Source organism: Paraburkholderia diazotrophica (genome assembly GCF_038900755.1).
In the GTDB taxonomy this organism is placed as follows: Bacteria; Pseudomonadota; Gammaproteobacteria; order Burkholderiales; family Burkholderiaceae; genus Paraburkholderia; species Paraburkholderia diazotrophica_A.
This window is the reverse complement of record NZ_JBBPEN010000023.1, coordinates 1-57671: the sequence shown is the minus strand read 5'-3', so window position 1 is coordinate 57671 and position 57671 is coordinate 1. Positions and strand designations below refer to the sequence as shown.

Genomic DNA, 57671 nt, shown 5'->3' with positions numbered 1-57671 from the left:
GGTTGGTGCGCATAGAATCCGCCGAGCATAACGATGCGGAAGGCGCGTGGTACGCACGACACTTCTAAGCTTCCTGCGGTTCCCGCCCCGCTCTATGGCCATGTGTCCGATCTTGATGTTCATACGACCCGTTCCAGCAGCAGACGGCCAGCTTCAGCATAGTGCCGCTGCTGGACCATGGCGTGTTGCGCCGCCGCCTGCAGATCGCGCAGCCGCCGCTGAAGAGGTGAAGATTCATACACTGCGGCACCGCCGGCAAGGGTAAAGCAGGCATGTGCTGCGCTGGCACAGATCGTCGCAATCCAGATTCCGGTCTGTATGCCCTGGGTGTACAGAGCCTGGCCATTCAGCGTGTCGGCCAAGGCGTGCCGCCAATGACTCTCCGCCTGAACCTGCATGGCCGCCCGCGCTGCACGCACATCTGCTTCAATTCGACCCAACTCGGCCTGGACCATTTCTGAGTCGCGCATAGGAGCCGGCGCTCGAAGTTGTTGCCGGCCGCTGCGGGCGAGGTCGGTAACATCCGATAACGCACCCTCGGCGATGCCCACGCAGACAGCTCCGAGAAGCACCGACTGAAGGTGCCGCCAAGCTTGATATAGTGGTCCCGGTTCGCATGATGCTCCAGCTGGAAAGTCGAAGAAATTGGTCTCCGGCGCGAGTACGTTCTGAAGGGCTATGTGGTGACTGCCGGTACCTCTGAGGCCGGAGGCGTGCCAAGTGTCTTCAATCTGCCAAGCCGATGCCGGCAAGGCGACACACCGGACCAACGGTGGGCCGGCATCCCCTGCCGGTCCAAAGAGTGGTTTTCCGGCTTCCGACATGACACAGAGAGCCATCATCCAGTCGGCGTTGTGGCAACAACTGGCGAACGGCCAACGGCCGCTGACCCGCCACCCACCTGCCACTCTCTCGGCGGTGCCTCCTGGCGTGGTGACACCAGCTATGATGAGGTCCGACTTGTCCTGGTACATCAGATCGTAAGTCTGTCTCGGCAATCGAGGACTGATAATGGCAGATGAACTGCCGATCATCGCGGTCCAGCCGACTGAGCCGTCGATCCGAGCCAACGCGCTGATCACCTCCATTCCCCAAGGTAAATCTAGCTCTAGTCCGCCACGGCTGTGCGGCGCGAACATGCGGAACACTCCGATCAATCGCAACTTCTCGATAAGGTCGGACGGCATGCGGCGTTCCGCTTCGATCTCGGCTGCACGCGCGACAACGGCAGGAGCAAGATCGCGAATCGCGTCGAGGATCCGCCCGGCTGCAACAGCCGAACGCCCCGGGCTCTCTTTGCCAGACGGAGGTTGAGTTGCCGTTTGATGTCCCCTGTGCGCCGGACGATTTGGCCCGTGTAAAGCATCACTTTGCTTCATCAGTTTCTGCATGTGTCTAATTATTTAAGGAGTGCACATGCCGTCTGCCTGTGACAGATGCAGTGCGGCGGTGGTTAGTTGCGCGCCTTACGTCGCTATTTTGATCGCGCGGCACACGCGGCTTCCGCCGCAGCCTCGGGACGGAGAAGCTTCTTCATTCTCTGGTACGTGCAATAGTCGCCTGCGGCAGCAGGCTGTGCGGCAACCCCCTTTAGCATAGCGGTCAGCAGCCCGCCGTAAAGCATCCTCTTTACTCTGTGCATGGACTTGATGATGCCACGCGGTCGAGTATCGCTGCCAGAAGAAGAGCATCAAATATATTGATGTTGGTACGAGGCGCCCGAAGGCCGCACGGACAGGTCGGGACCCTGTCTTCGGTTCGACCCATGCAAGGGGATCTGTCAAGGGCAATGTCAAGTTGATGCGTGCAGTAAAATGTGGGCATGAAGAAGATCGAGTCGCCCGATCACGGTTTTCGTTTTCCGGCAGCGGTCATCAGCTTCGCGGTACACTGGTATCACCGGCTCAACCCCTGAGCCTGCGCGACATTGAGGGAACTGCTGCTCGAGCGCGGGGTGAGTGTGTTACCTACGAGTCGGTGCGCAAGGCTCTGGTGCAAATAGGCGGTCTGCACGAGATTGTTGTTATATAGAGGATGTCTAATGAAGCAGACAGGGCGGCCTCCCAGGCTGCGGGCGCAGTGGTATCTTTGAGGCCGAGCTTCGCGAGGCCGAATTGGCCCTTGCGAATACGATGTACCAACTCAATATCTGAGAGCGTGATCGCTGCGTTCCTGAAACGTTTGAAGCCGAGCATGACTTTCGTCCGGGACTTGATGTTGCGGTGATCCTGCCCGACCAGATTATTGAGATATTTCGAGGATCGGACTTTCGTGTCCTCAGGCAGCAAGCCATCGGCCTTCATCTCGCGCACGGCGCGGTGCGAGGCTGCATAGCCATCAAGCGTGATGGTCTTCGGTGGCTGGCCCTGAAGTCTGATTGCCTTCCTGAAAAAGGCTTTTGCCGCCTTCACGTCGCGCTTGGCACTAGCATGAAGTCTACCGTCTGACCCACCCGATCCACCGCCCGATAAAGATAGATCCACTTGCCGCGCAGCTTGAGGTAAGTCTCGTCGACGCGCCAGGACTGGCCGGTGGGCCTGCTGAAGCGGTTCCACCGTTTGACGAACTCCGTCGTAAAGCGCCGCACCCAGCGCAGGATCGTCGTGTGGGCCAGCGACAGGCCTCGTTCCGCCATCATTTCGACCAGATCGCGCAAGCTAAGCTTGTAGCGCAGGTACCAGCGAACACACAGGATGATCACATCGCGGTCAAAGTGACGGCCTGAACAGTTCGCCCAGGCTCTTCAGCTTGCTCATCGTCGGTTCTCAATTCGTTCAGCCCGACACCTTAACCCGATTCGCCCCGCGCTATTTGCACCAGAGCCATCTTCTTCATGCCCACATCTTACTGCGCACATCAAACTTGACATTGCCCTTGAATGTACAAAAGATCCGAGCTCTATCCGGACGACCACTATTCTGCGGCGGGGGACATCAGTCTAGCTGTCTCGTCATGGATGGAATTGACGTACTCGTCGCCTTTGCATAGAAACTGACCAGCGAGTCATGCATCTGCTGACGACTCACATCGTCTGCATACGCCATGTGACCGCCAGGGTACAGGATTCGAGTATAGCTCGCTTGCATTTGCGATTGCGGGACCCGGCCGCCCTTGGGATCCGAAACATATTGCATGTCCCAATCGACCTTTGCCGCCGGAACGACGGCATCGTAATACCCGGCAGCAGTCAACACTTGCATCTTCGGATTGATTGCCATTTCATCTGCAATGAAAATGGTTGCGTCCGGAAATGGAAGCTGAGAACCATCTGGATAACTTGTGATATGGTTCCAGGCGGGAGCGATTATCGAATTCAGTCCTTGATATCCGGACACGGCCTGGTATTTTAGGGTGTTATAGACATACGACGCGAAAATCGGCGTGTATGCTGACAGGTCGTCAAGCGCCGGATCCCATGTCAAATAATTGTTCATGGCTTGCGAAATATCACCCCCAATCAGACTTTTTCTTAAATCATACAGCCCCAATGTTTTCCCGTTCACCATGGCGTTTGTCGTAACGATGGCGTTTTTTCGCATCAGTTGTAAATTATCAGCGGCGATTTGTGCACCCGAATCGTTGGCAAATTTAATTGTCTGTGCAAGCACGGATGAATTTGCTGGTGACCCTGTTGAAGACGAGTCGAATAGATATGGACTTTTATTTGCAGTCGCGTATACCCCATTTCCCATTAGAGAGTTAAGGGTGCCGGTATATTTTTTTGCTGCATCCTCGACGCTATCGGATGAAATCCACGAAACGTAATCCGCTTTATAGCCGCTTAAGTCGACGCCAAGAATGAAATTCAATGCGCCGCCTGACTGCGCCGTAGGTGAATTAAAAAATGAATATGCCATTGTTGGAACAATTGACGCGGCATAATTTGAGGCGAATTGGATGGGGACATCAGAAGATAGCGCATTTCCCATCGATTGAATTAATTTGCCCATTTGATTTATGCTGGCAATTGAGGGGCGCTCGGGGGAACTTGTCGTGGTTTTCCATACTTGCGGACACGGCCGTGTGAAAGCATCAATTTGTTTGTTGACGAGATCTACAGAGGGCGTTAGCTTAATAAGCTCATTAAAGGCGAAATCCTCCGATTTTTGAAAAAGCTGTGGGGAATCGACGTTTATTAGCGCTGGATCTGTAATTGCCCCCCAGTATCTTGCCGCCATCGTAACAGTGGGAAGCAAAAACGCCGGAAGGGGATACCGTCGAGCTGGCTTTACGGAGCCATCCGGATAAAGATTATAAGTTGCTTCTTCGTAGTAATTTAACGCTGGCGCCTGCATCAGAAGGCCGCTCAGTTTGATCCCATACGTATTGTGCAGCGTGTACGACATGATCCCGACGCGTGGTCCGCCGTAGGATTCACCGTAGAGCATCAGCGGCGACTGGCCGCGATTGTTGACGTTAAGGTATCGATAGATCAGCCCAGCGTTGACCGTCTCATCCGCATCGACCGCCCAAAAATCCTGATTCTTCTTTGGTGCGATCGCTTCGGAATAACCGGTTCCCGGAGGGTCGACAAAGACCATATCGGTCTTGTCGATCAACGTCTGCGGGTTATCGCCGAGGGTCACGTCATTAGGGCCGGTCACCGTGGAACCCTGTTCGGAAAATACCCGCATCGGCCCATAAGAGCCCATGCGAAGATAATTCGACGACGCACCTGGCCCGCCGTTGAAAAAGAAGGTAATCGGACGTTGCGTTACGTCCGCCCCGTCCAACGTGTAGGCGGTGTAGAAGATCGAAGCCGTTGGGGCATTGGTGCGCTCATCCCGTACGGTCAGATGCCCTGCAGTTGCCGTATAGGTCAGCGTTTGACCGTTGACGGTAATACGATGGTGTGTCACAGCAGCCCCCTCGATTGCAGAGGAAAGCGAACCGCCGGCGGTAGTGTCGTAGGCCGTATTGTCGATGTAGGGTTGATCAGCTGCTAACGGTGGCAAGGACAGAGTTGCAGGCGTGGTGGCCGAAGTTGGCCGAATTGTCAGTGGGGAAGGGGCTGAGCTTGAGGACGGTACTGCGGTTGATGTTGTGGAAACGGAACCATCGTCTCCAGCGCTACAGGCACTTATAAGACCGGCGGCGATGATGGCCGCTCCAAGATTGCTGGCTTTGATTAACGGTAGTCGATGGCCAAAATGCTTCGCAAAAGATAAACGTCCCATTTTTTACCCGTCTAGTTACTGATTTCAGATCAATATTGCCTACCCCGTGCGCATCGGCTTTGTCGCAATAAGGGACCTGCTATGCTGAAGTCCCGAAGACGGACGATCTGACCGATGAAGCAGAACCTGAATCCCACGGTGGCGAAGGTGCTCAAGTGCCTGCATTATCCGCTTGACGTAATCCTTCTCTGCGTGCGCTGGTACGTTGCGTATCCGCTGGGTCTGCGTCACCTCGAGCAGATGATGGGCGAGCGAGGAATTTCGGTTGACCATTCGACCGCGCATCGCTGGGCACTCAAACTGTTGCCGGTTCTGGAGAAGGCGTTTCGGCGCTGCAAGCGGGCGGTCGCCAGGAGTTGGCGTATGGACGAAACGTACATTGGACTCGGCGAGCGAACTCACGCTTGCCGAAGGCGAACCGCAGGAACGGAACAAAACTATTGTGCCGGGTGAGGGGCCCATCGAAATCGAACACCGAGAGCACCTTCACTCCTTTCGGGTTAGCCTCAAGCATTTCCACGCTCATCAGTTGGCCTCTGCCAGTCGGACGCTGTGCTCCCCACTACCCAGATCAGCGGCCTTCACTCCGTGCCACTTAGCGCGCTCAAGGATGTTGACCGCCCACTTGTAGTGAGTTGCGGGTTCACACATCGCGTCGTTGTGCTTGAAAACGGCAGGAGCTACATCGTTGAGGATAAACTTGGCGCAGTTGAGGTCCGCGACGCTCACTCGGAGGGTATCGTGGATGACGCTGATCTGGCTCGGATGAATAGCCGTCTTCCCTACCAGCCCATGAGCGATGTCCAGCTCCAACTCCTCCTTCAGGAGATGAGGAGTGGCGAGCTGCTCGAATACAGGAGCGGTCAGAGCAAAGCCCTGAGCCCCCATGATCCCAGCAAGCATAGGGATCACGTAGTTCATCGGCGTGTTGTAGAGCGTGGTGGCCGGATTGCGCCGCAGACCAAGACAACCCATGAGGTCGTTTCCGCCTATCCGCAGCGTGATGATGCGCTGGTTCAGGTTGGCCTTCAGAGCCTGGCCAAGCTCCACCATTGCGCCAGGGTCGAACACGTCGACTGTCTCCAGTGTGGGCATCAGGCACAGATCCGGGTTGCTCACCGCGTATTCCCAAGATTGGAGGGATTTCAGGGTCAACTTGGGTACGACGAACCCATCGACGTGCTTCATCAGGGGCCAGTCACTCAGCACCGCTGCCATCGCAGCATCGCGCGGCCGGACGAACAGCAGGGGACCATGTTCAGGGCGGCCGCCCCTAGCCTCAACATCCATGAGGAGCGCCCGCAGGTTCGCGAGCGCGCTTTCGACGTCGATCGCCGCCACCGCGTCTTCCAGGCACACCACAAGTGAGCGCAATTCTGAGATCTTGGTGCCGAAAACCACGTCCAGGATGTCACCGCGGGTAGCCGGCATGTACAGAGTCGCCCCCAGGGCGAATGGAGAAGTGGCGCCCATCAGATCGGACTCCGTATGATTGTCGCGGCACGATACGGCCCCAGGTCAGCGCCAGCTTCCTCTACGGTCACGCCCGCGCGGTCAGTGAGATGCATTAACAACTGCACGTGGCTGTCGCTGCGATCACGTACCAGAACGTGATCAGGCACACGACGCAGAACCGCTCGGGTTGCCTCAGCGATACCCGGCTTCACGCGATTCAAGTTGAAGATGCCAAAACGAGTTGCCAGCGAGGACACCACGTCATCAGCGGACGCTTGGAGTTCCAATCGCTGTTCGTTGGTCCATGGAGTTGCGGGATAAACTTCGCCCAGCGCCCCACGTTCGACCTCGATCTTATCGATGAACTCTCGGGTTACATCATGCTTAGGCAGGTGGTCGTATGTCACGCAACCATGAAGCCCACCTTGAGTCGGCCAGATGGTGCGGGATACGAGGCCGGACACGGTTGCACCGAGGGTGCCGGACGGAATTACCCAGTCCTCTGCAGAGCCAGCCAGCCAAGCGCGGCCGCAGGGGTCTGCTAGAACAACGAGGCGAGGATCTTCTGGGAAGCGCTTGTCGTCGTCCAAGGTCCGCCTGAGCTCACCGGAGATTGCGCCTTTGCCGGTCCAGCCATCCACGAAGACGATCTTTTCGGCACCGTGCAACTGGATGATGGCTTCCAGAGCCACCGTGTCGATCCCGCAATCACGAATGATGCTGACACCGTAGTGGTGAGCATCGCGGCCCATTTCGACGAGTGCCCGGCGCAGCAGGACGCCGAGGGGCACGCCTGCGCGAACAAATGAAACCAGGGCGATGCTCGGCCCGGTGTAAGCGGCATTCAATGCCAAGGCCAGGGACTGAACATTGGAAGCCATACGAGCACCGTTCTGCGCCAGGGCATGGGTGTAGAGACCCTTGTGCACGTCGGTAGGAGCCTGCTCCAAGCTTATCATCTCAGAGTAATGCTTCTGATTCGTCTGAATCAGAAGCTCCTTTTCCTCAACGTTAGTGACGCTCATCTGCACGCGTTGCAAAAGGAAATGTACATCTTCAGGGGCGTAGCTGCCGCTGCCGACGGTGCTCAGGGTGGCGAGAAGATTACTCATTGATGAGCGCCTTCACTACTGTTGCCAGTTGACTGCGCGCCGGCGTCGACCACATGTGACAGAGGTCCATGAACCCCAGGTCGGAGACGCTGTCACCGAAGCCCAGGACTGGCCGCTCGCCGTGGATCTCACGGTCGCGGCGCAACCATTCTTGAACGGCGAAGCATTTTTCCAAACCCGCAGGCAGGAAGGCGAGGTTGTTGCCGTTAACGTGGATGTGCATGCATTCCAACATGCTTCGAGATTGAACTTCGGTCAGCAACTCAGTGAGCACCGAGTCGTCGGACTCGTTGTGCTTGGTCACCACGTAGTGGCGCAGACCTTTCTCTCCAACTACCCAACTGCGCAGGGAGTAGCCCAGTTCTTTGCCGATCTGCAGGGTGGCCTCGCTCAGTGTCGACAGCCGGTCTTGAAAGGTCCGGAGCGACTCGGCCATCTGTCCGTGCCAGGTCTGGTCAAGCGATCCGTCAGGGCGGAGCATCACGCCACCATGGGAGCAAATTGCACCTTCGGTGAAAGGAAGCTTGACGCGGTTGTAGGCCTCCACGCTACGTGCGGTAACCGGAACGACGTCGGCCGAGGCCAGCAGCCAGTTGATGAAGAATTTCTGGACCGGGTTCATGTACCCGTTGGGCTGCCCATGCACGTCCAGGGTGACGATGATTCGTGGGGTGGCCTCCGCCATCTTGCCTGCGGTCTGGAACAGGGTTTCGTCGAGGTCGACGAATATCAGCGGACGATTACTGCTCATCGAAAATTACCTCCGCATTCAGGACATCAACTAGTTCTGCAGGGAGCGCTTGCGCCGGGGTTTCGGTGCAGATAAGAACTCGGTCGAACTGGCCGGGCTTCACGTTGTAGAGGAAGTTCGGAATACCGAGACCATAGTTGTCAGAAAACGACAGCGCGTGCTCGATGGCGTGGCCTAGGGCTATAGGGGACCTGGTGGTGGAGCTGAAGTAGACATCCGCCCCGGCTCGCTCCGCGCGCTCCGCCAGCAGGAAGGGACGCCAGACGAACTCACCGGTACCCACTACGACGACTTTCTCGCCGGGCTGGATCTGAATGTCCGGTGCGAGCGTGTCGTCCACGTGGCGAACGCCCAAGCGCCCCCAGTCATTGCAGGGTGAGAGAGGCCATTCACCTATAGAAACGGCGCCGACGCGTAGCATATCCGGCAGGGGCGCGGACTGATCTTCGTGGAACTGATACGAGCCGCTCAGCAAGGATACGGCGGTGGTCGACTCTCCGATGGCCTTACGCACAGCACCCGCAGACCAGTCCGTCAGGACGCACGTGACCACTCGCTCGATCTTCTTCAGGCCGGCTTCGATTAGTGCGCGGTGCAGGTTGAGAAAGGTCTTGCCGGTAGAAGCCTCATCGTCCACCAAGACTAAAGATCGGGCCTGAAGCATCAAATCACGAACCTCGGGATCGACCGGCAGGTGGATTAAGTGGGTGCTGGCATGACTGTGCTCTTCCTCGAATCGAGCAAAGAGGTCGGTACCCAAAGGATGACGGGTACTGGTGAGGTACACGCTGTCGGAACGCGTTGCACTGTAAGCACGGTGCACGCCGGCACCGAGGCCAACTGCGGTTTCGGCCATGCCGATTACCAGCACTGGGCCGGGCATGTCCGCTGGGATCTCGCTGACGAGGCTCTCGAAACTGGCAGCCATGATCGATGGGCGCGCCGGTATGTGGCGTCCCAGAACTTTGGACACGAACAGGAATGCCCGCTTTGGATTCCGGCGCTCTGCGAAACCGAACAGGTTAGCCGCGGGCAAGGCGGCGGCGTCGACTTTGACCTCGAGCAGTCCCCGCTTGAGTTGAGCGCGTAGGAACGTCGGTACTACATTGCTGTCCATGAACTGCTTCCTAGCTTGATGCGAGGTCGAGGACCTAACAGGCTGTTGAAAATCGCCTCGTTGTGACAACCGCGGCACTGTTTAAAAGGATTTCGGATTTTGTCGCGATAAGGGCAACGGTCATAGCAAAGCGCGATAGCATAGGATTGCTTATTTCGCCAGCGAGTAAAATTGCTCAGCGGCAGATGGCTGAGTGCCGCGAATGCATTTCATCTGCCCCTTGACGATCGTACGCATGACTTCGATGCCACCCAGAATGATGCTGGCACAGCGAAAATCTTTGAATCCCAGCATGGGACGGGTGCGACGCTTGATGGCACGGTGGTCCTGCTCTACAACGTTGTTCAGGTATTTGTTCTAGCGGACCTTGATCGGCGTCTCACGTTCGGCGTTGAGCGCTTGGGATAAGGTGATGATTGCCGGGGACGTGCCTGGACGACATACAGCGTACCGCCAGCACGTGTAGCCAAAGTGCGACCTCCGTCGAGTCTGACAATATACGTGCCAGAATGGCCGCGGTGGGATGCTGCACAGTCAGTACCGACCCGTTTGTCAGAGAAGCCATTGGGTTACGCAATAACATGAAAGGGGGCAATCTCGTGTTTTAAACCTGTGAAAGTTGCCGCGTTTACCGAACACCCATCGGAAAAGCGGGGATGTTCCGGAGCCTGGTGCGCTCACCGGCAGATGCATCACATGCCGGTAACGGACAGCTACAAGCTAATTCCCCTGCCGGATTCGATCCAAAATCTCGCAAAAAAAAACCGTCAGAGCCACCTAAACCCTGACGGTCCGCCAAAAAGCCCTAGCAGTAAGCGGACCGAGGACAACCGCTCACTGCAAGCATAGGATACGAGCAGAAGCCTTAGTCGCATTTGACCGAGATCAGATCTCTCTATCTCTCTCAAAGGCAGGCAACATTCTCATGCCCGCACTGGCAACGGCCTCCCTCACGACGTGGGCAGATCAAGAACTCTCCATAGTTGCCAGTACGCCTATCCCGTGAATAGCGTGGCGTCGTGGTTACATAGAGACGATCCGTTGCTGGTGCGAAAAGTTCGGCGCCGGATTCGTCCTGTTCGCCAAAGCCGTGCGGCGCATGCCAGGCAGCACTTGGGCATCTGGATGGGATGTTCGTGACGCTCGCGGCGAGCCATATCTGTTGTGGCGCGCCGTCAACGAGCATGACGTCCGGGACTTGATGTTGCGGTGATCCTGCTCGACCAGATTATTGAGATATTTCGAGGATCGGACCTTCGTGTCCTCAGGCAGCAAGCCATCGGCCTTCATCTCGCGCACGGCGCGGTGCGAGGCTGCATAGCCATCAAGCGTGATGGTCTTCGGTGGCTGGCCCTGAAGTCTGATTGCCTTCCTGAAAAAAGGCTTTTGCCGCCTTCACGTCGCGCCTGGCACTGAGCATGAAGTCTACCGTCTGACCCACCCGATCCACCGCCCGATAAAGATAGATCCACTTGCCGCGCAGCTTGAGGTAAGTCTCGTCGACGCGCCAGGACTGGCCGGTGGGCCTGCCGAAGCGGTTCCACCGTTTGACGAACTCCGGCGTAAAGCTCCGCTGGGCGGCGACAATTAGCTTGACCGGCGTGTTGCCTCACGGGATGATGTTACTCCCGGGTAATTGTCACTTTCCGGTTGTTTTGCGATGAAGGCTGGCGCTGCGTAGCGGCGCCAGCCTTCATCGCGTCGGCGTCGCCAAGTATCCTGGTCACCAGTTCCCTGGCGCGGTTCGATCGCCATGCCTTGACGCGACGCTGCAGGGTGCGTAGCTGGGCAGCAGAATACATCGCCGGTGCCATGGCGACGAGACGCTCATGTAGCTTCTTTGCCGTGATGCCGGGCTCGGATTCGAGCCATTGCTGTATTGTCGGCCAGGTGTGCTCGAACGGGTCTTCGCGGCTGCGCCAGGTATGGGGGACGCGCGCTTTTCGATGATGCGTGGGTCTTACCTCGCCGCCCTGCCACGCTGTCCCGAGACTCGTCAGGAAATCCGCGAGGGAAACGCGACCAGGTGTTTTCGCCTCCTTTGGCGCCGTGCCCGATTCGCTACATTGCGCGACGTGCTGCTGCGCTTCGCGCATTCGGCTCAGGAGGTCCAGCGGGTCGAGCGCACGAAACTGGGCACGTAGTCTGCGTTTGGTTGCTTCCGGCACCGACGTCGAGCGCAGGATGCGCTCAAGGGGCGTCAAGGGAGCTTCATAGCGCTTCGTGACTCTCGCGCCATGACGTGTCTTGGATTTCAGCTTGAATGAAGGCTGGAAGAAGTTGATGTACAGACGCGACACCGCGTAAAGGGTGGCAAGTGCTTCCGTGTCTTCAAGTCCACGTAACCTGCCATAGCCAACGAGGCGGCGCACGACTGATCCATTCTTTTGCTCGACCCAGGCCTGGTCATTTTTTTTGTATGCACGCGAGCGCGTCAGCTCGATACCCGTTGCCTTGCAGCAGTCAAAGACGGCCTCATTCATGAAGGCAGAATCGTTGTCACAATCGAGGCCGCGTAGCGGAAATGGCAAGGCAGGCCTAACGCGTTCGATGTGCTCGAGGACGAGCGCACCGCTTCGGTAAGGCATGGCCAGGCATTCGGTCCAGCCGGTCGCGATATCGGTCATCACGAAACTATGCACGAAGTCGCCGTCGATCTTGGTGCCACCGCAATGCTCGACGAAATCAACCTCGAGATAGCCGGGTAGCGGATTATTCCAGTCAGAGAAGGTCCGGATTGGCACCGCACGACGAATCGCATTGCCGATTCCGCCAGCGCGCCGGCGTTGACCCGCGAAAGCCTGTTCGCGCACGTCACGCAGCAGCCGGTCAATGGTGGCGGCGCTGATCTGGTTCAGCCGTTGGCGAACCTCCTTCGATAACCTCAGGTGACCATGCCGTGTCATCGAGTCGATCAGCGTTGGAATGAGCGCCTTCAGTCGCTTGCCGCAGATCCGGTCGGCAGCCTCCCACAGCGTGATCAGCGCGGCCCGTACCTCATCGTCATAGCGTCGCTGCGGACCGGGCTTCGCCCTTGAAGGCAGAGGCTCGCGACACAGCACACGGATCGCATGCTTACGGTGATACCCAGTTACCTGAACAAACTCGTCCAGTATCTCGCGCTTCTCGTTCCGGTCAGAACGGCGGTACCGCTCACCGACTGCCTCAGTCAATTCCCGTCGTGTTGTCATGCTGAGCCGCCTCGTCATAAGTCGTCCCCGCCAGCATTCTGACGGGTAACAAATTACATGAGGCAACCGCCACCGCTTGGTAGCAAAAATCTTGAGTCAATGCGCCGGCCACGCTGCTTGACGCTCTCTAGCTCCGCACCCAGCAGGATCGTCGTGTGGGCCAGCGACAGGCCTCGTTCCGCCATCATTTCGACCAGATCGCGCAAGCTAAGCTTGTAGCGCAGGTACCAGCGAACACACAGGATGATCACATCGCGGTCAAAGTGACGGCCTGAACAGTTCGCCCAGGCTCTTCAGCTTGCTCATCGTCGGTTCTCAATTCGTTCAGCCCGACACCTTAACCCGATTCGCCCCGCGCTATTTGCACCAGAGCCGTGAACTCGCTGTATGGACCGCGTGGCTCGCCGAAAGTCATGCCGTTGTGACCTGTCCGCCACATCCTGACGGCATGGATCGCTCCTGCGTCGCCCCATATGCCGATCTTCTCCGGTACCTCGCCGACGGTGCCATCTTCGCGGAATGAACCGCCCCGGGATTTCCGGAGGCTCCACTTCTTGAGAAAATGGAGCTATGGAAAACACGAAGAAGAAGTCCCCAAGGTACTCGCCGGAAGTTCGTGAGCGGGCTGTGCGAATGGTACTGGAACATCAGGGCGACCACGAATCGCAATGGAAAGTGATCGCCTCGATCGCAGCGAAGCTGGGCTGCTTGAAATCCTGCGCAAGGCGTCAGCGTATTTCGCACAGGCGGAGCTCGACCGCCGACCGAAGTGATGATCACGCTCATCGATGATCATCGGCACGTCTACGGGGTCGAGCCGATCTGCAGGGTGCTGCCGATCGCACCGTCGACGTACTACAAGCACGTGGGCCGCCGCGCCGATCCTGGCCTGGCGCCACCGCGGGCCCGGCGCGACAGGATGCTCAAGGATGAGATCCGGCGCGTATGGGAAGAAAACTTCCAGGTCTATGGTGTGGACAAGGTCTGGACGCAGTTGAAGCGGGAAGGCATTGTCGTGGCGCGCTGCACGGTCGAGCGGCTGATGAAGCAGATGGGCCTGCGCGGTGTGGTGCGGGGCAAGACGGTACGCACGACAGTGAGCGATGGTTCGCCGTGCCCGAAGGATCTCGTGAAGCGGCAATTCACGGCTGAACGGCCCAATGCGCTGTGGGTGTCAGATTTTACCTATGTATCGAGCTGGCAGGGCTTCGTCTATGTCGCGTTCATCATCGACGTGTTCGCCCGACGCATTGTCGGCTGGCGTGTGTCGAGTTCGGCGCGCACGGACTTCGTTCTGGACGCACTCGAGCAGGCCTTGTACGAGCGACAGCCGGTGCAGCAGGACGGGCTGATCCATCACAGCGACCGCGGCGCCCAATACGTATCAATCCGCTATACGGATCGGCTGGTCGAGGCTGGCATCGAGCCGTCAGTGGGCAGCGTGGGCGACTCCTACGATAACGCACTGGCTGAAACGATCAACGGCTTGTACAAGGCAGAGGTGATCCATCGCCTCGGACCGTGGCGCAATCCGCAGGCCGTTGAAATGGCGACGCTCGAATGGGTTGACTGGTTCAACAATCGTCGGCTCTTCGGCCCCATCGGCAACATTCCACCTGCCGAGGCAGAAGCCGCTTATTATTCAAAACTCGCTGGGTCCGCCATCGCGGCGTGACTCAAGCAAAACAGCCTCCGGGAAACCCGGGGCGGTTCAGAACGGCGATCCGCCGGATCTTCCCCGATCAACCGAAATCGCTTGTAGATACTCATATCCTGACTTTCGTGTGAGTTGGACGTGTGCAACTGATTAATGCAATTTTTACGCCGGACGGACCGTCATGCAGACACAACCCATCGACCGAACCGGCTGTCGCAAATGTCCAACATTTGTCGTACATCGGACAATGCCGGAGATATTGCAACGCAATCCAACGGGAAAAGGTAAGGTGACCGACGAACGCTTGATTGCACGGGTGAATTGATGCTTTGATTCGGCTCAGCATTGGGTCGCTTTCTTCACGATCGGCCAGGAAATCGCCGAAGCGACCGGGAAGTGCGAGCGGTACGGGGCGTTCAGGAAAAGAGTCACCCGATGGATCAAGCTGTTTCGCGAATTCTGGCGCACGAGCGGCGATTTGGTGCGGGAAGAAGCAGGGGAAACTGGGTGCCGTGCCAAGCAATAAAACGCTGGTTTCCGATCAGCTCATAGCGGATTGCCGGTAGGCAGTCCGGTATCCTTATTAGCTTGCCCACGCGATCTCCAAGCTATGCGGCGTCAGGGCACTGTCAACGTGTCGGCAGTGGCTCGGACTACGGCGAAGAATCAATCGCTCAGGAGACAGTCGACGGGTCCTAGAAATGGTTGTCAGAAGTGCCGGATGGGTCACATGCTTTGTCGGCTTCGTTGAGTTTCCGATGTCACCGATCGCATGTTTGGTTGGTGCAGGCAATTCGGTATATGGCATGCTTTTTGGTTCTAAGCGCATCGGAGGAGCTCGCGGCGACCAGCGCACCGAATTTCTTCCGTGTCAGATGCGGACGATCCATGCCTAAGGCGTCGCGATCCACCCAAAGCAAGAGCGCGTTCAAGATGCGGAAAACCGGCAGGTCATCGGATAAGGAGCTGGCTGGGTCAGTTCCGTCCACTGCCGCGTGGCTTTTTGATCAATCAGCGCCCATATTGAGGAAGCGGTGATGGTTCAAGCTTTGGCTTTGTCAAGTTCAGACGCACGCGGGGCGACCTTGGGTGATGCAACGTTGTCCGATCAGTCAGTTCCGGTTCGACACCTTGCGGTCATACTCGACGGCAATCGACGTTGGGCCCAACGGTTGAGACTGCAGTCTATCGATGGCTACCGGGCAGGGGGGCGTAAGGTTCATGCACTGCTGTCATGGTGCAGCGAGGCGGGTATCCCGCTAGTAACGCTGTGGCCATTGTCTGCGGAAAACTTGAGTCGCGATCAGGAAGAACTGCGCGCATTGCTGACCGTCATTGTCGAGGTCTTCGAGGAACTTGCGGGCAGCCACCGCTGGCGTCTGCGCGTAATCGGCGACCTGTCCCGCCTTCCCCGTGGTGCGGCGCACCGTATTCAGAATGCTGAGCGCCGTACAGCTGGCATCGATGGGCTCACCGTAAACATTGGGGTCGCGTACAACGGCCGCCTCGAATTGCTGTATGCCATCAGGACGCTCATCGCGAACCACCTCACGGCCGGCATGCTAGACACGCTGCTGACTGGCCTCGGTCCTGAGTTGATCGCGAGCCACCTCTATACGGCAGGGCAACCCGATCCTGACCTTATCATCCGGACTTCCGGTGAGCAGCGGTTGTCTGATTTCATGCTGTGGCAGAGCGCGTACTCTGAGTTTCATTTCACGCCTGTGTGCTGGCCAGATTTCAGCCGCGCGGATTTCGATGAGGCCCTCAGGATCTATCGGTCGCGGCATCGCCGCTTTGGACAATGACATCACCTCGCAATCAGGAACGCCCGTCGTGAATGCGCTTTACCTCATCGTATTGGCGGGGCGCGGCTGCAGGGCGTCCCGGCCGAAGGCGCCGCCCGCGGACTTGTTGGACAACGACGCCATGCCGTACCGCATGCGGTCTCGCGACACACGGCTATGTGTGTATTGCCTGACTCGTGCGCATCCTGGTCAAAACAACCGTGTTGACGGCGAGAATACATCTGCCTTTTCGCATTATGCATAAGACAAGCCGCGAGTGAACGAAGTCGCCGTGCGGGAAATGTCTACCGAGGAAGTGGGGATCATCCAGTCGGGCGATTTGCTCGTAGTGTAGTGCCGGGTGATGCTGATACGGCGCGCTATCCAGGTTCGCACGGCAGTATTAATAAGAGCGAGTCTTTCCGGAGATCGAACATGAACCGACCGATTCATTCATGCAATCCCGAAATAAAGCTACGTCCGGGTAGCACGCTGCTTGCCGACAAACTGCATCTTCCGGCGCTCAACTATCCGTTTCCGGAGGGGCGTGATTCGAACACCGACGTAGTGGAAGCGGAGGTTGTGGAGTGGGCGGTCCGCCACGCATTCGTTGAGCGCGGCGGTAGGGGCGAAGCCGTGTTGCGCAGCCTTGGTCCGGCCGACCTAGTTGGGAGGATGTTTCACCGCATGGATCGCGAAGCGTTCCTGGCCGCATCGATCTGGAGCGCCTGGATGTTCCTTATGGAAGATCACTTTTGTGAGGCCGGTGCGTACCACGGATCGCCGGAGGGACTGGCGCAATTCCATCTCTGGCTGCGCGAGATCATGACCGATTCTCACGGATACGATTGGCATCCGATTTGTCAGGCGATAATCCGTCGCCTCCCTGTTGAATATACAGATCTTTGCGTCAGAACAGGAGAGGCGACTCTCGACATGGCGCGTCGCATCGAGAAGGTGAGCAGCTCGACGCAATACCTGCGATGGGTGGAAGGCATGACCTATTATTTCCTTGGCACGATCTGGCAGGTGGGCGTCAGCATTAACAGTCCGCCGCCAAGCGTGAAGGAATATTTGCTTGGACGGAGCAGCTTTGGTGGCGGAGCTCCTACCTGTGCGCTGGCCGATGTCGTCGCCGGGTACGAGGTACCGCCGAACGATTATCAGCATGTCGAAGTAAGGCGGCTTCGGACCCTCGTCGGCATTATCGCCAGTCTGTGTAACGATCTCATGTCGTTTCCGCGCGAAATCGGCATGATATGGAACCTGCCGAACATTCTGATCGCACAAGGCATGTCGCAACAGGAAGCTGTCAACGATACGGTTCGCATCCACAATGATTTGGTTCGCGAGTATCTGGAGCTGGAGGCGAGAATTAGGTCTTGGGCGGGTGACGGGCTTCAGCGTTTCCTTCACGATATGGGTACACTGATGCGCGGCCAGTACGACTGGGCACGACGCCAGAAGCGCTATGCGGCGACCGACAACTTTTTCTTCGATACGCTGGCCAATCCCCGAACAAGTTGAGGTGGTTTTGTCGCGATAACGACCCCAAGTTGAACAAATCCTGATTTGAATAGGACTGCGTATTCAGCCAACGAATAAAACTGATCAGCGAAAGTCTGTCGGGCGCCGCTGGCTTTCATCTGCCCCTTGGTGATCATGTGAGCCACGTCAAGCGAGCACGGCAGTTCGGGGCGGCATCGCGCGGCCTGAACGCTTTATGTCGTCATCGAATAAGTGACGACGATTCCATAATCGGCGAGCTTATGATAGCAATTCGACCGGATCTTGGCCGGTCCACTAACAGGTATACCTGCCTCGCCGCGCGAGGACATTCGCTCGCCATCAAAATCGTTTTAGTCACTTAACTTCAAGTTTCGCGTCACATCCACCCCTGTAAAATACAGAAGTGACTGGAGAAAAGCATGCAGAAAATCGCGGATTCAATTCGACATTCTATAAGTAACAATCACTTAAAGTCGTATGTATATAGTTACCCTTCGAAAAGATCGTATAAAGATCTACATAATATCGGCATTACGGAAGTATGGCATCCGGGTGATCGCGGGCCAGTTTCAATATATATCCATATACCGTTTTGCAGATACAAGTGTACATATTGTACGTTATTTCTAACGACCCAACATACAGAGGACCTAATACAAAATTATGTTGATAAGATATGTAACCAAATCAAATTTTATGCGAAGTACACCGGAAGCAAGACTGTTGTATCTGTGTATTTTGGTGGCGGAACCCCGACTATTCTAAACAAAAAACAATTCGGACAGATTTTTTCATCGATTCAACGTGGATTCCCGAATATTGCGTCCTCTGCCGAGCTATGTGTCGAAGGTTCTCCCGACTCGATGTCCGAGGAACTTCTCGATTTCTTGAAAAGCCAAGGCGTGAACCGAATCAGTATGGGTATCCAAACTATGGATTCCGCGGAGCTGAAGGCCAGCGGTCGCCCATACCCGGTCTCGACAACAATCTCTGCGGTAGAAAATATCCGAAAGCGTTTCGAAAATTTCAATCTGGATCTGATCTACGGTCTTTCAGGTCAGACCTACGAAAGCTGGGGAAATTCGCTCCGCCACATCGTTTCATCAGGTCCATTGACTATCTCACTGTATCCCGCAGTTAGCCGACCTCTCACAGCGATTCATAAGCAGCAGCGATTGCATCCGGAGCGATACATCGATGACCAAAACAAGTATGCGATTTACGATAGCAATGTCGAGTTCATGCAAATGAATGGATACCGACAAGAGTCCTTCACTAGGTTCACCCGTCTGCCAGAGAATACCAGCGCGTACGCTCAAGAGACCTCCGACTTTCTCGGCGTTCCGATGATCGGAATTGGAGCAGGCGCAAGAAGCTACAACGGAAAATACCACTACAGCTTCGACTATGCGGTCGACCCCAAGGAGGTCGGCAAGGCCATTGAAGATTATTTGAGCCTCGAAATCACCGAACATAGCATGGTGAGGTATGGAATTGTTCTTGATGCTTACGAAGAGCGCTTGAGATATTTCATTCTCAATCTTACGTTAAACCAACTGTCTGGGACATACTATTCATCACTGTTTGTCCGGAATCTGTATTCTGATTTTTCGGACGTAATTGATGCGCTCGAGGCTGAAGGGTGCATCGAGCCACCGTCCAATGACAAGATTCGATTGACCAAGAAGGGTTACAAATACAGTAATTTGGTCGCGCACCATCTTTTCTCGAACCATGTGAAAACCTTGGAAGAGAGGTATGTTCCACGATGAGTAACAGTGAGCGATTTTGGGAGAAAGGTTATTCGGACGCGAAAGCGTGGACGATGGGCGGACCGAGTGTTGAGGTATTTGAAATTGAACAGTTTCTACCACGAAACTCGACTGTTATAGACATCGGCTGCGGTGAAGGCAGAAATGCGCTCTTTCTTGCCCTCAGGGGACACAAGGTGACCGCCTTGGAACTTTCCTCGAGCGCCGTAAAGAAATTTCGTTCGATTGCTGACCGTTATTCGTTGAACGTCGATGTGATCGAGGGACGGATCGAGGATTTCGTACCGGACGAAAATTATGACCTAGCTTTGGCGCACTCGTCGTTACATTTCGTAACGAAAGACGTGTGGATTCCCTTGCTTCGGGAAATGAGGCAACGGACAAAGCCGGGCGGATTTCACAACTTCACATCGATTATTGGAATTCCTCGCTACCCAGTTCCGCACGAGTGCCGACATGCCAATTCGTTTGACCGAGGCGATCTCGACTCGCAATACGCGGACTGGCAGATTCTTCGTTCCGATTTCTACGCGAAGTGGGATTCCCATCCGGGTATTCCGACGCATGTACATGCCGTTGAGAAGTTTCTCTCGAGAAAAGCAAACTCGGTCGAGCGGTTCGGGTTGACGAAGGTCGACCTTTCGAACAGCGACAGTCTTCCTTTAATCTTGTTCGACAGTATACCCCTTGGAGCCGACGCTACCGCAGTCAAGTCGATGGGTGTTCGTCCGAGACACGTCAATCGGATTGAAATGCCAGGGTGGAACATGACGTCTCCTACGGAGCTGACGGGCAACTATGTGGTTGAAGACTGGATTTTTGGGAAACACGGACTTCAATTCACACAGAGCATTTTAACGGGTAAATACGAGTATTTTACGTCACCATTTTCGTTGCGGAACTCTAGCAACTATCTTGAATCTGTCGCGATAAGGCGGTCTGCTATGCTGACGGGCTTTAAGGCGTGACCTGATCGATGACCGAAAAGCTGAGTCCGGCTGTGACAAAAGTACTCAAACGGTTGCATTACCCGCTAGACGTGATGTTGCTGTGCGTTCGGTGGTACGTGGCCTATCCGCTGAGCCTGCGTCATCTCGAACAGATGATGGCCGAGCGCGGGATCGCGGTCGATCATTCGACGGTTCATCGTTGGGCACTCAAACTGTTGCCGGTCCTGGAGACGGCGTTTCGACGGTGCAAACGGACAGTCGGCAAGAGCTGGAGGATGGACGAGACCTACATCGAATCAGGGGTGAGTGGCGTATCTCTACCGGGCTGTCGGCAAGGCAGGCAACACCGTTGATTTTCTGCTGCGAGCCCGACGGAACAAGGCTGTGGTCCGAGCCTATTTCGAAAAGGCAATCGACCAGAATGGCGAACCCGAGACCGTGACGATCGATAAGAGCGGATCGAATCTGGCTGCCTTGCAAGCGATCAACGCCAGGCGGGATATGCCGATCAGGGTCCGCCAGAAAAAAAGTATCTGAATAACATTGCCGAACAGGATCACCGAGCCATCAAGCGTCGAACCCGCCCAATAATGGGATTCAAGAAGTTTCGTTGCGCGCGCATCATTCTGGGTGGAATCGAGACCATGCATATGATTCGCAAAGCTCAGGTGAACGATGGCGATAAGGCATCTTTCGATCAAGGCCCCAGCAAGCGTATCACTTCACTGCCGACTCCTTGTCCAGCCTCAGGGGGTCACTCCACGCCGACGCGCTAAGTGGCTCAGATTTCAAATGCGCTTGACAACGAGGTCACCGCAAGAGCCGACGTCGCTGAGAGTTGCCCTCCATTTCTTGAACATGGGGCAAAGACTCAATCCTGTGCCGTCAGCTTTTCTGGCCCCTTGCACCGTTTGTCCGGAACCCCACATCTCCCACATCCGTCGGCACGATTGGAAGAAATGCGTCACACCACACCGAGATGGCCAGGCTCCGTTGGCAGAGTCGTACTCGCATGCAACGCCAGCGACCTTCAGTCGTACGCCTACCTCGTGCACATGCTCACCGGATGGCCACCGCGCGAACCTGCTGCGATCTGGTTGAGCGCTTACCGCCCCCCATCGCAAAGCTCAAACCATCGCAGGGCATTGAGTTCGACTGCGCCGCGCTTGAAGCTCTTACCGATCGATGCACATGTCGTCGCGTTGGCCCAACTATTGCATTTGCTTTTCGCGGACCATTCCTGGTGGATTTAATGACGACCGAACACGAAATCAAATCTCACGGCGCTGCAGTCACAGCCAGCGTTTTTGCGTCCGCGCCCAACACGGTTGCCGAGCCTGCGCCTGCACCGAACCCGCGACCGTTGTCTGGACGGAATCACGGGCGGGACTGCGTACACGCGCGAGGAATGCCGCCACCTCGCGTTCGAATGGATCGCGGCAACGTACATCGCTGGCTTACCGATTACCGAGGGTCGCGAATGAGCGTTCTCAACGCCAATCACCGGGTAATGCGGGCCACTGAGAATCAGTGGCACAAGATTGCCGCGCTCCTGCTGATGAAGTTGCCTGGCGAGAAGGCGTGTATCAGGGTGGTCGTGACGACCGCCCGCGAGAGGTCATGGAACCGCGAGGCGGGCGCGAGGCAGTTCTGGACGGCAATGGGCGAACTGCATGGATTCGGCTGGACTACGGCTGAGCCGTGCGATGGCATGCACGTCGCGTTCTGTTGGGCAACACCTACGGAGGTAGCATGACCTGCATTGTGGCGCTGACGGATGGCAAGAAGGTCTACATGGGTGCCGATTCGGCCGGAGCGGGTGGTTCGTACATGACGGTGCGCGCCGACCCCAAGATTTATCGGGTGGGGCCGTTCCTGATCGGCTTCACTTCGTCCTTCAGGATGGGGCAGCTTCTGGGCCATAGTCTGACCGTCGCGCCGCGCCCTGAAGGTACCGATGTGTTCGTCTTCATGTGCACAACGTTCGTTGAGGCGGTACGCGAGTGCTTTACCCGCGGCGGATACGCGCGGAAGGACGGCGAACGGGAATCGGCTGGCACTTTTCTGGTTGGACACGAGGGGCGCATCTTCCGGATTGACGGCGATTATCAGGTTGGTGAAAACGCCGTGAACTTCAATGCCTGTGGTAGCGGCGAACAGGCGGCGCTGGGCTCGCTGCATACCACCGCCGGCATGCCGATGCGGCCAGAAATCAAACTCGAACGCGCCCTGGCCGCGGCGGCCGAATTTTCAGTGGGCGTCCGTGGACCGTTCCGGATAGAAATGCTGGACGGCCAGACCGTTCAATGATCGAACGAAGAAAAGGTACGCAAACTGTGACCTACCAGCCGCTCTCTGACGACGAATGGGCGGTGGTCGAGCCGCTCTTCGGCCCGCAGACACCTGGCCTTGGCCGTCCGCGCGTCGCCGGTTTGCGGGCTGAACCCCATCCTACACGTGTTCACCACGAAATGCCTGTGGGTGCATCTGCCGCAGAATCTTGGCTACCCGCCCCACATTACCGCCCGGCGCAAGTTCAAGCGCTGGCAGCAGAACGGCACGATGGACGCCGTGCTTGCGGCTCTGGGGCAGCACGGCCGCGTACTGAAGCCAGCTACGCCCCAGAAGGCGATCGGCATAGACGTCGCGGCGGCCGGAAGGACAAGACGGTAGTCACGCCGCGGTACGACAACTACTTCGCCGAACACCGGGCGGTTCCGGGAAGATCAAAGTGGTGAAACTGAAAGTGGATGAAGGCAAGAACGTCTTCGATTATTTGGAATGCGTAGCGTCGCGTCACTGAATTTGTATGTGAACGGAAAGGAATGTGACAGGTTGTCCGGGACGTAAAGGTTGAAGGAAACGGTCAAGAAATGGCTGCGGGAATTGGGCGCCGCATTGCCGGAAGACGATGTCATTCAGCCTGAAATCATCGAGGTTCCCTCCGGACCGAAGGAGTGGTGCGCCTTCAACGGCGATGCAGCGCTCAAGGCGTTTGCAGTAGCGAAGTTATAGAACGAAATGACGCAGAACCGAGCAGGCCGGCGGGAATCCTTGCAGGTGATCAGCAATTCGAGGCAGTCATGGGAATGCCGGCAATGTTGGGCGATTTGCTCGATTTCGTTGTCGCCTTTCGTGAGCCGGACGAATCGGGGAAGCAGGCGGCGAGGGAAGTCGATATTGCGCGCGTACTGAATATCGTCGAAGACCTTCCGGTTGGGCGCTATCTCGGCCCGGCCGTGATTGGTGCGATGAGCGCTGAGGGGGCCGATTTGATTGCCGAGCTTGCACGCGTTCATGGTCGGGAATGCGCGGGGGCGTTGTGGCGGAGAACGCGCGGCGCGAGTCGTACCCGGCGCTGCCCATGCCGCGCATGACCAAACACCTACATGCTCAATGGCGACAAAGATCCGCAGGAATCGTCGCGTCGGTGAAGAACGGCCTGTATGCGGTGAACTTCGGCGGCGGCCAGGTCGACACCACGAACGGCAAGTTCGTGTTCTCGGAGTCCGAGGCGTACATGATCGAGAACGGCAAGATCATCTGCCGTAAGCGTCCGACTGTGACCGTATAGACGCCCGACGATGGGCACGCCATGCTTTCCCCAAGGCACAAATGTGACTGTGTCCAGAAAGGAATCATGGACACAGTGACCGAATCCACCGAAGTCAATGGCCCACGCAAGTATCGTCGGCGTACGCAGGAGGAGAAGCGTCAGATTGTCGAAGAGACGTTATCCAGTGGACGTTCGGTAGCGGAGGTTGCGCGCATTCACGCAGTGAACGCGAATCAGGTGTTCGACTGGCGCAAGCAGTATCTCGAAGGCCGTTTCGGCGCCGACACACGTGAATGTGCCTTGTTGCCCGTCAACGTAAGCGAGGTCAGCGACAGCAGCCTCAACGAACCGGCGGCGTGTACACCTGCGGCATCAGCGCCCGGCACGATCCGGATACAGTTGGCACGAGGCGAGATACAGGTTGAAGGGCGCGTCGATCCCGACGCGCTGCGCGTGGTGATCCAATGCCTGAGCCGATGATGGGCTTAATGGCGAACACCCGCATCTGGGTTGCCGCCGGATTCACGGACATGCGCTGCGGGTTTGACGGCCTGGCCGCAAAGGTCGAAACCGTGCTGTTGAAGGATCCGTTCGCTGGCCACATCTTTGTATTCCGGGGCAAGCGCGGAGACCTTATCAAGTGCCTGTACTGGCGCGACGGCGGGCTATGTCTGTTCGCCAAACGCCTGGAGCGTGGCCGCTTTGCCTGGCCGCGCGCTGATGGCGGCGTTGTTTCGCTAACCAGTGCTCAACTCGGCCTTCTACTCGAAGGATTTGACTGGCGACAGCCTGTCGATGCAGCCCGTCCCCGCAGTGCTTTGTAAACGGATGTGACAACGTACGCGTCGGGCAATGCACGCGCGTAAACTGCCGGCATGGCATCGAGCGACGCTTCCCTCCCGGACGACATCGAGACATTGAAGGCTCTCGTGCTGGCGCGAGAGGCCGCGCTACGCGAGCGCGAAGATGATCTTGCGAATCTGCGCGACACCGTCATGACGCTCGAGAAGTCGCTCTCGGACCGGGCGCTCGAGATCGAACACCTGAAGCTGTGGATCGCGAAGCTCCAGCGGATGCAGTTCGGGCGCAAGTCGGAGAAGATCGATCGCCAGATCGAACAGCTGGAATTGCGCCTTGAAGATCTGCTGGCCGACGACGGCGCAGCGGCAGCCGATACATCCAGACAACCTCGCGCCGAAGCCAGCAAGCCGACGGGACGCAAGCCGTTGCCGCCGCACCTGCCACGCGAAGACGTTATGTATCAGCCCGATGAAGCGTGCTGCCCACAATGTGGTGGCGAACTGGGTGATCTTGGCGAAGACGTAGCCGAGCAACTCGACTACGTGCCGGGCCATTGGCGGGTGATCCGTCATCGACGGGTCAAGAGGGGCTGCACCTGCTGCGACTGCATCGTGCAGGCCGCCGCACCCAGCCGGCCAATCGATCGCGGCATGCCAGCCCCTGGATTGCTGGCACACGTCCTGGTCGGCAAATTCTGCGATCACCTTCCCTTGTATCGCCAGTCAGTGATTTACGCACGAGACGGCGTTGATCTGAGCCGCTCGACAATGGCGGACTGGGTCGGTCAATGCAGTGCGCTGCTACGACCACTCGTGCAAGCCATTCGCCGATACGTCATGTCGACCTCAAAGATCCATGCGGATGACACGCCGGTACCGGTGCTCGAACCGGGCAACGGCAAGACGCGGACCGCCCGGCTCTGGACGTATGTACGGGATGACAGGCCAGCCGGCTCAAAGGACGCGCCGGCCGTGTGGTTCGCATACAGTCCCACACGCTCTGGGGAACATCCTCAGACACACCTGAAGGAATTTAAAGGGATCCTCCAGGCTGACGCGTTTGCCGGATATAACGAGATCTATGATGGCGGCGACGTACGCGAGGCTGGATGCATGGCACACGCGCGTCGCAAGTTCCACGATCTCTTCGTCGCACGCGAGAACGAGGTCAACACCGAAGCGTTGCGCAGGATCGGCGAGCTATATGCAATAGAGGCCACGATTCGCGGTAAGCCGCCCGACGAGCGACGACGTATCCGACAGGAGCAGGCGCGTCCTCTACTGGATGCCTTCGAGATCTGGTTACGCTCGACGCTCAGCAATGTCTCGCAGAAAGGCGAGACCGCGAAGGCCATCAATTACGCATTGAATCAGTGGGCAGCGCTCTCGCTGTATGTCGACGATGGTCGCGTCGAGATCGATAACAACGCTGCCGAGCGAGCGTTACGTGCCGTTGCTCTCGGCCGGAAAAACTACCTGCACTTCGGGTCCGACAGCGGTGGCGAACGGGGCGCCGCGATCTATACACTCGTGGGTACCGCCAAATTGAACGGCGTGGACCCCGAAGCCTACCTGCGTCACGTCATCGCTCGCATCGCCGAGCATCCGGTCAATCGCGTAGACGAATTGCTGCCGTGGGTCGTTGCAGACCAGTTGCGGCTCCACGTTACCTGAGTTCAATGCGCCCTTAACAACCTTTCCACAACACGCTGTCAAGAGCGGTGGTTGTCGGACGGTTACCATCTGCCCGGTGAAGGTTGCGACGCTGATTGGCAGCGGCCCGGAATCGGTGAAGTACGTGAGCATGATCGGCAACGACATGTCGCTGGACACGGGCGTCGGCGTATGTTGCAACGAAGGTCAGAGTGTGCCGGTCGGCGTCGGCCAGCCGACCCTGCGGATCGACAAGATGACGGTCGGCGGCGTTGTTGCCTGAATACGTAGGAATTTCCATGCTGCCTACTGCAACGATTCAGGATCCAAAGGACTACAGCATCAACGGCCGATTCTTCCGGCGCTTTCTCGGATTGGCGCGTCCATATTGGACGCGACCGCGTGCGTGGCGTTCGTGGCTCGTGTTGGGTGCATGTACTGCCTTTTCGATCGTGGACACACACGGCACGGATGCTTTGTCCATCCTTGACCCGTTGTACGGCGGCCGCCCTGAACTCCGCCGTATATGCCTAGTTTGGTACCTTGAACATTGTTTTTTTCCTTCCTTCAGATCGAGTTTACACGCGATCCGCTGGAAGTCGAAATTTCGGGGGAAGCTCAGTCAGGCAGTGCGAAAGACGAGACTGCTTCGCGAAGGATGGCGACCTGATCCCTGAGCGAGTGCGCAGCCGCGGCGGCCTGCTCGACCAGTGCAGCATTCTGCTGGGTCACCTGGTCCATCTCTCCTATGGCGCGGTTCACCTGTTCTATGCCTGCACTCTGTCCGCGAGACGCATGACTGATCTCTTCCAGGATTTCATTCACGCGCCCTACCGATGCGACGATTTCCGTCATCGTGGAGCCGGCGTTGGCGACGAGCGCAGCGCCTTCTTCGACGCTGACTGTCGAGGTCCCAATTAGCGCCTTGATTTCCTTCGCCGCTGTTGCTGAGCGTTGCGCGAGGCTTCGCACTTCTGCCGCAACGACCGCGAAGCCGCGCCCCTGCTCACCCGCACGCGCGGCTTCGACGGCTGCGTTTAACGCGAGGATGTTGGTCTGGAATGCGATTCCGTCGATTACTCCAATGATGTCGCCGATCTGCCTTGAACTGTTCGTGATGTCGCCCATTTTACGGATCACGTCTTCGACGACGCTGCTGCCGCGGGTCGCAATGTCTGTGGCTTGGCTCGCCAGAATGGCGGCCATGACCGCGCTGTCGGCGTTGTGCTTCACATTCACGGTCATCTCGTCCATGCTCGATGCAGTCTGCGTTAACGCAGCCGCTTGTTCTTCCGTGCGTTGCGACAGATCCGTGTTGCCAGCTGCGATTTCGACTGCTCCGACATTGATATTCTCAGCACTGTCGGCCACTCGCGAGATGGCATCGATGAGACCTCTCCGCATCACGTTCAGCGCACGCAACAAGCTCTCTCCTTCGCGATGCATGACCGGGATGGGAGTGGCAAGATCACCACGCGCCATGCGTTGTGTCGTCGCGACCGCCACTTCTAGGTCGCCGCCGAGAGAGTGCTTTATGCTTCGCAAGACGAGCAACATCACAACAGTGCAGGCGACTCCTAGGGCAACAGTGATTCCAATCCAGCGGACAATGTCGTTGAAGAACGCTTTTTGGACGTCATCCATGTACATGCCGGTGATGAGAATCCAATCCCAAGACTCGAAGCGAAGCGCGTAGCTGGTTTTTGGTACAGATGCCTCACTCCCCGGTTTGGTCCACAGATATTCGACGAACCCGCCTTTACTCTGGCTAACCACGTTCGCCAAATCGACGAAGAGGTGCTTGCCAGCCTTGTCGGTGAAGTTTGACATGTTCTTGCCGACGAGTTCAGGCTTGAATGGGTGCATTAACGCCACCGACTGAGAATTGATCACAGTAAGGTATCCGTCGGTGCCATACCGAATCGACGAAAGCACTTCCAAGGCCTGCTTCTTCGCATCATCCTCCGAGATCGTATGCTGCTGCGAAAGCTGGTAATAATGGCTTACGATCGAGTTGGCTTCTTCGATTAGCAACGAAAGCTGTTCTTGACGATCCAAGATCGTCGTCGATCGGTGTTGCCACGCGCCGAACAAGATAATCATGATGATGCCCACCCACAGGATGACGATCGTCGAGGTGAGTTTTCTGTTGAGAGTCATGGCGCAGGCCTCTTTTCCGTTTATTGGAGACACCCCTTCCTTCGCCATCGGATGCAGCGTCGGACTAGTCGGCTTCTTCGTCAATGTGGTCGTAAGCAAGTGCTTCCACGTCGCGGAGCTCCACCTCGTGCCGACTGCCCGGCCGACTCTACAGAGCTAACGAAAGTTACAAGGTATCGAACCGCGCACCTTCAGCTTCGCTTACGACGCAGAACACGATCACTGATATCGGCCAATTTCTCGAAAAACTACCGTCGTCCAATCCTGAATATTGCGTAAGGATTCGCCTAGTCACTGAGGTGTGCACCAAATAGTGCGCAATGCGTTGTACGAGCATGAAGAGAAAAAACGATGCCAGAAAGCTGGATGGAGCCACGCAGGCGCACGTGAAGAAAATGATCGTGCAAGCGGTGCGTGGCGCGATGAGATGCAGACTGCGGTGGCGAACATTTACAGTGTGAGCCTGCGAGTGGTGAGCAAATGGATGAAGCTATGATCTCGGCGATATCCAGTCGTGGGACGTTGAGCTTCATGGTGTTCGAGGGGACGTTCAAAACGTGACGTTCATCGAATTTATGAAACGTCTGCTCAAACAGGCTACCCGCAAGCTATGCCTGATCGTTGACGGATATCCGGTACATCGATCGGTCCATGGCTGTCAGGCGCTTCGTCGTTGACAACGCAGAAGGCCTGCGTCTTATTCGGCTTCCGAAATATTGCCCCGAACAGAACCTGGACGAACTGCTCAATCAGGAACGGCCGCACGAGGTCCTGCTCGCAAAGCTGCGCGAGGCCGACCGGATTGAGTGATCCCGTGTAGTCGTCGATTTCCGCGCGGTGGGCGCAGGCCAAAAACGGGACCGAATCCCACCGACCGTGCGCGACCAGGTTCAAAGCACCACCTCATTACCGAAGCGTCCCGCTCGCGGCAATTCTCACCGGCGCCAACCGCCACGATGTCACCCAGCTTCACGCGCTGGTTGACACCATCCCACCCATTGCTGGCGAGCGAGGCCCGCCACCGATCACGACAAATACCGCCGTCCGCTACACGCGGCCGGTATCGCCACTCAAATCACCCGACTCGGCGGGCCTTACGGCAGCGGACTGGGCAAAACACGCTGGTTGTCGAGTGCACCATCTCATGGCTTCACAACTTTCGACGACTGCGCATCCGCTTCGAACGTCTCGCATTCATCCATGAAGCCTTCATGAAAAACGCCTGTTGCATCATCTGCTGTTGAAAACTGAAGAACTCATCTTCTTAACCCTTGTTGGTTCAGATTCTGCCAGGCGCGAAGATATAAGGGATTACGAAGTCCACTTGATATGAAAAACTAGGTAAAGCCTTTCGATAAAAAACTATAGCTCAGGTTGATGGGCACTGTTTTCGACCGACACTTGCGGTTTGTTGTGATTGTCGGATTTGAGACACGAAACGTTGGAGGCGAGCGCTGTTTTCATGTACATGCACGAGTTGGCGCACATTTTGCGTCTGGGAAGCGGTCAAGCGGACCAAATGGAGAGTGGGAAGTTACGTGCCTATTAACAGCTGAACGACGCGATCTGCTTCGACCGATGCAATCCCGTTGTCTTTTGTCAAACGCGCCATGAACCACGAATGTTCTATGAAGAATTCCCGACTCATGGAACTAACGTAGCGCGGTATTGTTGGTGTTTAAAGGGATGCGCGCCACTTATGCGTGTTCATGCGGAGGTATTGGCCAAACGAGTTGTTGGAGTGATTTCGTGGCGTTCGTGTATGCCAGTGCTACTCGCAGCAACAGTACGAAGAAGTCCGGTTTGAAAAACAAGAGTCACATTTTTGGCTTCAAGAATCCCTCGAATGCGTAGCTTATCGGATTGAAAAAAGCTAAGCGGATGTCACTAACTCTGTCATTTCCGCATTCGATGCATGTATGACATGCAAGGTGCGGGCTCTAAACTATTTTTCGAAGGAAATGCGGATGGAGACGCATGTCGATTTTATTTCGCCCGTTCCTGATAGCTTGGGGTTCGACAGGAACTACTACAAAAAATACGTTGACGCTAGTGGAATACCGGTTGTCGCAGCGGCAGAAGTCGATAGTTTTGCGCTTCTTAAGGCAAAACGCATCATCGAGGTAATGGTATCAAAACATGACCCGATCCGGAGGCTGCTCGCAAATAACGTAAAGGGTTTTCTCATTATCCAAAAGAATAGAGAGATGACGACGCTTCCAGAGTATGTGGATATGGATAGACGATTCCCACTACCATGCGACGAAAAATGGGATAAAAGAGCACAGGGATGCGGCTGGATTTCTTGCCTTCCATATGTAAGTTGCAGTGAAGCGAATTTGCTCAAAGTAGGACGCCCTTTGGACAGATATCCACGTGAATCTATTTGTATCCATGAGTTCGCACATGCTGTCATGGACGCGGGCATACTTGTTCACGACCCAGGGTTTGATGACCGTTTGAATGCGTTGTATAAAGATGCGAAGGAGAAGTATCTGGGAAATTCATACGCCGGGCAAAATCCCGGCGAATATTGGGCAGTAGGGGTTCAGGCATGGTTCAATGCAGCAGATTGCGTTCATAAAGGCACGACACCAACGGATACTTTCCATAAACTACATAAAACCGATCCAAGTTTTGCTTGTGAAGTGGGTAAATGGTTTCCTTCGCCGTATGAATGTTCACCCGTTTACCCATAGATCTCTAATGCCTTTTCGTGGCGCGACGAGCCTTAATGCTCGCACATGAAGGCGAAAATTTTGATCAATGAAACGAAACGTGAATCCGGTCATGACGAAGGTGCTCTAGCGCCTGCATTAACCGTCTGACAAGGTCGTGATGCGAAGGGGGTGGTATGTTACATATTCGTTAGGTCCGCGCAATTTGGAAAACGATGATTGCCGAGCGCGGAATCGAGATCGATCATTCGCATGTGAGTCGGTGAGTTATCAGGCTCGTGCTGCTGTTTGAAATGGCGTTTCGAAAACGCAAACGACCGCCAGCCTTCAACTGTCGAAGCTACTTTTCAATGGTGATTTATATTCGTGGTAAATTCGCACTCGGAAATGATATGGACGCCGTTGCACAATTCTGTGGATTCACGGGCCCGTGCACACCCGTAAGAACCATGGCGATGTATGGAAATTCACCACGCGCTGACACGCTAACCAAACGGATTCTCGACGACATGATGGCGCAAGATCGCATCACTATATGCGGGCGCTATGGTGATGGGGCTGCAATATCTGGGCGACGAACAGCATCCTCTCGGCTTTATTCGGCGCACACCATGGGACGCTTTGATCGCGGGACACCCTCAATGGGAGACAGTGCTTGACATCAATGTGCTTGACCTGAACCAGGAGGAGGGTGGCCATATCCGGTGGGTTTTAGACGGATTCACGCTGATCTATCCGCGGTACGATCGCGCTTCGTCGTCGACAGACGATCCTGTGCACACCCCGGCCACGCGCGCAAGATGGTCGCAAAGATGCAGGCGCTCGGACACGACGAAGTCTGGTACGTGGAACACAGCGACGGTGGCCATGGCGCTGGCGTCGAACCGGAGGCGAAGGCTCGTGCTGCAGCGATCATTTTCGAGTTCCTTCGGGCGAAGGTCGGGACATCGTTACGGCCCATAGGAGCGGCCGCACTATAGAGCGCAGCCGGCTGTGTATCCGAATTGAGGCGCATCCGTCGCAGATGTGCAGCGAAGGTTGGTGACAGATCTATACACTAGCTTATAGCAAGCCAATTGGCTTCACGGTTCTAGGTGCGGTTCAGCCCAACCTTGCTAACCAAAGTTAAAGGCGCTTCTTACGTGTGCCCAACGATCGAACTTTTCGGCAGTGCCTGCGCTTGATACTCCAACGTCTCAACTCGCGCGGCGGAAAAAGCCACGTTTCGTGCGCGCGATCATCGGTATCGCCGTCGGCGCTCGGCGTCCCGTTTTTTTTCCGGCAACCGGATACCCTTGCGAACCCGGCGGCGCGGTAGTAACATGGCCGTGTTATTTCAGATGGCCATGTTAGTTAACGTGGCCGAGTGAAACATGAGCGATCGATACCTTTCTCTCGGAGCGGCTGACCGTCTGGCACGAAGCTCCCTGGATTCGCTGTTCGAAGGTAATGGCTGGCAGGTCGAGGAGGACCGTGAGACGGGTTGGATCGGAGATTTCGTTCTGACCGACCCTCACGGTCGGACGTATTACGCCGTATTGAAGACGTCGACGGAAGGGCGCTCCGACCGCGTGATACCACTTTTCTCGCAGGCTCTGTTGGAGGCACGCCTTCGATCGCAGCAAAATGGCGTCCGCCCGGCCGTTCTCATCTGGGTGGGAACCGCTTCGACGGCGCTCGTCAAAAAGCTCATGGATTTTCATCGCCAGTATGGGCAGGGTGAGCCCTTCGCCATACTGGCGGGCGAGCCGTTGTACGCTGACTTTCCCGGACTGGACCATGTGGCTGATGAACGTTCCGTTACCAGCGTGCGGCGCAGAAGCCATTCTGCGCCGCCGCCGCTCGTGTTCTCGGATCTCGCCCAGTGGATGCTCAAACTCCTGCTCGCGGCAGACATCAGCCGTGAAGGGATGATCAACGCCCCGGGCAGGACCTACCTCACGGCGACCGACCTCGCGCGCGAAGCTCGTGTATCTGTCATGTCTGCCACACGCCTCATCAATGCCCTGAAAGAAGAGAATTTCATCGAGTCCGCGCCATACTTGCGAGTCGTGCAGCGACGCAAACTGGCACAACGATGGAAAGCCGCGTACCTGAAGCCAGCTGTGGGGCTGCCCATGAAATATCTCGCGCCAGGCGTGCCTGAGGATCAGCAACTGCGAAAGCTTCTCAAGCGGGAAGGGGAAGAGGTGACGCTTGGCCAGTTCGCTGCGGCGGACGCGCTTGGCGTGGGGCACGTACGTGGCTTCATAACAACCCTCTGGGTGCCCGACCTCGCAGCCGCCGAGCATTGGCGGGGCCTGCGACTCATGCATGACGGCGAGCGGGCCGATGTGGTTTTGCGGCAGCACCCGTATCCGCAATCGCTAGGCCGGGGGCGCGTGCTTCATGAGGGGAAGTGGGTGTCCGACATCATCCAGACATGGCTTGACGTATCAGCTGATCCGTCGCGCGGTGCCGAGCAGGCGGCCGAGTTCGAGCACGGCGTTCTGGCGAACGTAGTAGGAGCGCGCGCGTGAGCGATCTGACGGAATTCAGCACGCTCGCGCTAACCCTCGAACCCTGGCGCAAGCAGATCGTATTTGTCGGCGGCTGGGCGTTTCGGCTCTACCACTACGAGCCGCGCGCCTACACGGCCGACTATAATCCGATCTTCACGCAGGATGCAGACGTGGCCTACGCGGAGCGCGAGCTGCTCGAAGGCGATATCAAGCAGGCGCTGGTTGCGGCGGGGTTCACGGAAGAGCCCAACTTTACTGGTGACTACAAGCCGCCAGCAATGCGCTACACCATGGGCGGCGACGCGAAAGGTTTCTATGCGGAGTTTCTCACCCCTCTCACGAACAGCGGGAAGAAGCGCGACCGGCAAGGGAGATTGAAAGATGATGCGACCGAATTGAAGGCTGGAGTGGTCGCGCAAAAGCTTCGTTACCTCGAAGTGCTGCTGTACAAGCCTTGGGTTGTGACCATCCCCGAGGATGATTCCGGGTTGGGCGAGGCAGTGGAAGCCGTTCGCGTGCCGAACCCGGTAAGCTTCATGATCCAGAAGCTGCTGATCCGCAAGAAGAGAGACGAACAAAACAAACTCGCGCAGGATGTGGTGTACATCCACGACACCCTGCAGATCTTCTACGCGGCGATTGAGACCGACCTCGTCCCGATCTGGAAGGAGCTCGATGGCACGCTGCATCCCAACCAGCAGAAATCCGTTCGCAATGGCGTCAAAGAACTGTTTTGGGAGATGAACGACGTCATCCGCGCAGCTGCGGAAATTCGGGGCAACGATCCCGCCCAGCTGCTACAGCTGTGCCAGGAAGGCTTCGAGGAAATTTTCGGCGAGGCTTAAAATCGTCATGGGTGACCGGCCCCGCCCAGTTGCGAGCGCACCCGTGAGGCGCGCATTTACGACGACTATGTCTTAAACATAGGCGCCACAGTCTCGCGACGCACCTGCTCGAACAAAAGGAGGATATCCGCGTGGTCCACGTGCTGCTCGGGCACAGGCATCGCCGAACGGCGCTTTTTCGCCGGTACCTGCTGAACGCTGATCTTCTTTGCCATGGTCGTGGTTGATTCACTCTCGAGTTAGGAGGCGCTTGCTATTCTGTTTATGGAGTGAGCAGGTGCATTCTGTGACGCGGCACGATTGCTGTGTCAGGAAAATGCCTTAAGACATGCACTGAAATGAACTTCCCGCAACGACGCCAGGCTCGGTGCATTCCGAGGGTGGCAGGCACTGCCGTTTTTTGTCCTCTCAGGTCGGCGAAAAGGTGAGGCTCTCCAGGAGTCGGGTCATCTAACTTCCACTCCTATCCCGGGTTGAATCAGCGTGCTCGCGACGCCGAGTGCCGGACGATCGGCTTTCACCGACGTCATCAACCACCCGTTACGGACATCCAGCTCGTAGGTCGGCCGCAGCTGGAGAGGTCGACACTAGCGTTTGCTCAATGCTGTGTGGCATAGTGCGGCCATCGCTATACCGAAGGGGGACAAATGGCAACGCTCGAAAAAGTGCAGGCACGAATCACAAAGCTTCAGGCGCAAGCTGATGCGCTCATCAGGAGTCAGTCGTCGACCGCCATCGCCAAGATTCGTGACCTGATGGAGAAGCATGGCCTGACCATCGCGGACATCGATGCACACTTAGGCAGCAAGAAACGCGGTCGTAAGCCAGGCGCCGCGGCGATCACCAAACCCACAGCTCCTGCGAGGTACCGCGATCCGAAGACGGGCGCTACCTGGACGGGACACGGCCGCGCTCCAGCATGGATTGCGAGTGCCAGGGACCGTACCAGGTTTCTGATTGACGACAGCGTCGCACAACCGGCTCCTATCGCCAGGAAGACGGCAAAACCCGGCAACTACGTGCGCGGACCCCAGGCTCCGAAATATCGCGATCCCAAAAGTGGCGCGACCTGGAGTGGGCGCGGTCGGGCACCGGCATGGCTGGCTGGCGCCAAGGATCGTTCGAAGTTTCTGATTGCTGGCGCGGAAGAGGGACTCCCGGCCTCGAAATCAGCTTCGGCCACGAAGGCAGCGGTGAAGAAAGCCGCGAGGAAAAAGCTGGTCGCAAAGAAGGGCAAGACAGTATTAACTCGATCTGCGCCGGCGAAGAAGGCCGCAGTCAAAAATGCCGTGGCGAAGAAGTCTGTGACGAAGAAAGCGCCGGCGAAAAAGGCACCGCACAGTCCAGAGGCGGTTGCACTGACCAGCGACATGGCTTCGGAAGCGGTCTCGGCCTGATTTCCGCAATTCATATGTCGCAAAGTGTTTGGTATGAGCAGGACGTCTTCGTCCTGCTCGAACAGTTCGGGTTTCTTTAACGAGCGACTGTCGGCGCGTCGCCGCTTCCCTGACCGCCGAAAAAGATCCCTCTACCATCTGAATACAAGCAAAACAGGGCGGCCGCGTCGCCAAGTCATAGCCAACAGCCCGGAGCGTATATCACGGCTTGGTGTAGCATTCGAGCGCAAGGTCTTTCGAAACCACGCCTCATTCACCTGATGACCAGAACGATCCCGTTTGCAAGAATCACCCAGGCGGCAGGCACGCGCCGGAGCAAGGCAATGCTGTTACCGATGCCGCGCGCCGGGGTTGACCGTGTCTGTCTGCAGGTACACGTCGCGCTTGATGCCATGCGGCGGGGCAGCGGCAACGTCAATGCTGCACAGACGCTATGCCAGGTGATGATCCTGACTGGCCTGCTGGCCGAAGCGGGATATGGCGAGGCGACATTCGAACAGATGCGGGACGCTGAAAGCATTCTTTCCGCCGCTTTCGATCATGGTCGCAATTTCCATGTATGGGCACTCGACGAAGAAGGATTTCGGCAATTCGCCGTGATCGTCGCGACATACGACTATCAGATGCAGCGCGCGCCGCTCGCGATAATCACCGACGCGGGTGACCGTCTGGAGCGTTTCCGTGCTGGTAAATCGTTCGACCAGATGGCGCGCAGGCACGCGTAACCGACTTCTACGACGCAGCACGTCCGTATCTGTCTCGATCTGGCTTCACAACCCGTTGCGGGTTTTTTGTTTTCGAGCCGCCGGTATACTGCACGGCTCGACCCCTACGAGAAATGCTTGTTCATGAAGGGAAGAATCGCTGATGGTGAAGCCCGCGACCGACTGATCGTCCGGATCCGCCGCAGGATGGAAGAAATTCGGCAGCGCCCCGGAAGCGCTCGCCGAATCGACCCAGCACGATAAAGACCATCCACCGCTGTATCGCGACGCGCGCGACAACGAATGGAAGAACGGCCTCGGCGACATGCCAGACTGGCTGCGCACCGCGCAGAACGCCGGAGTCGGCGCCTTCTTCCAGATCGAAACGCAAGCACACGAGCCAGCCTTGGTCGAAAGCCAGACCGTCTCAGAGCAGAAAGGTGAACGTCGCCAGCTCGGCCTTTTCGCGTAATCCAGGCTGGTTGTCTCTTCCAGCAGGATCTGGCGGTAGAAGGGCGCAGAAGCGTCCGTGATAAGAGTTGCGTTGCCCGAGGGCCGCGTGGTCGTACTATCCAATACGGAAACCATGTCCGAAGAGTCGCACAACATTGACTCGCCAGACGCAAGTGGACCACGGCCTTCAGCCACCGCTTCCATCGCGGTTGCCCGGCAAGTGTATGGTCAATGTGGCGCGGCGCAGCAGCGATGCCAAAGCAACGATGCCAAGCTCCGCCCGCTCGATCCGAACGGCCGGGTAGGCGGGTTCACCGCAACGCTTCCAGACGGCGCTGGCAACGGATGGATCGGGCGAGACCTGGTCCACGGCGTGCGTTTGGCGAGAATGTTCAGGTCTGCGGGCGGCGAGGGCAGGCCTTGCCCCGCCGATGCAACAACAGGTTCAACCATGCTGTTATTTTATCTGTCCGCTGCGGGCGAACAGGGTTCGTAATTATGCTCTGCAGAGCATAAATTACCTTGCGGTTACCCTTGAACGAAAGGCGCGCGAGAGCGGGCTGCGCGTCGCCGACAGCAGCGCAGCACGATATTCTGCCTGTGATCGCAAAAGACTAGCATTCGTGCGGTTTGGTCTGTCCGAACAATGACACAGGCCGCCTGTTACCAGATAAATTGACTTCGGCTTTGCAGGCGCGCGCCGAAACCAGAACAGGACAGAACATGCTTGCAGATACTCAATGCGAAATGAACGCCGACGTGGACTAGGCACGCGTGCGCGAATCATATCCCGCGCAGCATCCGCTGCTTAATCTGAACAATGCAGCTGTCAGCCCGCCGCCGCTCGTCGTTGAGCAGGCGGTCATCGATGCCTACCGTTTCGTCAGCAAGAATCCTGACGTCAACATGTGGACCGGCCTCGACGCGAAGCTTCCGGACATCATGCGGCAGTTGGCGACGCTCGCCGATTGCGACGCAGAGGAGATCGCGCTCAACCGAAATGCGAGTGAGGGCCTTAGCGTTGCGATTTTCGGCATCGCCTTATCAGCTGGCGAACGCGTGCTCGTGTCGCCGTGGGACTATCCGAGCGCACTGGGTGGCTGGCAACAGCGCCAGACGCGCGAGGGCGTTGTCGTCGACGCAGTGACGTTCGATCTGCGTGCGAGCGATGAGGAAGTAGTCGCTGCATATTCATCTGCCATCCGCCCCGCCACGCGCGTGCTGCACCTGACGCATATGATTCACTGGACAGGCAGGGTACTGCCGGTCGCGCGCTTGTGTGCGCTCGCGCGGGAGCGCGGCATTATTACCATCGTCGACGCAGCGCAATCTTTTGCGCAGATGCCCATCAGCTTTCGCGAACTCGGCTGCGACTTCTTCGTGACGAGCCTGCATAAATGGCTCGGCGCGCCCGTTGGCAACGGCATGCTGATCATCAATCGACGACGTTTACGCGAAACCTGGCCATTGCTCGCTCCATTCGATGCCACGCCCGACACGGCGGACAAGTTCGATCACTGGAACCTGGGCACCTACAACTCGGCGCTGCAGGCCGGCATCGAACCGGCGATCCGCCTTCATCGGGAGATCGGTGTCGCGAATATTCATGCGCGATTAAGTGCGCTGACCCGCTACTGGACCGCGCGCGCCGCTGACATCGAGGGCTTGCGCATTCACACGCCGCTCGAGGCCGATACGCTCGGCGCTGTGAGCCTGTTTTCTATCGACGGCATCGATGCCGTGCGCCTCGAACGCACTTTGCGGCAACCGTTCTCGGTTCACGTCAAATACCGGCGCGTCGGCCAGCTGGAAGGTCTGCGTGTGTCGCCGCATATCTATATGAACGAAGCGGACCTGGATGTATTCGTGGATGCACTGCACGCGGCCGTTAAAGAGGCCAACTGAGCCGGTCGTGGTCGCCGCACCGATGTGAGTGACCGAAACGAACGTCAGCAATCTGAAGCGACACGTTTTATCAGCCGCACCTGCCTCAGCAACACGCACGTTCAGCTGTATATTGAGCGTCGCCGCGAGAACTGCACACACCTTCCGTTCGGGTCATTCCGGATGCCAATCAAACGGTGAAGGGGTCAACTGCGGTGAGCCAGTGCGTCTGTTCGCGGTTGCCCCCACCGCAGCCAGAAAACGCTGGTGACTGCTATCAACACCGCGGGCAAAATGACACCACATACCAGGCCCCATCCGTAAGTCGCCAACAGACCGCCCGACGCGAACGAGCCGACGACCATGGTGCCGAACACTACGAAGTCGTAAATGGACTGCACGCGAGGGCCTTCCGTCGGCGCGTGACATGCTAACACCAGGGCGGAAGCGCCCAGGAAGCCGAAGTTCCAGCCTAGGCCGAGCAGCATGAGCGCTACCCAGAAGTGATTCACCGACAAACCGGTCATGCCTGTGACGGAGGCCAGCGCAATCAACACCAACCCCGCCAGGCTGACAGTCGGCGCACCAACGCGAGCGATCAGCCGTCCCGTGAAGAAGCTCGGCAGATACATGGCGATCACGTGGACCTCGATGCCGTAGTTGGAGTGCACACGCGGAATACCGCACAACTCCATGGCCAGTGGCGCGGACGTCATCATGAAGTTCATCATCATGTAGCTTATGACGCCGCAGAGCATGGCGACTACAAAGCGCGGCTGCCGTACGATGACAGAGCTGTCCCGGCCCTGTGCATGGGCGGAGATCGGAGGCTGGTGTTCGAACCGCACGCCCATTAGCACGATCCCCGAGAGCACCGCGGCGCCGGCGGAGGCCAGGTAGGTGACCGCGTACGCATGCGGCGACCACAGATTCATGGTGGCTGTAACCAGCTGCGGTCCCAGTATGCCGGCGGCAACGCCCCCGGCCAGCACCGTCGACATGGCCCCGGCGCGACTCTCTGCTGGCACGCATTCGGCAGCTGCGAACCGGAACGTCAGCACCACGGCTGCGTATGCGCCACCAAACAGCATGGCGACGCAGAACAGGCTGAACGATGGAATGACCAGCGCGAACGCTGCCAACAGTCCGACGATGACGCCACAGGCATTGCCAAACAGCGCAGCAGCTTTCCTGCCGTAGCGCCTCGTCACTACGCCAACCGGAAGCGTTGCAGCTGCCATGCCGACAACGAAGATGGATACAGGCAATGTCGCCAGCGCCGGCGTCGGGGCAAGCATGTGGCCGATAATCGCGCCGGTGGCATAGACGACAGTGGAGTTGGCGCCGGCCAAGGCTTGCGCAGTGGCCAAACGAACAACGTCGGCGTTGATTCTTGAAGTGGACATCAGGACGGGGTCACGCGCATCGGAGCGCTTCGGATAAAACGGGTCGACGCAAGTGTTGACTGCCTACGCGGGGATCTCGGCCTCATTCGAGTAACCAGAGATGAACGGTTTGCGCATGCTCGTCTGCGGGTCGAAGACGTGCCGCGAAATTCGTCCGATGTTCCCGCCGTAGACATGAACGCTGATCGAGACGCGATCATCATATGTGTTGGATACCCTGTGGATGTCGCCGGTATGGGGCGAAATACTCTCGACAGTTCCCGGTTTGAGGTAATCAACCCCGAGCGATCGCATCGGCTGGCCGGGCTCCCCGACTTGAAAACATTCGGCACGCTCGCCACCCCTGAGCAAACCGATCAGCGCCCAGACCGTGTGGTTATGGATCGGAGTCATCTGGCCCGGGCCCCAGACAAAGCTGACAACCGAAAAACGATCGGCCGGATCGGCGTGTAGCAGGTACTGCTGGTAGTACTGGGGATGTGGCTGCGCATACGCCTCGGGGAGCCAGTCATCGCGACGAACGATCTCGGCAAGGAGATCGTGTCCTGTGCCCAGGATTTGCGCTTCATCATCCGGGAACGTGTCAACGAGTAGCGTAAATTCGTGCACGAACTGTTTGAAGAGCGTAGCCGGAACGCGCATTACATGTCTCCTTGGCGGGGTGTCATTGTAGTCGGCGGTTCGCACTCTTGATCGGTCGATGGTGGCGAACCCTATAGCGATATCGATTGTCGACTCATGTCCTTTCCTGAGCAATTGAATCTGATTTCAAGTTGCGGACAGATTCTGGAGTCATCGAAACCATCCATACGCGTTATCGAACAGCACCTTTGAGCTCAGAGTGATATCGGCGAGCTTCCTGCCAGAACGCGTGAGCCGCAGGGGACAGTCGGTTCTGATTCAGGCACACCAATCCGATACGTCGGGACGTGCCAGGCGAAAGAGGACGGAATACCGTGCCAGAATACCGATCCGGCAGCGCCAGCTTGGCCAGAATCGAGATGCCCTTCCCACTGGCGACCAGCTCCAGTATCGACATCAGTTGCAGGAGCTCATACGTCACCCTGGGGCGCAGCCCATTTCTTGAGAACAGCCGGGTCACCAAAGCCTGCGACCCCGCACGGGTCAGGATGAACGGGTCAGCCGTCATTTCTCTGAGCGGAACGGTATCAAGTTTTGCCAGAGGGTGTCCAGAAGGCAAGACCGCGACGAGTTCATCGACGGCGAGCGTTTGCGAATCGACGTCCGTCTTGGGCAGCGTGACCGCCGCGAGTTCCAGGCGGCGCTCGATCAGGTCACGCGACGTCTGCTCGTCCGGCTTTTCTGTGACCACCACATCAACGCCAGGGTAGCGGGCCTTGAATCGCTCGATCAGCGGGGGCAGAACCCTGATCGTCGCACTGGCGCCGAACGAGCCCAAACGCAGCAGACCGGTCTTTAGCTCTGCACCGGCCAGCGCTGTGGTCTGGACGAGTTGAATGGATGCAAAGACGTCGCGGACGTGGGGAAGCACATGTTCGCCGGTATAGGTCAGCGTGACCCCTGCCGTATTGCGGTCAATCAACTCGGTTCCCAGCGCCTTTTCCAGAGCGCGCAGCGCATGACTCGTGGCCGAAGGTGACATACCGAGCTGCGCGCCGGCACTCGCTATGCCGTCTGAAGACGTGAGCGCCAGCAAAAGCTGAAGCTGCCGAAGTGTCGGTGTCGTTGTGCCGGATCGATGGCCCATTGAATTATTCCTCAAGCTTGTTTCTGCGCGTCTTCATGAAGCGCGGGTCGGAGTCCAGTGTTATGGCAAGTCCTGGTCCGTCGGGTACAGCATGGACTTCCAGTCCGTGAACATCATCGAGGAGGACGCCTGCCGAATTTACGCCGCTCCGCTCAGGTTGAAAAAAACCTCAATTGTCCATGAACGAGATGAACAAATATGATAACCCCAAGGTCAAGTTGATACCGGGATGATTGCAGGTCAACGGGTTACCCGCTGAGTCTTGACATCACGGGTTCCCTATGGAGGCATCGAGATGTCGACACGTGCGATACAAGACAGCTACCCGCCAGAGTTCGCTCACTGCTATGGCTGCGGTGCGCAAAATCCACACGGCCATCACCTCAAGAGCTATCTCGTGGGCGATGAAACGGTTGCCAGGTTCACGCCTGACATCCGGTATAGCGGCGGTGTTCCAGATCATGTCTATGGCGGGATGATCGCCTCGCTTCTCGACTGTCATGGCGCGGCATCCGCAGCCGCCTTTGCCTGTCAGAAAGAAGGGCCGGGGTCGGGTGATCTCTCTGAGCCGATCCGCTTCGTGACGGCGTCATTGAAGGTTGACTTCAAGCGGCCCGCACCACTTGGTGTTGAGCTGGTGATATGGGGGAGGCTTCGTTCACTTGAGGGACGAAAGGCCTGGATCGACCTGATTCTGAATGCAGGCGAGCTCACCTGCGCTGTCGGGGAAATGCTCGCGATCCGTCTGCCCGACCGAACAGACACCTAAGGACGATCCGACGGCAAAGCAAAGGGGATCCAGCGTCGAAAACATAAGAGCTACTAGGCCCGCCGACGCCACGCACAATTAACTATAGGAGACGAGATTGAATACTTCCGCTGAGTTGTACATGTCCGCCGGATTCGTCGGCAAGGTGCCGTTCACCAGATACGACCTTGGATGGGTCATCCTCTGCATCGGAATGGCAATCGGCGCCGGCATCGTTTTTCTGCCGCTTCAGGTTGGTATCACCGGTATCAGGGTGTTTGCTGCGTCGGTGGCGCTGTCGTATCCCGCGCTGTACATGATGCAGGAGCTATATCTGCAGACGCTGTCAGGCAGCACGGAATGCGAGCATTACGCGGGAATCGTTACCCAGTATCTCGGAAGGAACTGGGGCATCTTTCTGGCGGTAGTGTACTTTTTCATGTTGCTCAAAGGCATGCTGACCTATTCCATGGCGGTGACCTTTGATGCGGCGAAGTACCTGCAGAGCTTCGGTATGACCATAGGGCTGCTCTCGGACAGTCCGTTCTTCTCGCTGGCCATTCTGTGCCTGCTGGTCCTGGTCGCCGCGCAGGGCGAGAAGCTGATCTTCAGGGTGTCCGGCCCGCTGGTGCTTTTCAAGCTCGGCGTGGTCGTGTTGTTGGGCGTGGTGATGATTCCCCATTGGGATGTCCGCGCGAATCTGCCGTCGCTGCCGGAGTTCAAACGGTTCGTGATCGACACCATTCTCACTGTGCCGTTCACCTTGTTCTCCATCCTCTTCGTGCAGATCCTCAGCCCCATGAACATCGCTTTCCGAAAGGTGGAGAAGGACTCGCGCGTCGCTACGTATCGCGCCATTCGCGCCAACCGCATTGCGTTCGCCATCCTGGCCGTCGCGGTCCTGTTCTTTGCCACGTCGTTTGCGTTGGCACTCTCGCATGAGCAGGCGCTCTCGGCCAGGGCGCAAAACATCTCGGCGCTCGCACTGGCTGGTAGCGTGATCCATGGAGATGGTGTGCTGTACATGACCGCGGCCCTGAATGTGTTCGCAATATTAACCGCCTTCCTTGGCATCTACCTGTGCTTCGAGGAATCTATCAAAGGCATGGTCATGAACGTCCTGACGCGTATCGTTCCGCAGGAACGCGTCAATGCCCGCCTCGTATCTGCCGGCGTTTGCGTGTCTATTGTGCTCGGGCTCTGGTTCTGGGTACAGACGCGCTTCTCCATCCTGTTGCTGCAACAGTTGGCATCGCCCATCTACGGTATTGCGTCGTTCATCATTCCGTGCGTTCTGGTGTACAAGGTGCCCGCGCTTCGGAGATACGTATCCTCCAGAGTTTGGTACGTGTTTGTGTTTGGCGTGATCGTGTGCCTGTCGCCCGTGCTCAAGGCACTGGGCTACTGAAGTTGCCCCCGACGCGGCTTTCGCGAACTACGCAAGACAGAAAGAGGTAAAGAGCAATGACTCAGAATCGAAGTGCGCTGGCGGCTAGCGCAACATGGTTTGATTTCGACACCGTGGTGGACCGCAACCGTAGCAATTCACTCAAGTGGGGGAACCCGGCCGGCGCCATGACGGATGTTCAGGCACAGGCCAAGCCATTGCCCATGTGGGTGGCGGACATGGATTTCATGTCTCCGCCGGCGGTGATCGAAGCGCTGCACGAAGCCGTTTCGCACGGCATTTACGGGTACCCGGCTGGCATGACGAAAGGTTACGTCGACGCCGTGATCGGGTGGCAGCAAAAGCGCTTCGGCTGGGATGTGCCTCCTGGATGGGTAGTGCCGGTCGCCAGCGTCATTGCGGCGCTTAAAACTGTCATGCAGGCGTTCTCACAGCCTGGCGATTCGGTTCTGATCCAGCCGCCGGTCTATGTGCACTTTCATCACGATGTGGTCATCAATGGTCGCCACGTCACCGCGGCACCACTGCATTTCGATGGGCGGCGCTATCGCTTTGACGCCCAGGTGTTCGAAAACGCGATTCAAGACAACACCAAGATCTTCATTCTGTCCAACCCGCACAACCCGACGGGCAATGTGTGGACAGAAGAGGAACTGCGCACCATGGGCGAGATCTGCATGAACCACGGGGTGCTCGTGATCGCCGACGAAATTCATTGCGACTTTGTGTACGGTGCCGGAAGGAAGCACACACCGTTTGCCTCACTGGATCGACGATTCGCTCACAACAGCATCACCTGCACTTCGGCGAGCAAGACCTTCAACCTGGCCGGACTGCAATGCGGCAACATGTTCATTGCCGATAAGGTCAAGCGGGACGAGGTGATCCGCACGGTCGAGAGGAACCACAACACCCGCATCAACCTGCTCGGGATGGTGGCTACCGAAGCCGCCTTCACGCATGGCGCGACCTGGGTAGACGCGCTGGTGACCTACATCGCCCGGAACCAGCAGCACTTTGCCGAGCGCATCAATGCGCTCGATGCTGGCCTGAGGGTGATCGACATGGAATCGCTCTACCTGGCGTGGATTGACTGCCGCGCGCTTGGAATGACGCCGGAGGAGCTCGAAGACTTCATGCTCATCAAGGGCCGCGTGTGGCTTGATAAGGGCCCGAAGTTTGGCGTGGAAGGTCACGGCTTCATGCGCGCGAATCTCGGCTGCCCCCGCCAGACGGTCGACCTGGCGATTGCGCGAATATCGGAGGCGCTTGCGCAGCGTTGAGTGCCATTTTGCAGGGTGGTTGCGAAGCTGAAGGAAATTGGAGACGAAGATGATTAATGACTGGGCTGAACTGCTTTCGAATCAACGTGCTGCCGGGGCAAATCTGCTGAAAGCGAACGCGCCGGTGGGCAAGGCATTCTTTGGTCTGAACGAGTCGTTGAATGAGAGCAAAGCGCTTGACCTCAAGACACGTGAGCTCATCGCACTGGCCGTGGCAGTCACCACACGATGTGAGGGTTGTATCGCTTCACATGCTGCAGCAGCGCAAAGAGCGGGCGCAACGAAACAGGAGGTTGCGGAGGCGCTTGGAACCGCCATTGCCCTTAATGCGGGCGCCGCGTTTGTCTATTCCGCGAGAGCGATGGAGGCTTTCGGTCAGTTTGATACCTGAGGGCAGGTACCGCGCGGAAGTCAATGCGCGGGAGCCACGCGCGGCGCCAGAAAGCCGAAAGGTTTTGGATGTAACCAACCCTCCACTGAGGCCGATGTTGCTGTCGCATCTTGCGCGCAGCGGCGCGGTGAACTATTCCGAGGGAAATATGGCATGAAATCTGGACAGACGACAGCACTGGCAGGCATCAGGGTCCTCGATCTCTCCCGCATCCTGGCGGGTCCAAGTGCGACCCAGCTTCTTGGTGACCTCGGCGCCGATGTCGTCAAGGTTGAGAGACCTGACGAAGGTGACGATACGCGCAAATGGGGCCCACCGTACGTACGCGGGAAGTCGGGCGAGGAAACGGAAGAGAGCGCCTATTATCTCGCGGCCAATCGGAACAAGCGTTCGATCGCTATCGACATCGGATCGGACGCAGGTCGGCAACTCGTCCATCAACTGATTGCACATGCCGATGTGCTGGTCGAGAACTACAAGGTGGGCGGCCTGGCCAGATACGGCCTGGCGTACGAGCAGATCAGGGATCAATATCCGCGCCTGATCTACTGCTCGGTCACAGGGTTCGGGCAGACGGGCCCCTACGCCAGCCGACCCGGCTATGACTTTTTGATCCAGGGCATGGGCGGCATCATGAGCCTCACCGGGGTGCCGGACGGTGAACCAATGAAGGCTGGTGTTGGGATCGCGGACGTCATGACTGGCATGTATGCCGCCGTCGGCATCCTCGCGGCCCTCCAGCATCGGGAGCGAACGGGCGAAGGGCAGCACATCGATATTTCCCTGCTCGATACGCAGATTTCCTGGCTCGTCAATGCAGGAACGAATTATCTGGCTGATCGTCAGCTACCGGCCCGCCTGGGCAACGGCCACCCCAACATCGTTCCATACCAGGTGTTCTCAACGGCGGATGCACCGATGATCCTTGCCGTTGGCAACGATGCACAGTTTGGGCGGTTCTGCGAGGTCGCCGGGATCAACGAACTCGCGTCCGACGAACGCTTCGCGACGAACCCGATGCGAATTGGCAATCGCACAGCACTGTGCGAACTGATCGATAACACCTTACGAACACGGCATCGCGCGACATGGCTGCAGCAGCTGGAGGCAGTCGGGGTCCCGTGCGGGCCTGTGAACAATCTGGAAGACGTATTTGCCGATCCACACGTCAAAGCTCGCGGTGCCGAGTTGCACATGCCCTGTGACTGGGCGATGGATGGGGAGCTTCGTCTTCTGGCAAATCCGCTGAGGATGTCGGCTACGCCCCCGAGCTACAGGCGACCGCCGCCACGGCTGAACGAGCATGCTGCCGAAGTACTAACGGATTGGCTTGGAACAAATCAATCGCTACAGGAGACGCCATGTACGACCTGACCGCCGGGCAGTTGACTCTGCAGGCACAAGCGCGGGAGCTCGCGCAAACGGTATTTGCCTCGACCGCCACCAATACGGACCTCACGGAGGAGTATCCATGGGACAACGTCACAGCACTGCGCGACGCGGGGTTCATGGGCATGACATTGCCAAGGAGCCTGGGTGGGCGTGGTTTGTCTTACCTGGACACCGTGATCGTTATTGAGGAAATGGCCAAGGCGTGCGCCACCATGGGCCGCATCACCGTCGAGGCCAACATGGGCGCAATCGGCGCTATCGCCAGGTATGGGACGCCCGAACAACTGAAGTTGGCCGCAGAGCTGGTTCTGTCGGGGGACAAGCCCGCGATCTGTATCTCTGAGCCCAACGCTGGCAGCGCTGCCAGCGAAATGACCACGCGTGCCGACAGGAAGGGGGATGACTACATCCTCAATGGCGAGAAATACTGGATCACGGGCGGTGGCGTTTCCAGGCTGCACCTGATTTTCGCGCGTGTGTTCGACGATGGCGTGGAGCAAGGCATCGGTGCATTCATCTGCGTGCGGGATGGCAACGCACCGGCCGGTCTTGTGGTCGGCCGGAGGCTTTACGCGATGGGTGTGCGCGGCATCCCTGAAACCCATCTCGAGTTCCGCGACCTCAGGGTGCACAAGTCGATGCTCGTGATGCCCCCCGGCGGGCTGAAGCGAGGTTTCGCGGCGCTGATGACCGCCTACAACGCGCAGCGCGTCGGTGCCGGAACGGTCGCCCTGGGCATCGCACAGGGTGCCTTTGAGGAAGGTATGGCGTATCTAAAATCGCGTCAGCAGTTCGGTCGACCGATTGCCGAGTTTCAGGGACTGCAGTGGATGTTGGCCGACATGTCAACTCAACTGGAGGCCGCTCGATTGCTGTTGCGTTCTGCGGCATGCAGCGGCGCGGAGTTTCCGGATATTGACAAGGCGGCACGGGCGAAGATTTTTGCGGCCGAGACAGCCAACAAGGTCACCAACGACGCTTTGCAGTTCTACGGCTCATCTGGCTACGGGCGCGGCAATGCGATGGAGCGTCACGTACGTGATGCCCGCATGTTCACCATTGCAGGCGGTACAGCACAGATTCTGCGCACACAGGTCGCGGCCACACTTCTCGGCATGAAACTGCCGCAGACACGCGATGGGTACCTGAAGGCGGCACAGAGCAAAGAGGCCTGAGCGAGTTCCAGCCGCGAGGCACGTGGGCCACGTGCTTCGCTATCGATAACCGCCCCATCGATCTTTTTCTCCATCTGTGTCGCGCTTTTTACGACCGGGGCGCTCGACCCCGGCGAGGTACATATGAATCGTCAATTGCTTTTATGCATCGGCCGTGCGGGTACCTGCATGGGCACGATGGCATTTGCGGGTGCATTGCCCGTACTGCGTTCAGCCTGGCACATGGATGCAACGACTGCCGGCGCGATCCAGACCGCGTTCAATCTCTCCAACGCCATTGCGCTTCTAGTGGCTTCCTGGCTCTCCGATAGCTTGGGAGCCAGGCGTATGTATCTCGTCTGTACATGGGCAGGCGCTGCTGCCCTGGTCGTGTTCGCTATCTTCGCGAGGTCCCCGCATTCCGCGGGAATCCTGATCGTCTTCGTGGGGCTCACGCAAGGCGGCGCTTACACTCCAGCGCTGCTGCTCGTCTCGGACCTGAGCTTGCCGGCAGAACGCGGGCGCGCGATGGGACAGGTTCTGGCGGCCGGTTCATTCGGCTACCTCCTTTCTGTCGCTCTCTCGATGTGGGTGGCGAAGTCATGCGGCCCGTCGGCGGCCTTTGCTCTGTGCGCCATCGGCGCCCTGGCCGGCGCGATCGTTGGCCAGTTCAGCCTTAAAGACGTCGAGAACCGACGACATGAGCGTAAGGCGGCGGCGTCTGCGGAGCCAATGCGCTGGAGCAGCATTTTCGGTCCCACGTCTTTATGTCTTCTGGTCGGCTACATTGCCCATTGTTGGGAGTTGCTGGGTAGCTGGGCGTGGACTCCGACGCTGTTGGCGACTGCACTTCAACCGTCCGGCCTTGGCGCAATGTCCACCAGCCTGATTGTGGGCGGAACGGTGCACCTGTCGGGGATGATTGCCACGGGAGTCGTCGGCGCGTTGTCGGACCGATGGGGCCGGTCACGCGTGCTGGTGTACGTTGGTGCAATGGGCGCCTTGTGCTCGATGCTGATCGGTTGGTCCGCGCAGTGGGGTGCCGGCTGGGTGATCGCGCTCGTGGCCATCGGCAGCTTTTTCATTCTTGCCGATTCGGGCGTACTTTCAGCGGCCATGACGGACGAGGTGCCGGCAGCCTATCTGGGCCGCGTGATGGGTGTCAGATCGATTCTCGGGTTCGGCGCTGGAGCGCTTGCGCCCATGACATTCGGAGCAACGCTCGATTGGACGCATCAGTGGGGGTGGGCGTATATGTCACTCGCTGCTGGTGGGCTCCTCGCGTTCATCGCTGCCCTGACGTTGCGAAAAATCAACCAGCCAACGGCATGCATGTCGATCGCAACGAGATCCGTTTCCTAACCCGAATATCAGCAGCGCCTGCGCTGACGGGACATCTGACTGCGTCGGCGTCAGACGCTTCGTCGTCGCCCCGCTAGGCCACATGTGCGTGGCCTTATAAGTGGACGAGCCGCAACGGTCGACGGCGCTTGCAGCGCGAGCAAGCCGATTCCGTCAAAATTTGTCAGCCCTTTTGCATGCGGCCTCATTTCAGTCGTGAGCTGAGTCCTGGGGGGACTGCACCACCATACCGCAGTCCGTCGACGAACAGGGCCACCAGCCTGCGAGCGTCGGGAGGATCGGGGCATTCGAGTGGAGCGCAGAGGGCAGCCACCGCGCACAGCAGCTCGTCGGGCTGTATCCCTTTGCGAATGTCGCCCGAAGCGATCGCCGCATCGAGGAGACTCTGAACGACCGGGCGGAGTCGCTCCAGGAAATATGAAGGCAAGGCCTTAAAGGCGGGGTCGCCGGAATTCAGGGCGGCGGCAAGTCCACGCCTCGTCGTCACGAATCCAACATAGATATCTATCCATCCCACCAACGCCTCCCCGGCGCCAAGCGTGGCGGCAAGTTCAACGCCCGCATCCGCGCAGGCATCCACTTCGCTGCACAAAGCAGCAACGACGAGGTCGGAACGTTGCGGAAAGTGGCGGTAGATCGTGCCGATACCCACTCCCGCCTTTTGCGCGATCTCCCGCACTGGCGCATCGATTCCCGAGGATTCGAAGACAGCCAGCGCGGTTCGCAGCAACGTGTCGATGTTGCGTCGCGCGTCCGCGCGCACCGAACGCGGAGCACGTTCGCTGTCCGTCCTATTTGTCTTGCTGCTCAAGTCATTTCCCTCTTGTTAAGCGGAACAATGTTCCGTATAGTCTGCAACCGGAGCGATGTTCCGCTTACATTCTAGCGTAAGCGAATCGCGCTCGCCCATCATTTTTGAACGGAGCAGACATGCACAGCAGACCCGTGGCACTCGTTACCGGTGCAAACAAGGGAATCGGCCTTCAGATTGCGAAAGATCTGGCGTCGAAAGGCTTCAAGGTACTCGTCGGAGCGCGCAAGCTGGACCTCGGCGTGGCGGCAGCGAAAAGCGTGGGAGCAGAGGCTCAGGCCCTCCAGCTGGATGTGACGGATCAGGCGTCGATTGCGGCAACGGCTGCGCAGATCGAAGAGACGCTGGGTCGTCTTGATGTGCTGGTCAACAATGCGGGGATCTCGCGTCCAATCAAGCCGGGGATGTCCGTCGAAGAAATGAAGGACGGGGATAAGGTGAGCCGTGTGTCAGTCGACGATATGCGCTTGGTGTTCGAGACCAACGTGTTCGGGGTTGTCGCAGTCACGCAGGCAATGCTGCCGCTTCTTCGAAAAGCACCGGCGGGCCGCATCGTCAACGTTTCGAGCGCAGGTGGCTCTCTCACGCTGAAGGACAACCCCGCGGATTACTCGCGACAGTACGTCGGGGTGTACCAAACGTCGAAAACCGCACTCAATGCAGTGACGCAGGCGTTCGCCATCGAACTGGAGGGAACCGGCATCAAGGTCAATGCGGTCTGTCCGGGGTTCACCGCAACGGATCTGAGCAACTATGCCCCCGGGGCTGGATCCGTTGAGGATGCGGCACGGGAGCCCGTTCGCCTCGCACTCCTTGACGCGAATGGGCCGACTGGCACATTCTCGAACGCCGCGGGTCCGCTTCCCTGGTGAGGTGGTCTCCGAAAACGCCAAGGCTAGCTGAACCATGATCGTCTGACCGCACGGCCGGGTCTGGCGCGCCTCATCGATGATGAACGCGCCGTCCCGATCGGCAGACGGACCGGCATCGTTCAACCCTCGCCAAACCCGTCGTCTGGGTGCAGCGCTTCGAGCGGCTCGATGATCGTCCTCACCGAGTGAGCTCCGTGACAAATTCGTCAATCCGGTCGAGCGCGTCCAGCACCCGGTCGGGCAAGGTGCCTTCGCGTCGCGACGGCACCGATGGGGTGCGCCATTCAGCACCGACTGCGCCATGCTGTGGATCTCCAGGAGATCGTCGCGTATCCCCTCGGGATCATCAAGTTGGTGGCGGATGCGATCGACGATATCGACGGTGGCCAGCAGGCGGGTTGTGTCGTAGTTCGATTCGAGCCGCTCGAGCAGGCGGTGTCGACATCGCCGAAACAGGTCGTCGTGGTGGCCGTGCGTGCAGTCATGAACGGGATGCCTAGGTACGGGCAGCCTGGCCGAACAGCGGATCCCTGATCCGGGCTTCCGGCCGACGATCCAGGTGCAGTTTGTAGTGACCGAAGCGCCGGATGTTGTGGGTCGGATACGGGCTCAGAAACTCGATATCCTCCGCGCGCACTTTCTCGCCGTTTGCCGCCATCTCGCGCAGCGCCTGCATCATGTCAGCCGTGTTTTGCAAAATCACGGCCGACGCGATCAGGTCGTTGTAGCGAAGCCGCTTCTGCTGCTCCTCTGGCTCGTTCTCGGCGATCACGTCCCCTCCGAATGACAGCCACTTCGAGAAGCCATTGTACGACTCGATCTTGATGCCCCTATTTGCTGCCGAGCTTCTCATTGAGCAGCGCCCAGGTCATCATTCCAAGCACACCCAGCGGCAAACCCTTCGGGTGTCACCGCTAGCAGACTATGCATCAGGAAGCCACACCCGTTATCGGCTGTCCAGTAACCCAATCCTTCTGTGGCGCGAAGATGCGATAGGTTGAATTCGGTCGTGTCCTGTAGCGCCAGCACCACCGGTACCTGGTTCATGCGCCCCAAGGCGGCGTATTCCCGTACGCGTCACGGGCATCGATCTCGGCCCCGAATGCAACCAACTCCTTAAGGACCTCGTGGTTGTCATTCAGTGCGGCCTTTGTGTAGCGCCGTCGCTCCCTTGGAGCGTCGTTTGACGTCGTTCTGCCGCATTCAAAAAGGTGGAAGCGGTCGCAACCGTGCGCCGCATACAACATGGCGTCCCGATTGCTCCTGGCGCGCCCGCCGTCTCAACGCCCCTCGTGCACAAAGCGGACCGGCATCCATGAGCCATGCTCACTGCTCCATGAGAACATACCATTGTTGCCCCGCATTTCGCGCTGCTAGTCTAGCTGCAATACGAGGTCACGCCGCCGGCGTGCCGTCTACTGCGAAAGGAAGTCATCGTGAAGCTCCATTGTGAAACGCCAGCAAACGGCGCAGGTGCAGGAAAAGTCGGATCGATTTTCGATGAAGTTATCGACCGCAAAAGCTCCAATTCACTCAAGTGGGCGTTCGGCGAGAAGTTGCTGACGGCACAGGAATTCGCGGCCGATCCGCTGCCGATGTGGGTGGCGGATATGGATTTCAGGGCGCCGCAAGTCGTCATCGATGCACTGCATGAGGCCGTTGAGTTCGGTGTATTCGGGTATTCACGCGGAGCGACCGAGAGCTACGTCTGCGCAATAACCGGCTGGCAGGCAAAGCGCTTTGGCTGGGAGGTCCCGAGCGAGTGGGTGCTTCAATCCAGCGGCATCATCACCGCGTTGAAAACAGCCATCCAGGCGTTCTCTTCGCCGGGTGACTCGGTCCTGATTCAGCCGCCCGTGTATGCGCATTTTCACGACGATGTTCTGCTGAACGGGCGCCAGCTGACCTGTGCGCCGCTCGAGCGCACGGGAACCGTATATCGCTTTGACGAAAAGACGTTCGAAGCAGCGATCAGGCACAACACGAAACTCTTCATTCTGAGCAATCCGCACAATCCGACGGGCAACGTCTGGTCGGAAGGCGAACTGCGTGCGATGGGGGAAATCTGCCTGCGACATGGCGTGCTCGTGATTTCGGACGAGATTCACCAGGATCTCATCGTGAATCCATTCAAGAAACACATCCCATTTGCGTCGCTCGGGAAAGTGTTTGCGGAGAACAGCATCACCTGCACCGCGCCGAGCAAGACCTTCAACCTGCCGGGACTTCAAAGCGCGAATCTTTTCGTGCCCAATCGCTGCATTCGCGACGAATTGCGTCGGCAGTTCGACAGGAACATGTACCCATCCGTCAACACGCTGGGGATGGTCGCCGCCGAAGCCGCTTATTCTCGTGGTGAGCCGTGGCTCGAAGAGTTACTGCGGTATCTGCGTGAAAATCACACGTACTTCCGAAATGCGGTCCACAGCCTCACGTCGAAGATCGAGGTTCTACCTGCCGATTCGCTGTACCTTGCCTGGATGGATTGCCGGGGACTGGCGATGGACCCCGACGTCCTCAAGCATTTCATGCTGACGGGCGCGCGACTGTGGCTGGACAACGGGCCGAAGTTTGGCATCGAGGGGCATGGGTACATGCGCGCAAACCTTGGCTGTCCGCGTTCCACCGTGGACGAAGCAATTCGCCGTCTGACCACCGCGCTCGCTGAACTCTGAAACAGCAATTGGCGAGAGCGAACTAGCGTCCCGTTCAACGACGGCGCGACGAAAATCCATGCGTGGTCGCATCCGTGCAACACCCGATGCGCTGAGCCGATGCTAACGCCGAAAGCGGCGTGACACAGGACTACGATGCACGGGGCACCCCTTTAGACGACCTACATCGGACAGCGCAATTGGCACGGCCATCGACGCTACGGAAAGTGATTTGTTCTGGAACCTGAGAAAGCAAATTGTGTAATTAGGATGACGATATAAATATAAGAAGCCTGTGCAGCCGAAGAAGCTGACTATGGCTCAAAGACAGCGATGCATAACGGTGTGCGCGCCAGGCGTTCCACGCCCAGCTTGCGATCTGACCTTCTTTCCAACCTGAAAAAAACAACAATCGATCAACTTCCTTGGAGGCGACATGAACAACAACATCGAAGCACAGGCATACGAGCGGGAAGATCTGAAAAGAGATCTTAAGAACCGCCATATCCAGATGATTGCCATCGGCGGCGCAATTGGCACAGGACTGTTCTACGGATCTTCCTGGGCAATCAGAACGGCTGGTCCGGCCATTCTGCTGGTCTTTCTGCTTGCCGCTATCGCGATCTATTTCGTCATGCGGGCACTCGGTGAAATGGCCGTGGAAGAGCCGGTGTCCGGTTCCTACGTGTCGTATTCAAACCGCTACATTCACCGCTTCGCAGGCTTTCTGAACGGCTGGAACGCGTTCATCTTTCTGCTCGCCACCAGTGCGGCCGATCTGAATGCGTTGGGGAATTACGTTCATTTCTGGTTCCCGCACATTCCGATCTGGGTGACGGCCGGCGCCGCGGTATCGCTGATGTTTGTTGTCAATATCATCGGCGTCAAGATATACGGTGAGGCGGAGTTCTGGTTCTCGCTCGTCAAGGTGATCGCGATCGTCGCCATGATCATCTTTGGCGTCGGCATGATCGTGTTTGGCATCGGCAACAACGGCGTGCCCGTCGGTTATCACAACCTCGTCGACCACGGCGGATTCTTTGCCAAGGGGGCGAGCGGCACATTCCTCGCGGTCGTGATGGTCGCGTTCTCGTTCGGCGGTGTCGAAAATCTCGGTCTCGCGGCCGGCGAAGCGAAGGATGTCAAAACGATGATGCCGAAGGCCGTCAATGCCACGTTCTGGCGACTGCTGATTTTCTACGTCGGTGCGATCGCGGTCCTGCTGATGGTATTCCCGTGGACGGCGTTGACAACGAAGGGTAGCCCGTTCGTCGAGGTCTTCACGAAGATCGGCATTCCGGCCGCAGCGAGCATCATGAACCTGGTCGTGATCATGGCGGTGCTGTCGGCGGTCAATGCGAGCGTGTTCACCAATAGCCGCACGTTCTACAACCTGTCGCTGCAGAAGAACGCACCGGCCTTTCTCGGCGTCACCAATTCACGCAAGGTACCGCACCGCGCAATCCTGATGGTGTTTGCCGCGATGTTCGCGGGCGTGCTGCTGAACTACATCATGCCTGAGCAGGCGTTCGAACTGTTTTCTTCGGTGACTGTGTTCGCGCTGGTCTGTGCGTGGGGCTCCATCGTCATCAGCCATCTCAGGTTCCGGAAGCTGAAGATCCAGAACGGGGAAGAAGACCAGATCGCATACCGGATGCCGTTCTACCCCTACAGCAACTACATCGCGCTCGCTTTCGTGGCGGCGGTACTGGTCGGTATCGCGATCCTGCCGGACATGCGCATGTCGCTGGTCGTTTCGGCCGTCTGGGTGCTGGTCGTGTATGCGGCCTACCGGTTCTACGTCCGCAAGGACGTGTCTCAGGCGCGTGACGAACTTGAAGTCGGCAAGCCGGAGGATCAACTGGCCTGAGAGCCATCCGGTGCCCGCGCGGAGCATCGAAACGATTTCGCGACTTCCTTAAGCCTATGAGGGCGGACTACCACGGACCACCGTGGCAGCCGCCCCTTAATGCATTGACGCGTGCCGCGCGCTGATTTGCCATCATTCGCTGGCGACACGGGCAGTTGGCGACGCAGACCGGTTTCCCGCCTCCTCGCCACGACCGCGCATATAGACCTGCGGGCTGCTGCCCATTTCGAGACGAAACGCATACACGAATGCCGATGTCGAGCCGTAGCCAAGCTCCATCGCTGTGCGGGTGACGCCCATGCCGCCGCCAAGCAGTTCGATCGCCCTGAACAGCCTCATTCGGCGGCGCCACGACCGCAAGCTCATCCCCGTCTCGCTGACGAAACGTCGCGCCAGCGTACGGGCCGACATGCCTAGCACGCGCCCCCAGTCTTCCGGTCCACGCGGATCTGCCGGATCTGAATAAAGCGCTTCGCAAAGCGTCGCGAGCGCGCCGTCTCTCGGCCACGGCAACGCGGTCGGCAGTGGCCGCGTGCGCCGGAGCTGGTCGAGAATGAGATGGGTGATTCGACCGGCATAGCCGTCATCGTCTTGCCGCCCTTCGATGGCCGCCGCTTCGATGATGAGCGCCTTCAGCAGCGGCGAAACCGCGAACATCATCGGAGCCGTGCCTGCGAGCGCGCGGCCGGTCTCTTCGGCTATCCACAGACTGCGAAACTCAGCGCCGAGAAGCGAACCCACTTTGTGACGAAGCCCGGTCGGCAACCACACGGCCTGCTCCGGAGAGATCACGAGCGACCCGCCTTCCGATATTACCGTCAACGCCCCGGAAATCGCGTAGACCATCTGATGCCAGCGATGCGAGTGCTCCGGAAAGAAGTGACGCGCCGGAATGAACTGCGCACGGACTGTGAGCGGTGCGGGAGGCATGGCGTCCGCCGGGGCTTCGATTGTTTCCCAGTTCATGTCGTTCGTCCGATTGGCAGATATTCTATACATTCTGGCTACCAGTCGAAATACAGTCACGGGAAAACCGGGTTTAATGACCTTCCCGCGTTTTGAAGCGCTACAGGGCCGGTCGCAACTGACAGCCGTGCCCGATTGCTAACGAATTTCCGGAGTATCCGATTTATGGGCCGCCTCGACCGCTACGACCTGCCGCTTTCGACAACATCCGACCATGCCGCGGAGCGATACCGTACGGGTGTCGACCTGCTTCTGTCGCTGTGGCCGGGCGCCGGGGACGCACTGGACGAGGCGATCGCGGCCGACCCCGATTTCGCGCTGGCGTATGCCGCCCGCGCGCGCCTGCATGCGATTAGCGTGCAGCCGGCCCAGGCTCGCGCACATATCGTGAAGGCGCTCGATCTCGTCGCCCGTAACGGGACGGAACGTGAGCGCAGCCACGTCGACGTGCTGTCGCTGGCCATCCACGGACAGGCGGCCAGGGCACTCACCGCCGCGCTCGCGCACACCGACCGC

The 57671-nt window shown here is 57.9% G+C and carries 43 protein-coding genes, 14 pseudogenes and 1 other annotated feature; of the genes and pseudogenes, 35 read left to right on the top strand and 22 right to left on the bottom strand.

The window, feature by feature from the left end; all coding sequences use genetic code 11:
* Positions 1–119 precede the first annotated feature (119 nt).
* Positions 120–1391 (bottom strand): acyl-CoA dehydrogenase family protein, encoded by a 1272-nt coding sequence (locus AABE10_RS34535; RefSeq protein WP_342937564.1) that lies wholly within the window; start codon positions 1389–1391, stop codon positions 120–122.
* Between the two features lie 431 nt (positions 1392–1822).
* On the opposite strand from AABE10_RS34535, the pseudogene AABE10_RS36545 reads away from it, so the two are divergent.
* A pseudogene (locus AABE10_RS36545) lies at positions 1823–1996 on the top strand (IS6 family transposase); the annotation flags it as partial.
* Positions 1997–2111: 115 nt separating this feature from the next.
* Here AABE10_RS36545 and AABE10_RS34530 read toward each other — a convergent pair.
* Together AABE10_RS34530 and AABE10_RS34525 are read right to left on the bottom strand one after the other, a co-directional pair.
* Positions 2112–2756: pseudogene (locus tag AABE10_RS34530) on the bottom strand (IS6 family transposase); the annotation flags it as partial.
* Positions 2757–2933: 177 nt separating this feature from the next.
* Entirely contained in the window at positions 2934–5177 is a 2244-nt protein-coding gene (locus AABE10_RS34525; RefSeq protein WP_342937563.1) for a S10 family serine carboxypeptidase-like protein, read from the bottom strand.
* Positions 5178–5291: 114 nt separating this feature from the next.
* Between AABE10_RS34525 and AABE10_RS34520 the strand changes: the two are divergent.
* Positions 5292–5558, top strand: a pseudogene (locus tag AABE10_RS34520) (IS6 family transposase); the annotation flags it as partial.
* A 144-nt stretch (positions 5559–5702) separates the two neighbouring features.
* Here AABE10_RS34520 and AABE10_RS34515 read toward each other — a convergent pair.
* From AABE10_RS34515 to AABE10_RS34495, 5 genes and pseudogenes are all read right to left on the bottom strand, one after another.
* Entirely contained in the window at positions 5703–6650 is a 948-nt protein-coding gene (locus AABE10_RS34515) for an HpcH/HpaI aldolase/citrate lyase family protein (protein ID WP_342937562.1), read from the bottom strand.
* Positions 6650–7744 (bottom strand): cysteine protease StiP domain-containing protein, encoded by a 1095-nt coding sequence (locus AABE10_RS34510; RefSeq protein ID WP_342937561.1) that lies wholly within the window; start codon positions 7742–7744, stop codon positions 6650–6652. The genes AABE10_RS34515 and AABE10_RS34510 overlap by 1 nt, the downstream gene beginning before the upstream one ends.
* Positions 7737–8495 carry a trehalose phosphatase gene (locus AABE10_RS34505; RefSeq protein WP_342937560.1) on the bottom strand — a complete coding sequence of 253 codons (759 nt, stop codon included), beginning with the start codon at positions 8493–8495 and terminating at the stop codon, positions 7737–7739. Before AABE10_RS34505 ends, AABE10_RS34510 begins: the two co-directional genes overlap by 8 nt.
* Positions 8485–9612 (bottom strand): phosphoribosyltransferase domain-containing protein, encoded by a 1128-nt coding sequence (locus tag AABE10_RS34500; protein ID WP_342937559.1) that lies wholly within the window; start codon positions 9610–9612, stop codon positions 8485–8487. The genes AABE10_RS34505 and AABE10_RS34500 overlap by 11 nt, the downstream gene beginning before the upstream one ends.
* A gap of 150 nt (positions 9613–9762) precedes the next feature.
* Positions 9763–9969: pseudogene (locus tag AABE10_RS34495) on the bottom strand (DDE-type integrase/transposase/recombinase); the annotation flags it as partial.
* A 653-nt stretch (positions 9970–10622) separates the two neighbouring features.
* On the opposite strand from AABE10_RS34495, the pseudogene AABE10_RS36540 reads away from it, so the two are divergent.
* A pseudogene (locus AABE10_RS36540) lies at positions 10623–10822 on the top strand (IS6 family transposase); the annotation flags it as partial.
* Here AABE10_RS36540 and AABE10_RS34490 read toward each other — a convergent pair.
* The 3 genes and pseudogenes from AABE10_RS34490 to AABE10_RS36535 all read right to left on the bottom strand — a co-directional run.
* Positions 10789–11179, bottom strand: a pseudogene (locus AABE10_RS34490) (IS6 family transposase); the annotation flags it as partial. The pseudogenes AABE10_RS36540 and AABE10_RS34490 sit on opposite strands and share 34 nt — an antisense overlap.
* Positions 11180–11234: 55 nt before the next feature.
* The gene (locus tag AABE10_RS34485; RefSeq protein ID WP_342937558.1) at positions 11235–12803 is read right to left on the bottom strand and encodes a transposase family protein; all 1569 of its coding nucleotides are present in this window, start codon (positions 12801–12803) and stop codon (positions 11235–11237) included.
* A gap of 143 nt (positions 12804–12946) precedes the next feature.
* Positions 12947–13109: pseudogene (locus AABE10_RS36535) on the bottom strand (IS6 family transposase); the annotation flags it as partial.
* 264 nt (positions 13110–13373) lie between these two features.
* Here AABE10_RS36535 and AABE10_RS34475 point away from each other — a divergent pair.
* The 9 genes and pseudogenes from AABE10_RS34475 to AABE10_RS34435 all read left to right on the top strand — a co-directional run bounded on the left by AABE10_RS34475 (position 13374) and on the right by AABE10_RS34435 (position 23151).
* Positions 13374–14478: pseudogene (locus AABE10_RS34475) on the top strand (IS3 family transposase).
* Positions 13534–13650, top strand: a sequence feature (AL1L pseudoknot). It overlaps the preceding pseudogene by 117 nt.
* A 1019-nt stretch (positions 14479–15497) precedes the next feature.
* Entirely contained in the window at positions 15498–16268 is a 771-nt protein-coding gene (gene uppS / locus AABE10_RS34470; RefSeq protein ID WP_342937557.1) for a polyprenyl diphosphate synthase, read from the top strand.
* Positions 16269–16682: 414 nt separating this feature from the next.
* On the top strand, positions 16683–17774 hold the full coding sequence (locus AABE10_RS34465) for a terpene synthase family protein (protein WP_342937556.1): 1092 nt from the start codon (positions 16683–16685) through the stop codon (positions 17772–17774).
* 401 nt (positions 17775–18175) lie between these two features.
* Positions 18176–19528 carry an STM4012 family radical SAM protein gene (locus AABE10_RS34460; RefSeq protein WP_342937555.1) on the top strand — a complete coding sequence of 451 codons (1353 nt, stop codon included), beginning with the start codon at positions 18176–18178 and terminating at the stop codon, positions 19526–19528.
* On the top strand, positions 19525–20496 hold the full coding sequence (locus AABE10_RS34455; protein ID WP_342937554.1) for a class I SAM-dependent methyltransferase: 972 nt from the start codon (positions 19525–19527) through the stop codon (positions 20494–20496). Before AABE10_RS34460 ends, AABE10_RS34455 begins: the two co-directional genes overlap by 4 nt.
* Positions 20497–20504: 8 nt before the next feature.
* A pseudogene (locus tag AABE10_RS34450) lies at positions 20505–21254 on the top strand (IS6 family transposase).
* A gap of 704 nt (positions 21255–21958) precedes the next feature.
* Positions 21959–22234: a hypothetical protein gene (locus tag AABE10_RS34445; protein WP_342937553.1), complete on the top strand. Its 276-nt coding sequence runs from the start codon at positions 21959–21961 to the stop codon at positions 22232–22234.
* Positions 22231–22788 carry a hypothetical protein gene (locus AABE10_RS34440; RefSeq protein ID WP_342937552.1) on the top strand — a complete coding sequence of 186 codons (558 nt, stop codon included), beginning with the start codon at positions 22231–22233 and terminating at the stop codon, positions 22786–22788. The genes AABE10_RS34445 and AABE10_RS34440 overlap by 4 nt, the downstream gene beginning before the upstream one ends.
* 147 nt (positions 22789–22935) lie before the next feature.
* Positions 22936–23151, top strand: a complete 216-nt coding sequence (locus tag AABE10_RS34435) for a hypothetical protein (RefSeq protein ID WP_342937551.1) — start codon at positions 22936–22938, stop codon at positions 23149–23151.
* 245 nt (positions 23152–23396) lie between these two features.
* On the opposite strand, the gene AABE10_RS34430 is transcribed toward AABE10_RS34435, so the two are convergent.
* Complete coding sequence (locus AABE10_RS34430; protein WP_342937550.1) at positions 23397–23777, bottom strand: hypothetical protein; 381 nt, start codon at positions 23775–23777, stop codon at positions 23397–23399.
* An 8-nt stretch (positions 23778–23785) separates the two neighbouring features.
* Between AABE10_RS34430 and AABE10_RS34425 the strand changes: the two genes are divergently transcribed.
* The 5 genes and pseudogenes from AABE10_RS34425 to AABE10_RS34405 form a co-directional block, all read left to right on the top strand.
* Positions 23786–24052 (top strand): metallopeptidase TldD-related protein, encoded by a 267-nt coding sequence (locus AABE10_RS34425; protein WP_342937549.1) that lies wholly within the window; start codon positions 23786–23788, stop codon positions 24050–24052.
* 66 nt (positions 24053–24118) lie between these two features.
* Positions 24119–24514, top strand: coding sequence for an IS66-like element accessory protein TnpA (gene tnpA / locus AABE10_RS34420; protein WP_342937548.1), 396 nt, complete (start codon positions 24119–24121; stop codon positions 24512–24514).
* A complete protein-coding gene (gene tnpB, locus AABE10_RS34415) occupies positions 24499–24858 on the top strand; it encodes an IS66 family insertion sequence element accessory protein TnpB (protein WP_342937547.1) in 360 nt (119 codons plus the stop codon). The genes tnpA and tnpB overlap by 16 nt, the downstream gene beginning before the upstream one ends.
* Before the next feature lie 51 nt (positions 24859–24909).
* Entirely contained in the window at positions 24910–26508 is a 1599-nt protein-coding gene (gene tnpC, locus AABE10_RS34410) for an IS66 family transposase (RefSeq protein ID WP_342937546.1), read from the top strand.
* Positions 26509–26581: 73 nt separating this feature from the next.
* A pseudogene (locus AABE10_RS34405) lies at positions 26582–26770 on the top strand (metallopeptidase TldD-related protein); the annotation flags it as partial.
* Between the two features lie 335 nt (positions 26771–27105).
* Here AABE10_RS34405 and AABE10_RS34400 read toward each other — a convergent pair.
* Positions 27106–28647, bottom strand: coding sequence for a methyl-accepting chemotaxis protein (locus AABE10_RS34400; RefSeq protein ID WP_342937545.1), 1542 nt, complete (start codon positions 28645–28647; stop codon positions 27106–27108).
* A gap of 753 nt (positions 28648–29400) precedes the next feature.
* Here AABE10_RS34400 and AABE10_RS34395 point away from each other — a divergent pair.
* From AABE10_RS34395 to AABE10_RS34380, 4 genes and pseudogenes are all read left to right on the top strand, one after another.
* Positions 29401–29891: pseudogene (locus AABE10_RS34395) on the top strand (transposase); the annotation flags it as partial.
* A gap of 723 nt (positions 29892–30614) precedes the next feature.
* Positions 30615–31346, top strand: a complete 732-nt coding sequence (locus AABE10_RS34390) for a hypothetical protein (protein WP_342937544.1) — start codon at positions 30615–30617, stop codon at positions 31344–31346.
* A 1352-nt stretch (positions 31347–32698) separates the two neighbouring features.
* On the top strand, positions 32699–33844 hold the full coding sequence (locus AABE10_RS34385; RefSeq protein WP_342937543.1) for an RpiR family transcriptional regulator: 1146 nt from the start codon (positions 32699–32701) through the stop codon (positions 33842–33844).
* Positions 33841–34671, top strand: a complete 831-nt coding sequence (locus tag AABE10_RS34380) for a GSU2403 family nucleotidyltransferase fold protein (RefSeq protein WP_342937542.1) — start codon at positions 33841–33843, stop codon at positions 34669–34671. The genes AABE10_RS34385 and AABE10_RS34380 overlap by 4 nt, the downstream gene beginning before the upstream one ends.
* A gap of 65 nt (positions 34672–34736) precedes the next feature.
* Here AABE10_RS34380 and AABE10_RS34375 read toward each other — a convergent pair whose 3' ends face one another.
* Positions 34737–34886, bottom strand: a complete 150-nt coding sequence (locus AABE10_RS34375; RefSeq protein WP_342937541.1) for a hypothetical protein — start codon at positions 34884–34886, stop codon at positions 34737–34739.
* A gap of 432 nt (positions 34887–35318) precedes the next feature.
* On the opposite strand from AABE10_RS34375, the gene AABE10_RS34370 reads away from it, so the two are divergent.
* Positions 35319–36068: an H-NS family nucleoid-associated regulatory protein gene (locus AABE10_RS34370; RefSeq protein WP_342937540.1), complete on the top strand. Its 750-nt coding sequence runs from the start codon at positions 35319–35321 to the stop codon at positions 36066–36068.
* Between the two features lie 260 nt (positions 36069–36328).
* Complete coding sequence (locus tag AABE10_RS34365; protein WP_342937539.1) at positions 36329–36793, top strand: hypothetical protein; 465 nt, start codon at positions 36329–36331, stop codon at positions 36791–36793.
* A gap of 45 nt (positions 36794–36838) precedes the next feature.
* Here the strand turns inward: AABE10_RS34365 and AABE10_RS34360 are convergent, their stop codons facing one another.
* Positions 36839–37429: a hypothetical protein gene (locus tag AABE10_RS34360; RefSeq protein ID WP_342937538.1), complete on the bottom strand. Its 591-nt coding sequence runs from the start codon at positions 37427–37429 to the stop codon at positions 36839–36841.
* Between the two features lie 570 nt (positions 37430–37999).
* Here AABE10_RS34360 and AABE10_RS34355 point away from each other — a divergent pair.
* Complete coding sequence (locus AABE10_RS34355; protein ID WP_342937537.1) at positions 38000–39130, top strand: aminotransferase class V-fold PLP-dependent enzyme; 1131 nt, start codon at positions 38000–38002, stop codon at positions 39128–39130.
* A gap of 185 nt (positions 39131–39315) precedes the next feature.
* Here AABE10_RS34355 and AABE10_RS34350 read toward each other — a convergent pair whose 3' ends face one another.
* From AABE10_RS34350 to AABE10_RS34340, 3 genes are all read right to left on the bottom strand, one after another.
* The gene (locus AABE10_RS34350; protein ID WP_342937536.1) at positions 39316–40515 is read right to left on the bottom strand and encodes an MFS transporter; all 1200 of its coding nucleotides are present in this window, start codon (positions 40513–40515) and stop codon (positions 39316–39318) included.
* A 63-nt stretch (positions 40516–40578) separates the two neighbouring features.
* A complete protein-coding gene (locus AABE10_RS34345) occupies positions 40579–41157 on the bottom strand; it encodes a cysteine dioxygenase (protein WP_342937535.1) in 579 nt (192 codons plus the stop codon).
* A gap of 172 nt (positions 41158–41329) precedes the next feature.
* Positions 41330–42244: a LysR family transcriptional regulator gene (locus AABE10_RS34340; protein WP_342937534.1), complete on the bottom strand. Its 915-nt coding sequence runs from the start codon at positions 42242–42244 to the stop codon at positions 41330–41332.
* Between the two features lie 295 nt (positions 42245–42539).
* On the opposite strand from AABE10_RS34340, the gene AABE10_RS34335 reads away from it, so the two are divergent.
* The 7 genes from AABE10_RS34335 to AABE10_RS34305 all read left to right on the top strand — a co-directional run bounded on the left by AABE10_RS34335 (position 42540) and on the right by AABE10_RS34305 (position 49982).
* Positions 42540–43013 carry a PaaI family thioesterase gene (locus tag AABE10_RS34335; RefSeq protein WP_342937533.1) on the top strand — a complete coding sequence of 158 codons (474 nt, stop codon included), beginning with the start codon at positions 42540–42542 and terminating at the stop codon, positions 43011–43013.
* A 97-nt stretch (positions 43014–43110) separates the two neighbouring features.
* A complete protein-coding gene (locus AABE10_RS34330) occupies positions 43111–44400 on the top strand; it encodes a transporter (RefSeq protein WP_342937532.1) in 1290 nt (429 codons plus the stop codon).
* Positions 44401–44456: 56 nt separating this feature from the next.
* Positions 44457–45683, top strand: a complete 1227-nt coding sequence (locus AABE10_RS34325) for a MalY/PatB family protein (RefSeq protein WP_342937531.1) — start codon at positions 44457–44459, stop codon at positions 45681–45683.
* Positions 45684–45732: 49 nt separating this feature from the next.
* A complete protein-coding gene (locus AABE10_RS34320; protein WP_342937530.1) occupies positions 45733–46074 on the top strand; it encodes a carboxymuconolactone decarboxylase family protein in 342 nt (113 codons plus the stop codon).
* Between the two features lie 153 nt (positions 46075–46227).
* A complete protein-coding gene (locus tag AABE10_RS34315; protein ID WP_342937529.1) occupies positions 46228–47448 on the top strand; it encodes a CaiB/BaiF CoA-transferase family protein in 1221 nt (406 codons plus the stop codon).
* A complete protein-coding gene (acdA, locus tag AABE10_RS34310; protein ID WP_342937528.1) occupies positions 47436–48641 on the top strand; it encodes a 3-sulfinopropanoyl-CoA desulfinase in 1206 nt (401 codons plus the stop codon). Before AABE10_RS34315 ends, acdA begins: the two co-directional genes overlap by 13 nt.
* A 123-nt stretch (positions 48642–48764) precedes the next feature.
* Positions 48765–49982: an MFS transporter gene (locus AABE10_RS34305; protein ID WP_342937527.1), complete on the top strand. Its 1218-nt coding sequence runs from the start codon at positions 48765–48767 to the stop codon at positions 49980–49982.
* 184 nt (positions 49983–50166) lie between these two features.
* Here the strand turns inward: AABE10_RS34305 and AABE10_RS34300 are convergent, their stop codons facing one another.
* Complete coding sequence (locus AABE10_RS34300) at positions 50167–50793, bottom strand: TetR/AcrR family transcriptional regulator (RefSeq protein ID WP_342937526.1); 627 nt, start codon at positions 50791–50793, stop codon at positions 50167–50169.
* A 119-nt stretch (positions 50794–50912) separates the two neighbouring features.
* On the opposite strand from AABE10_RS34300, the gene AABE10_RS34295 reads away from it, so the two are divergent.
* Positions 50913–51665 (top strand): SDR family oxidoreductase, encoded by a 753-nt coding sequence (locus AABE10_RS34295; protein WP_342937525.1) that lies wholly within the window; start codon positions 50913–50915, stop codon positions 51663–51665.
* Between the two features lie 119 nt (positions 51666–51784).
* Here AABE10_RS34295 and tnpC (AABE10_RS34290) read toward each other — a convergent pair.
* Both tnpC (AABE10_RS34290) and AABE10_RS34285 read right to left on the bottom strand, forming a co-directional pair.
* Positions 51785–52150: pseudogene (tnpC, locus tag AABE10_RS34290) on the bottom strand (Tn3 family transposase post-transcriptional regulator TnpC).
* Positions 52151–52161: 11 nt separating this feature from the next.
* A pseudogene (locus tag AABE10_RS34285) lies at positions 52162–52530 on the bottom strand (Tn3 family transposase); the annotation flags it as partial.
* Between the two features lie 571 nt (positions 52531–53101).
* Between AABE10_RS34285 and AABE10_RS34280 the strand changes: the two are divergent.
* Both AABE10_RS34280 and AABE10_RS34275 read left to right on the top strand, forming a co-directional pair.
* Positions 53102–54340: a MalY/PatB family protein gene (locus AABE10_RS34280; protein WP_342937524.1), complete on the top strand. Its 1239-nt coding sequence runs from the start codon at positions 53102–53104 to the stop codon at positions 54338–54340.
* A 415-nt stretch (positions 54341–54755) separates the two neighbouring features.
* A complete protein-coding gene (locus tag AABE10_RS34275) occupies positions 54756–56189 on the top strand; it encodes an amino acid permease (RefSeq protein ID WP_342937523.1) in 1434 nt (477 codons plus the stop codon).
* A gap of 132 nt (positions 56190–56321) precedes the next feature.
* Here the strand turns inward: AABE10_RS34275 and AABE10_RS34270 are convergent, their stop codons facing one another.
* Positions 56322–57119: a helix-turn-helix transcriptional regulator gene (locus AABE10_RS34270; RefSeq protein ID WP_342937566.1), complete on the bottom strand. Its 798-nt coding sequence runs from the start codon at positions 57117–57119 to the stop codon at positions 56322–56324.
* 201 nt (positions 57120–57320) lie between these two features.
* Between AABE10_RS34270 and AABE10_RS34265 the strand changes: the two are divergent.
* Positions 57321–57671 (top strand): annotated as a pseudogene (locus AABE10_RS34265) (tetratricopeptide repeat protein); the annotation flags it as partial.

What these genes read in the sequence shown, in the direction of transcription:
- AABE10_RS34535 (WP_342937564.1), bottom strand. Translation starts at nt 1,391, where the DNA reads ATGCAGAAACTGATGAAGCAAAGTGATGCTTTACACGGGCCAAATCGT.
- AABE10_RS34525 (WP_342937563.1), bottom strand. Translation starts at nt 5,177, where the DNA reads ATGGGACGTTTATCTTTTGCGAAGCATTTTGGCCATCGACTACCGTTA.
- AABE10_RS34515 (WP_342937562.1), bottom strand. Translation starts at nt 6,650, where the DNA reads ATGGGCGCCACTTCTCCATTCGCCCTGGGGGCGACTCTGTACATGCCG.
- AABE10_RS34510 (WP_342937561.1), bottom strand. Translation starts at nt 7,744, where the DNA reads ATGAGTAATCTTCTCGCCACCCTGAGCACCGTCGGCAGCGGCAGCTAC.
- AABE10_RS34505 (WP_342937560.1), bottom strand. Translation starts at nt 8,495, where the DNA reads ATGAGCAGTAATCGTCCGCTGATATTCGTCGACCTCGACGAAACCCTG.
- AABE10_RS34500 (WP_342937559.1), bottom strand. Translation starts at nt 9,612, where the DNA reads ATGGACAGCAATGTAGTACCGACGTTCCTACGCGCTCAACTCAAGCGG.
- AABE10_RS34485 (WP_342937558.1), bottom strand. Translation starts at nt 12,803, where the DNA reads ATGACAACACGACGGGAATTGACTGAGGCAGTCGGTGAGCGGTACCGC.
- uppS (WP_342937557.1), top strand. Translation starts at nt 15,498, where the DNA reads ATGGTTCAAGCTTTGGCTTTGTCAAGTTCAGACGCACGCGGGGCGACC.
- AABE10_RS34465 (WP_342937556.1), top strand. Translation starts at nt 16,683, where the DNA reads ATGAACCGACCGATTCATTCATGCAATCCCGAAATAAAGCTACGTCCG.
- AABE10_RS34460 (WP_342937555.1), top strand. Translation starts at nt 18,176, where the DNA reads ATGCAGAAAATCGCGGATTCAATTCGACATTCTATAAGTAACAATCAC.
- AABE10_RS34455 (WP_342937554.1), top strand. Translation starts at nt 19,525, where the DNA reads ATGAGTAACAGTGAGCGATTTTGGGAGAAAGGTTATTCGGACGCGAAA.
- AABE10_RS34445 (WP_342937553.1), top strand. Translation starts at nt 21,959, where the DNA reads ATGAGCGTTCTCAACGCCAATCACCGGGTAATGCGGGCCACTGAGAAT.
- AABE10_RS34440 (WP_342937552.1), top strand. Translation starts at nt 22,231, where the DNA reads ATGACCTGCATTGTGGCGCTGACGGATGGCAAGAAGGTCTACATGGGT.
- AABE10_RS34430 (WP_342937550.1), bottom strand. Translation starts at nt 23,777, where the DNA reads ATGAACGCGTGCAAGCTCGGCAATCAAATCGGCCCCCTCAGCGCTCAT.
- AABE10_RS34425 (WP_342937549.1), top strand. Translation starts at nt 23,786, where the DNA reads ATGCGCGGGGGCGTTGTGGCGGAGAACGCGCGGCGCGAGTCGTACCCG.
- tnpA (WP_342937548.1), top strand. Translation starts at nt 24,119, where the DNA reads ATGGACACAGTGACCGAATCCACCGAAGTCAATGGCCCACGCAAGTAT.
- tnpB (WP_342937547.1), top strand. Translation starts at nt 24,499, where the DNA reads ATGCCTGAGCCGATGATGGGCTTAATGGCGAACACCCGCATCTGGGTT.
- tnpC (WP_342937546.1), top strand. Translation starts at nt 24,910, where the DNA reads ATGGCATCGAGCGACGCTTCCCTCCCGGACGACATCGAGACATTGAAG.
- AABE10_RS34400 (WP_342937545.1), bottom strand. Translation starts at nt 28,647, where the DNA reads ATGACTCTCAACAGAAAACTCACCTCGACGATCGTCATCCTGTGGGTG.
- AABE10_RS34390 (WP_342937544.1), top strand. Translation starts at nt 30,615, where the DNA reads ATGGAGACGCATGTCGATTTTATTTCGCCCGTTCCTGATAGCTTGGGG.
- AABE10_RS34385 (WP_342937543.1), top strand. Translation starts at nt 32,699, where the DNA reads ATGAGCGATCGATACCTTTCTCTCGGAGCGGCTGACCGTCTGGCACGA.
- AABE10_RS34375 (WP_342937541.1), bottom strand. Translation starts at nt 34,886, where the DNA reads ATGGCAAAGAAGATCAGCGTTCAGCAGGTACCGGCGAAAAAGCGCCGT.
- AABE10_RS34370 (WP_342937540.1), top strand. Translation starts at nt 35,319, where the DNA reads ATGGCAACGCTCGAAAAAGTGCAGGCACGAATCACAAAGCTTCAGGCG.
- AABE10_RS34365 (WP_342937539.1), top strand. Translation starts at nt 36,329, where the DNA reads ATGACCAGAACGATCCCGTTTGCAAGAATCACCCAGGCGGCAGGCACG.
- AABE10_RS34360 (WP_342937538.1), bottom strand. Translation starts at nt 37,429, where the DNA reads ATGGAAGCGGTGGCTGAAGGCCGTGGTCCACTTGCGTCTGGCGAGTCA.
- AABE10_RS34350 (WP_342937536.1), bottom strand. Translation starts at nt 40,515, where the DNA reads ATGTCCACTTCAAGAATCAACGCCGACGTTGTTCGTTTGGCCACTGCG.
- AABE10_RS34345 (WP_342937535.1), bottom strand. Translation starts at nt 41,157, where the DNA reads ATGCGCGTTCCGGCTACGCTCTTCAAACAGTTCGTGCACGAATTTACG.
- AABE10_RS34340 (WP_342937534.1), bottom strand. Translation starts at nt 42,244, where the DNA reads ATGGGCCATCGATCCGGCACAACGACACCGACACTTCGGCAGCTTCAG.
- AABE10_RS34335 (WP_342937533.1), top strand. Translation starts at nt 42,540, where the DNA reads ATGTCGACACGTGCGATACAAGACAGCTACCCGCCAGAGTTCGCTCAC.
- AABE10_RS34325 (WP_342937531.1), top strand. Translation starts at nt 44,457, where the DNA reads ATGACTCAGAATCGAAGTGCGCTGGCGGCTAGCGCAACATGGTTTGAT.
- AABE10_RS34320 (WP_342937530.1), top strand. Translation starts at nt 45,733, where the DNA reads ATGATTAATGACTGGGCTGAACTGCTTTCGAATCAACGTGCTGCCGGG.
- AABE10_RS34315 (WP_342937529.1), top strand. Translation starts at nt 46,228, where the DNA reads ATGAAATCTGGACAGACGACAGCACTGGCAGGCATCAGGGTCCTCGAT.
- acdA (WP_342937528.1), top strand. Translation starts at nt 47,436, where the DNA reads ATGTACGACCTGACCGCCGGGCAGTTGACTCTGCAGGCACAAGCGCGG.
- AABE10_RS34305 (WP_342937527.1), top strand. Translation starts at nt 48,765, where the DNA reads ATGAATCGTCAATTGCTTTTATGCATCGGCCGTGCGGGTACCTGCATG.
- AABE10_RS34295 (WP_342937525.1), top strand. Translation starts at nt 50,913, where the DNA reads ATGCACAGCAGACCCGTGGCACTCGTTACCGGTGCAAACAAGGGAATC.
- AABE10_RS34275 (WP_342937523.1), top strand. Translation starts at nt 54,756, where the DNA reads ATGAACAACAACATCGAAGCACAGGCATACGAGCGGGAAGATCTGAAA.
- AABE10_RS34270 (WP_342937566.1), bottom strand. Translation starts at nt 57,119, where the DNA reads ATGCCTCCCGCACCGCTCACAGTCCGTGCGCAGTTCATTCCGGCGCGT.